The organism is Roseateles sp., assembly GCF_039929605.1.
Taxonomy (GTDB): Bacteria; Pseudomonadota; Gammaproteobacteria; order Burkholderiales; family Burkholderiaceae_C; genus Pelomonas.
Map to the genome: position 1 here is coordinate 1 of NZ_JBDSQX010000174.1, position 55,791 is coordinate 55,791.

Here is a 55,791-nt window from a genome sequence, read left to right on the forward strand (position 1 = left end):
CGATGCGCTGGAACAGGGCGCGCTGGTCGCCACCGGCGGGCGCATCGCCAGCGGCATGGACAAACTCAGGCGCATGGTGCGGGTGGATCAGAAGCCGATCGGCCGCACGCCGCGTTCCAACCTGGCCACCTACACCGGCCTGTTCGACCACGTGCGCAAGCTCTTCGCCGCTACGCCCGCCGCGCGCGCCAAGCACTTCGACGCCGGCCGCTTCTCCTTCAACGTCGCCAAGGGCCGCTGCGAGACCTGCGAGGGCGAAGGCTTCGTCAGCGTGGAGCTGCTCTTCATGCCCAGCGTCTACGCCCCCTGCCCCGCCTGCCACGGCGCGCGCTACAACGAGGCGACGCTGAAGGTGCGCCTGCGCGACAAGAGCATCGCCGACGTGCTGCAGCTGACGGTGGACGAGGCGCTCACCTTCTTCGCCGAGGATGCGGCGCTGGCAAGGCCGCTCACGCTGCTGCAGCAGATCGGCCTGGGCTATCTGCGCCTGGGCCAGCCGGCGACGGAGCTGTCGGGCGGCGAGGCGCAACGCATCAAGCTCGCCACCGAGCTGCAGCGTGCGCAGCGCGGCAACACGCTCTTCGTGCTGGATGAGCCGACCACCGGGCTGCACCCGTTCGACGTGGACAAGCTGCTGGCGCAGCTGAACGGGCTGGTGGATGCGGGCAATACGGTGGTGGTGGTCGAGCACGAGATGCGCGTCGTGGCGGCCTGCGACTGGGTGATCGACATCGGGCCGGGGGCGGGCGCTGAAGGCGGCCGGCTGGTGGCCTGCGGCACGCCGGAGCAGGTGGCACGAGCCAAGGCCAGCCGGACAGCGCGGCATCTGGCAAAGGCCTTGATGGATGGGCCCCGCCGAATGACATCGCCCGCGCCTCCCAGCGTTGCCACGAATGAGGTCGCCCCTCGACCTTGACAACCCGCTTGATTCGGTTGGAAATTTCACGCCCCCCAAGGAGATACCCCATGAAGCTCTATTTCGCCCCCGGCGCCTGCTCGCTGTGCCCGCACATCGTGCTGCTCGAAGCCGGCCTGACGGCCGATATCGTGCAAGTCAACCTGAAGACCCACCAGTTGCTCGATGGCAGCGACTACTACGCCATCAACCCTCGCGGCTATGTCCCGCTGCTGCAGTTGGACGACGGGGAGCGCATCACCGAGAACGCCGCCCTCGTGCAGTACCTGGCCGACCGGGCGCCCGACCGTGGCCTGCTGCCCCCACCCGGCACCTTGGCGCGCACGCGGGTCCAGGAGTGGCTGGCCTTCGTCGGCAGCGAGCTGCACAAGGGCTTCTCGCCGCTGTTCAACCCGGCGCTGCCCGAGGAGGCCAAGCCCATCTTCAAGAAAAAGCTGAGCGACCGCTTCCAGTGGGTCGATCAGCAACTCGCCGGCAAGTCCTATCTGATGGGCGAAACCTTCACGGTGGCGGACGCCTACCTCTTCGTCATCACCAGCTGGTCCAGCCGCGTCGGCGTGGACATCGCCAGCCTGGAGAACCTGGCCGCCCATCAAGCCCGAATGCGCCAACGCCCAGCGGTGCGCGCGGCTCTGGAGGCAGAGGGGCCGCACTAGACGACGTACGTGTGCAAACGCCAGGGTGCTCTTGCACGGCACGACAGAATATTTCGGAATTTAAGTTGGTGAGGACGTCTGACCGGAGACAAGGGATGAATTTCGGAATTTGATGAATTTCAGGGCCGTCAGCGCGGATGTGGCATTATTTCGGAATTCAAGAAATAAAAATGTCGGCAGGCCACACGAAGAGCTCATACAGGGAATTCCGAAATGACTTCCAGCCCTCCATCCCCACCACCCGAACTCCTGCGCGTCACGGACGCCGGCGCCTTAGGCCCGGCCATCCGAGCCCGCCGTCGCGCGCAATCGCTGCGCATTGACGATGCCGCCTCCTTGAGCGGCGTCTCCGTCGACCTGCTCTCGCGCCTCGAGAACGGCAAGGGCTCCGTGCGAGTGGACAAGCTGTTGGCGGTCCTGGACAGCTTGGGGCTCGCACTCGTGCTCGGACCCAAGGACCATCCGACGATGCAGTCCGTCTCGCCTGTCGGCATCGAGCGTCCGGTGCAGCCATGACCTCGGCAACCGGCTCGGCCAGTGGCGCCCCGGTTGCCCCGCATGCGCTCAACCTCTGGGCCGATGACCAGAAGGTCGCGACGCTGGGTTACGAGGCCTTGAACGACCGGTGGTCGCTGGACTACGACGCGGGCTGGGTCGCGAAGCCGGGGGCGTTTCCCCTGTCGCCCGCGCTGCCCTTCCAGCCCCCGGGCGCCGGCTATGCCGTCGGCGCCGTGAAGCGCTTCGTGGAGAACCTGCTGCCCGAAGGCCGCGCGCTCGACATCACGGCCACGACCTACCGCGTCTCCAAGTCGAACATCTACGCCCTCATCAGCGCACTCGGCACCGAGACCACCGGGGCGTTCCGCTTCTGGCGCTCAGATGAAGTGCCGCCGGTCGTCGCAGCCCAGCCGCCGCGTGAAGTGACCCGCGAGGAACTGGACCAACGAATTGCCGAGCGCGACCAGATTCCGCTGGCTGTCTGGGATGGCAAGGTCCGCATGTCCATCGCGGGCGTGCAGGACAAGTTGATGGTCTACCTGGACCGACCTCTCGGCGACAGAGGGCGCCTTTTCCTGATCGAGCCGCCCCTGGCATCGACGCACATCCTCAAGCCCGACCCCGCGCGTCAGGTGACGCCCCATCTGGTCGTCAACGAACACTTCTGCATGTCCTTGGCGCGGCGCATGAAGCTGCCCGTCGCCGAGGTCGGCATCTACCGGACACCGAAGCCGGTACTCGTCGTCCGCCGATTCGACCGGGTTGTCGTGCCGGGAGTCGGGGACGGCGCAAGTGAACCCACCGTGCAACGCCTGCACATCATCGACGCCTGTCAGGCCTCGGACCTGCCCGAGAGCTACAAGTACGAGCGGAACCTGGGCAGTGGCGAGCACGTCCGCAACATCCGGGAGGGCGTGAGCTTCGAAATGCTGTTCGAGCGTGTCGAGTAGACCGTCAACAAGGCCGTGGCACGCATGACGCTGCTCCGCTGGGCCTTGTTCCAGTTCCTGATTGGCAACTGCGACGCGCACGGCAAGAACTTCTCGTTCTTCGTGCGTCGCGAGGGGCTCGACCCGGCCCCTTGGTACGACCTGGTCAGCGTGGTGCAGTACCCAGGCATCGACCACGAGGTGGCCATGGCCTGGGGCGATGCGTTCTCGCTGGACGAGGTAGGGGCGTTTCAACTGGCCGACTTTGCGCAGCGATGCGGGGTCGACCGGCACCTGCTCAAGCGTGAGGCCGCGCGGCTGGCCAAGCTCGCGATGGAGCACGCGCCGGCACAGGCCTTGGCGGACGACTACATCGACGACGGTGAGCGCGCCTTCGCAGCCCAGCTTCGAGACTTCGTGGTGGGACAGGCGACCCGGCTGAGCAAGCTCGCGGGCGACGCGGCCAAGATAAAGGCGGCGTTTCTGTGACGCCGGGGTGCTCACCGCCGGCCCAGAACCGCACTGTCGAGGAGATTTCGTGCAGGACGCAGCGGCAGGCGAGAGACGAAACAACGGACCTCATGACACGCAGGAGGTCAAGGCCGGCCCAATGCAGGAGCCAAAAACGCAAAAGCCCATCGCGATGGATGGGCTTCTGAGAGATTCTTTTGGTGGCCTGGGGCTCAACCGAAAGAAGCTTGGCAGCGCGCCAGAACGCTCAGTTTCTTTCAGCGCGGCCGGGGAAGTTACTGCCGTACTTACTCCACCTGGTGAGCCCTTGCGGTGTGTTGACACGGCAGGGCCGCCGACGGCCAGCTATCTGAAGCATGTTGTTACGTTTTGCTCGCGTTCAGCGCTTCTTCGGCCCTTGCGAGGCGGGCCATCACAACCTCGAACACCGGCGGCTCGCCGTTCGAGCGCCTCTAGTTGACTTCTCCCAGCTCATCAAGCCCGATGAACTTGGCAGGATTCACCAGGTCGTGCAGGGGCACGCCGATGGCACGAGATAGCGCGTCAGCGTTGTCCATTGAGATGTTGATCGAGCCTCGCTCCACGCGACTCAAATAGCCTCTTGGCACGCCGGCGTCGAGGGCGAGACTCTCCTGGGTCAGGTCCTTCAGGCGTCGCGCCCTGCGCAGATTCCTTGCGAATACCTCACGCGCGGTCAGGGTGGGTTTTGCCTTGGACATGGCCAAGGAGCATCTGGTTATGCGGCTTGGCAATCCACACTTCCGAGAGTACATTTGGTCTACTTTGTGGCTCATTAAGAGCCTCGAAGAAGCAGTTTGGTAGGTCAAGACAAACCGTTTGTATGAGGTGACGCATGTCGACGGAACACGCAGCCCCGGGTGGACCGACGCCGAGCCCGCTTCGCGGCAACGATTTGCATGCCGACACCTACGAAGCGGCTCCAAGAGACTCCGGATCGGCAGCCGGCAACTATTGGTCGCAGCACAACGCCCGATGGCTTACCAGGCCCCTCTGTGTCAGGTACGTGCTCGCCGAGTTCAAGACCTTGCGCCTGCCCGTCCGCGACGGTGCCGAGGTCCGGGAGATGTCTTGGCGCTGGGCGCTCGGCCTCTTCAAGCCGGGTGAATACGAAGTTCTGGGCGCGTGGCCGGCTGAGGCGCCTTCAACAGCGGTCGCATACGACCTGCACCAGCGCGGGGTCGAGCATTTGACGGCGATCTCTGCGGACACTGGCATGGACTGCTCGTCGAAGTTCCCCGATGCAGTCTGCTGGTCGTCGGTCAGCAAGCCGAACAGCACGAGCATTCCGGCCGCAGGCAGTTTCGGACCTCGGCGCCGCGCTGCGCTCCGTTCCGCCGCCGCGACCGCGCAGCGCCTGCAGGTCAGCATCACCCGCACCATCAAGCGCCGAGGGCCCTTTGCTGACGAAGCTGCGGCGGCTGCTTTCCTCGCGCAGACGCTTGAGCGCGCCGACCGGCGTCTCTACGGGACATGACCGAGCGCCTCGTCAAGAACTGGCGAGATACCCTCGCTCGCGTGCGCAGCGCCTTGATGCGCCGAGGTCGCAGCGCACCCGATGCCGACGACCTGGTGCAGGAAGCCTGGGTGCGCCTGGCCTGCTACGAACAAGAGCAGGCCGTGCAGCAGCCCGAAGCGTTCCTGATGCGCACGGCGCTGAACCTGTCTGTCGACGCCCATCGAACGAAGGTCGCCCATGGTGAGGAGGTCCTCGTTGACGATGTCGTCCTGCTCGACCTCGCGCCCGGCACCGAAGCCATCGTGCTGGCCAAGGAGCGGACGGCACGCTTGAGCGTCTGCCTGGGCCGCCTGAACGCCAAGACGCGCAACATCTTCCTCGCCCATCGGGTCGACGGCATGACGTACCAGGAGATCGCGCGCCAGCACTGCCTGACGGTCAGCACGGTGGAGAAGCACATCGCCAGGGCCACGGTGCACATCACCAACGGGATGGAAGGCTGGTAACAGGCAAGGTGCGTGGTCAAGTCGTCCGGCAGCGCCCGGGCAGCTTGGAACTGGCCTCGCTTCCGCGCCGATGTGTGCGTCCTTCCTCAGCGACGCAGTTGATACGAAGCGTGACCGCAGGCGGGATCGCACGAGAACGGCCAGGACATCCTGAGCGTTTCTGAGTGCGAGCCCTCCGAGAAGCTTTGCGACACCTTGGTCTGCGACCTTCCCGCCGAGTGCCACACCATGCGCCATGGCTATGCCGCAGACCAAATCTCAGCAATGGCAGTTTGAACTGCTGGATGTCGGTGCTGCGCCCGAGACTTCCGGGAGCCAACTAGCTGTCAGCCCAGGAGACCGTCCGCAAACCCGAGACAGGGTCACGGTGGATCTTCGCGGCCTCGGATCCCGGTTGCGGGCGCGAGCGCTCAAGAGCCAGACCACGCCAGCGGCGCTCGTTCGAAGTGCAGTCGTTCACATGCTCGGCGAGGAGGCGTCTTCAGACGACATCGCGGCAGGCCAACAGCGCACGGATACGGCTGGGCAAGCCGTCAAAGTGACGCTGCGACTGCCGCCCGACCAGGCCGCTTTGCTTGCCGCCCGTGCGCGCACGGCGGATGTCGCGCAGGGCGCGTACGTCGCCGCGCTTCTCCATGGCATCCCGCCCGCTCCGCTGCCGTCGGACCACGCGGCTGCGATGCAAGCGTTGATCGCCTCGACGGACCGCCTCGCGGCGATCTCCGTGGACCTGAGCGCCTTCCTGCGCTTGCTCGGTCATGTGCCCTCGGCCGAGCTGGAGCGATACCGTGCCGGCCTGCGGGGCCTGGTCGACGACGTGCGCGAGCATCTCGCCTCGGCCGCCTCGCTCATCTCTGAACTGCGACCAGCAAGGAGGCCGCGCCCATGACGAGCGCCCAACACGTCGATGGCGTTCTGGTGCAGTGGGGCGAGCGGCTCTTCTATCCGTCCAATCGCATCGTCAAGGCGGCGTCGACGCCAAGGCTTGACGCGCTGAACCGGCGCAAGGCCGCCGTCATCCGCAAGCGCATCGAGGCCGTCGTGCGTCGGGCGCCGCAGGTAATGGTCAAGGTCACCGGTGGCGGCCGGGGCATGGCTGCCATCGCGGCGCACTTCCGCTACATCAGCAAGAACGGTCGACTCAACATCGAAGACGACCGGGAAGTGGTCCGCAACGGCAAGGAAGCCCTGCATGACCTGGCCGATCAATGGCGGTTCGGCGGGTCGCTGATTCCGGAGGAAGGGCATCGACGCGAGGCCTTCAACATCATGCTGTCGATGCCGGCGGACACGGATGCGCGCTTGCTTCAGAACGCCGCGCGCGAGTTCGCGAAGGTCGAACTGGCTGGACACCGCTACGTCATGGTCCTGCACGAGCACCAGGCCAATCCGCACGTCCACCTGAGCGTGAGGGCCGAAGGGTCATCCGGAAAGCGCCTGAACCCCCGCAAGAGCGATCTTCATCGCTGGCGCGAGACCTTCGCCGAGAAGCTGCGCGGCTGGGGAATCGAAGCGGAAGCCACGCGTCAGGCATCGCGCGGTGAGAGCCGCAACTTCGAGCCACTGTGGCGGGTAAAGGCCAAGGAAGACGGGCGCCTTCGGAGCGCGACCGCGCCAACGAAGGTCGGCCCTGCCTACCGGGACAGCCGAAGCCAGGCCATGGCGGGCTGGGCGCACATCATGAAAGCGCTTGCGGGGTCGGAGGCTGCCGATGACCGCAAGCTGGCTGCGCAGATTGCCGGCTTCGTGAAAGGTACGCCGTTCTTGCAGGAGCAGATAAAGGACCGGGCAAGAGAAGTCCAGCCCGCGAGGCCGGCACCGCGCCAGCAGTCGGCGCCCGATTTAAAGGTTGCCCGAGCCGGGCCGGACTTCAGCCGTTGAGCCGTTAGTGCACCGTTCCCGTCAGCGTTGTGCGGATCGAGGCGTTGGAATCCGTTGCCACTGGCTGCGGTGTCTGTGTCCGCTTGGCAGCACTGGCCCTCGCCCTGCTGGGTGGGCGGCAGCAATGTGCCCAAAGCCGAAATTGATCGGGTGGCATCAGGAGGCTGGCTGCCGACTTCCAGTTTTGATAGTTCGATGGCCGCTGCCGCCGGTACCCGTCATTCGACGCCCCGCGGGCTGAGTGACCGCTGCTCATCCAGGACTTGACCTACGTTGGAACGCGTTCCTAGGATGCCTGAAGTCCAATAGCCCTACGCGGGCCAACGGCAGCTCTGAACGACTTCGAGTTGGCGCAATCGACCTATACCCGAAATTCGCCATCGCGTTTTCGTCAACGGAAAGCTGTCATCAATCGAGCTAGCGTAGGCGCCGGCCTGATTCAAAAGGCAGGTCACGTACGGTTTTTGAGCACTATCCCGGACATGGCAACGTAGGGCTTGGCCGAACGAGTGCGTGACGGCACTCTGCAATAGGTTTCAGACACTGAGCTCCTCATCATCTTCCGTTGGACCGCCCATGCCCGTGTACTTCCTGTTCTTCCTCGCCATGCTGGCGGCCACCTTGCTTCTCTACGGGGGAGCGGTCGCGACGACGGCCATCACGCGACGATCCCCGCCCACCTTCATCGGACCGGTCGCCGCGAATCGACTGCAGTCAGTCGGCATTGCGTTGTTGTGGTGGAGTGCCGGTGTCACCTGGCTGTTGTACTTCAACGTGTATCGCATCCATGTCGACATGAGTGCGCTCGGGAATGCCGCGTTCCACGCGTTCGCTCGCGCCTACACGTCGCGCCTGCCCGTCGTCGTGCTGCCCTTCGGTGCCATGTGCCTGGTTTGGACCTTGGCGCTCTGGGGTGTGCCGACCCGCGTTTCTCGCCGGGCTCTATGGGGCGTCGCGACGCTGCTGATCATCTCGATCGCCAGCACGCCGTGGGCGGCAGGGGCACATGACCTCATGCACGACAGCGGATACACCGACGAGGCCTACAACCAGCTTCAGTTCGCGCATCTGGTGAGGTCGCTTGCCGTCACGGCGGCGACTGTCTGGGCGCATGTCGAAGCGTGGCGCCTGCCGTCCGCGCCCGTCGCTTAGCGCACCTGTGTCGAGGAGCTGCTCGTCGCATGTCCGCGAACTAACCCGTTCGCACGATCGGTCGGCAGCGGTAGCTTGGCATCGAGCCATCGGGCATGCGGATCACGGCGCGTCTGGGAAAACTGGGATCTGCATCGCCGGAGCCGATGCTCGGATATCGGCGACGTGCAAGACCATGGCCCCAGATTCAAGCACCCGATCGCCCTCCTCGTAGCTAGGAATGGGTCCGAACGGATTGAGCGCAAGATTCGCGGGCCCGCTTCAATACGGCCATGGAGAAAAGGTCAGGACGGGCGCCGCGTTCGCCAGACTGCTCCCGGTATAGCCGTCAAAGCCGGATTCACCCACCTGAGACCGAGATGCCGACGGAAGACTGATCCGCGCTGGCGAAGGCGCCTCCCAGCGAGATTCATTGCAGCTCGAAATACGCGGGTCGGTGGAGGATCGGCACTGTGGGCAATTTGGCGTGGGCGCCAACATCGCCGGCTTCACTCTGCCCTCGGCTTCCGCCCTCGTGCCTCTCAGTCCGGCGGATACAACCCATCGAAACTCTACAGTTCAGCCAGCCGCTGCGCTTGCGCCAGACGACGACTTTGCGGGTGTTGGCCGACCAGATCGGCAAGCGCCGCACGGCCCTGTGCGCCCGCCTCGGCAGTGCGTCCCAGGGCGGCAAGTACCTCGCTGCGGCGTAGCGCCGAATCGGCCGAGTCGACGCGCGATGAAAACGCGGCCTTCGCCCGACCGCTCTGTGCGAGCGCCTGCGCGGCTGCCGGCCGGTCGCCGAGACGCGCCGCTGCCACTGCGGCCATTTCAGAAGCGACACGATAGGGTCGCCCGGCGCGAGCATCGTTTTTTTCAAGCAGGGCGATCAGTTCGCGAGTAGTCGTCTGCGCCGCAGCCGGGTCGGCGGCCGCCAGTTCAGCGCCCGCCTGCTGCTCCAGTAGTTGCACCCTGCCGGAGGTCGGTTTCCCGAGCTCCGGCCGGTTCTGGCGCAGAGCCGCCAGCAGGGCCGTCGCATCGCGCTCGCGTCCGGTGAGCGTCCACAGCCGCGCCTGCGCAAACAGCAGCGCCTCATTGGCGCGGATCACCGCCGGCGCCGTGAATGCGCGGACCTCGTCGGCCGAAAGCGCGTAGGCGGACAACGCCTCGCCGGTGAGAAACGCGATGTCGAGGCGGCGACGGCGCAAATCGCGGATTTGAGCTGCCATCGTTCCGCCCGGTTCGGCAGCAACTTCGCGCTGCGCGCCGTCCAGCAGGCGCTCGGCGCGAGATGTATCGCCTTGCAGGGCGACCGCGTTGGCCAAGCGGCCGATGGCACGCACCGTATTTGCATTCGTGCGGCCGTAGATGCGTGCAAAGAGATCTGCCGAAGCACGCAGATCCGTCTCGGCCTGGGCGCTGCGTCCTTCAGCGGAGCGAATGTCGCCGAGGTCAATCAAAGCGTGCGCTTTCAGATCGTCGTTGGCGCTACCGCCCTTCAAAAGGCCGTCGTGTGATTGCTCCATGGCCTGGAGCGCTCGCGCGTCGTCGAAACCTGACCAGAACACGGCCAGTATTCGCAGGTTCTCGAAGCGCTTGACGTCATTCGGGAATTTGCGCGCCGCCAGGGCTTCGGCAGATGTCAGCACAGCGAGCGCTTCAGCGCGTTTGCCGCGCGCGCGCAGGATGTTGCCCAGGTCTGTCATGACCCCGAGCCGCGCTAGATCGGTGAACCCATCGTGCGCATCCGGCGCCCATGCAACAGCCTCACGCCGCATCGCCTCGCAGTCGTCATACCGTTTCAGCGCGAACAGCGCTCGGCTCACCCCGGTGTACGCCTCGATCACTTCAAGTGGCGTTCCGTCGTGCGCCTTCAAATGCGCCAGATAGTCGTTGCCGACAGCAATCGCCGCCTCGAACTCGCCTCCGAAGCTGAGCTGCGACATCACGATAAGCATCTGCGGTGCGAGCGTGTCCGGCCGATTGGCGAAGCGCGGCGCGCGGTCTCGCAGCTGTTGAAGAAGCACGGCGGTCACCGCATTGGGCTTGCTCAACTCGGCCGGCTCGTCCTTGGCGAGGAGCGCGAGGCGGGTCAGCGTCTCGCGGTACAACTCGGCCACGGCAACCTGTTTCTCAGACTCCAGCATCGCAAGCCGCTCCTGCTGTCGCGCCACGTGCGCCTGCCACAGCGCGAAGCCGGCGCCGGTGACGATCGCCACAGACAGCGCGGCACTCATCGCCACGGCGAAGATGTGTCGTCGAACGAACTTGTCAGCGCGGTAGCGCGCGCTGTCGGGCCGCGCCTGTACCGGTTCACCGCGCAGATAGCGCTCGAAGTCCTGCGCGAAGGAGTCGACGCTGGGGTAGCGCTCGGCGACTGATTTCTTGAGCCCCCGGTGCAGGATGGCATCGATGTCACCGCGCAAGTCCCGGCGCAGCGCCTTCGAAGGCGCTGCGTCGCTAGCGAGCAGGGGTTCAGCTGCCCCAATCGCTTCCTCCAGTTCGGCTGCGCTGCCGCGCTTCAGACGGTAGGGGCGGGCCTGGGCGAGCAACTCGTACGCCACCACGGCCAAGCTGTAGACATCGCTCGCCGTCCCAAGTGGCTCGCCGCGGATCTGCTCGGGGCTCGCGTAGTCGAGCGTGAGCGCCCGCCCGCCCAGCTCCGTCATTGCGGTCTCCCGGGTGCGTTCGCCTTCGAGCAATTTCGCGATGCCGAAATCCAGCAGCCGCACCTGGCCCTCCGTCGAAACGAGGATGTTGCTCGGCTTCAGATCGCGGTGCACGACCAGCCGCGCGTGCGCGTGTGCCACCGCGGCCATCACCTGCAACAACAGAACGATGCGTTCGCGAAGCGACAGATCGTGCGTACGGCAATAGGCATTGATTTCCTCGCCTTCGACGAACTCCATCGCCAGGTATGGCCTGCCGAGATCGTCGATGCCGACGTCGTAGAGCCTGGCAATGTGCTCGTGGGACAAGGTCGCAAGGATGCCTCGCTCGCGCGCGAGCCTGTCGGCGAACCTATCGCCCCATGCGGCGTGCGGCAGCTTCAGCGCGACACGGCGGCTGACGAGCCCGTCTGCGCGGTCGGCGAGCCAGACTGTGGCCATTCCGCCTCGGCCGATCTGCTCTATAAGGCGATACGGGCCGACCAGGACGCCGGCCTCCAGACGGCGCGCGGCCTGATATGTCACATCGTGCACCGACTCATGGGTCGAGATGCCGTGCAGCTTGGGCAGTTCAGCGAGGAAATCGTCAGTCTCGATCTGCGCCTGGTGCAGCAGCAGCGCGCGCAAGGTCTCGCGATGCAAGGCCTGCTCCCCCACCAGCTCCTCAAGCCACGTCGCACGTTCGCCCGACGGGAGATTCAACGCCTCGTCGAGCAGCGCGCTGATCGCCGGCCACTCTGCGGAAAGGTCGGAGAAGTGCTTCACGCTGCGTCTTCGCCTGTCGCGCGCGCGCTCAATTGCGAAGCGCGTGGGCGAGCAGCAGCCGAGCCTTGTCCCAATCGCGGCGCACGGTGCGCGCCGACAGGCCCAGCGCCTCGGCAATTTCGTCGTCTTCCAGACCGCCGAAGTAGCGCATTTCCACCACATGCCCGAGGCGCTCGTCGATGCGACTCAGATCTTCCAGAGCCGCGTGCACATCCAGGATCTCGTCGGACGCAGCCGGCAGCGAGCCCATCAGTTCGGAATCGAGCGTGACCTGCTCGGCATCGCCACCTCGACGGTCTGCTTTCGCGGCGCGTGCCGCGTCGACAATGATCGAGCGCATCACGGTCGCGGCGTAAGCCAGGAAGTGCGCACGGCCCTCCGGCGTCAAGGACGCCTTCTTGAGAAACTTGAGATAGCACTCGTTGACCAGTGCCGTCGTTTCCATCAGCCCATCGCGAGCACCGCGCGACAAGCGTCGGTGCGCGACCTGCCGGAGTTCGGGATAGAGCAGCTCGAAGATCCGATCGAAGGCCCCTCGGTCGCCCGCGCGTGCAGCTCCGATCAACTGCGTGACTTCCCCCATGCCGAAGCTCCAACCTGACAAGTCGTTCCAGCGGCGATGGTAGTTGCAGCGCCTTGCGATTCGAGCCGCGGCACCTCCCTATGTTTGGTAAGCATTTCCTCATCGGGTCAGCGCGACAGGCAGGGGGACGGACGGCGTTGCCGGACCGATGACGACGACAACAGGCAGGCGCAGGCGCAAGCGAGCGTCAGCGCCGCGAACGCACCCGCGCGCGGGGCGAGCAGAACGAACACGGCGCCGAAAGCCGCTTTGCCAAAGAGCCCACCGACATAGCCGCGCAGAAAGTGTGCAGCGGCCCGGTGCCCGCAGGTGGCGTGTTCGGCCATCGCCACGGACCCGGTGACGAGGGGCAGCGACACCAGCAACCCGGTGGCAAAGCCGCCTATCGACGGCCCGATGACTGCCGCGAACGCGGTGACGACCCCCGCGACTGCCGCGACGAAGAACATCGAGCGCGCTGAGGGCTGCCGGGATTCCACGTCGGCGGACAGCTTGGGCATGGCGACAAAGGCGATTGCACAGCTCACCAACGCAAGTGCCAGCGCCCAGGTCAGGTGCGCACTGGCCGCCCCTGCCGGCAGCGCCATGACAAGCGCGCCGCCCAGCCCGCAAAACAGGGCGATGGCACCGCCACCGTATGGAGCGGCGCGCGCGTAGCACAGGGCGAAAGCCGCCAGCATGCCGCACGCGGCCACGCTTCCCACCGCAGCGCTGATGGCGAAGGCCATCCCCTCGTCATCGGCAAGCCACGCCAACGTCGGCGCCGTGATGGTCGGCAATGCCGCGACCACGCCTGCCAGCCGGCGGCCACCGTGCCGCGCTGCCAGCATCACGAGGAACACGGCGCCTGCCGACAGCAGCGACTTGTACAGCCAGTCCATCTCGTCCCCTTCACGGCGGCGCGAGACATACGCCGACCTGTTGATCTGAACGAGATCGCTCGTCACGGACGGACATCCGGACGGGACGATCCGTCGGCAAAGAAAAGAAATTCCCGCTCATGTCCGTCACGCGCCTGGCACGTCGTTCAAGGAGGTAGCAGGTGCTGCGCTGCCGCAGCACTCCACGCCTCTTCACAACGGAGTTGCCATGTTCAGTTCAGCCCGGCTCGCGGCGATCCCGGAGCGCCAGCAGGTCAAGGCGGCGTTGCCTTGAAGCGCACGTTCCTGCAGCCGAGGCGCCCCCGGGTGGCTATTGCTTTCGTGTTGCTTTGCCTGGCGTCAACCAATGTGCTCGCCCAACAGGCCGAGCCCACCGAACTGCTGTGTGGCATGCGCACGGGCGAATCCACGGCGACGCTGCGCCAGGCGGCAGGTACGGACCCGCTTGCGCTGTCGAGCGTGAAGGTAGGTGACAGTTTCGAGCTGCGCGCCGTGGCCTTGGGCAGCGCGGCGAGCGCAGATCGGATCGCCCACGCCGTTATCTCGGTACTTGACCTCGAGGGCGCAGGGCACCCGGTCCTGCTCTCGCAAAGCCGTTGGCCGACGGCCGAGCACGATCCCCTCGGTCAGGACGCCGCCTGGCGGCCGACCTTGTCGGGTTGGCAGCGGGTCTATTCGCCGAAGCTCGGCCGCGAACTGGCCTGGGGTTGCGCCCTGGTGCGAAAGGGTTCGACGCCAGCCGGTTGGGACCGCGTGGACGCGACCGGCGACAGCGCGCAACTGACCCAGCGGCCCTCAGGTTTTGTCAAGGCAAATACAAACCCGGCCGTGGTGCGGCTGGCGTGGATGGGCGACGTCATGCTGGCGGACGGACCTGGCCGCGTCATCGCCCGTGGGCAAGACCCGTTCGCCGCCGTCATGAACGCGATGAAGGGCGCCGCCCTGCGCATCGCCAACCTCGAATGCGTCATCGCCACCGGCGGCACGCGTGCCGTCAAACCCTGGACCTTCCGCGCCCGGCCGCAAGCGCTGGACGTGCTGCGCCGCCACGTGGATGCCGTCTCGCTGGCCAACAACCATTCGGGCGATTTCGGCCCGCAAGCCTTTGCACAGATGCTCGGCCGGCTGCGGCAGGCAGGCCTGGCCTATTTCGGCGGCGGCACCGACCTGCGCGCGGCGCATCAGCCGGCCATCATCGAGCGCCAGGGGCTGCGCATCGCGCTGCTGGGCTACAACGAGATGTTCCCGCGGCGCTTCGAAGCCGGTCCCGACAGCCCGGGCATCGCCTGGGCCGACGAGGAACAGATCGTGGCCGACATCCGCGCGGCGCGGGCGCAGGCCGACGTGGTCATTCCCTACATGCACTGGGGGCAGGAGCACAGCGAGACCTCGCACGCTCGCCAGCACGCCCTCGCCCGTCTGATGATCCGCGCCGGCGCCGATGCCGTGGTCGGCACCCATCCGCATGTGCGTCAGGACGCCGAGGTCATCGACGGCAAGCCGGTGATCTACAGCCTGGGCAACTTCGTCTTCGACGGCTTCAGTGACGCCGACAACAACACCGGTTCCATTCTGTGGATGACGGTCACGGCGGACGGCGTGAAGGACTGGCGGCTGCAGCCGGTCCACATCGATCCGTCAGGCAGCCCCCATCTGGATCGCGTCACCGTTGATGCCGGTGCCAGCAGGCCGCTGGCGATGAGCGCGGCCCCTCCGCACGACGCTTCCACATCCGACAACTTCCCCACCAAAGGCTCGCCATGACTCTCCAACGCTCGACTTCACGCGGACCGATTGCACACCGCACTTGTTGGCCCGCCGCATCCTTCCCTGCGTTGCGAACGGCCATATCAAGCGCCTTCTCGGCTTCGGTGCTAGCCCTCCCGGCGCTTCTTGGCGCAGCGCCCGTCCGCGCTGCAGTGCAATACAGCGTTACCGAACTGGGCACGCTCGGCGGCACCCAGGCCCACGCCAACAGCATCAACGCCGCCGGGCAGGTCGCGGGGTATGCCTCCATCCGCGCGGACGCAGCCCGCCACAGCTTCCTCTGGCAGGCGGGCAGCATGCTGGATGTGGGAACTCTCGGCGGCACCTACAGCCACGCCAACGGCATCAACGCCGCCGCGCAGGTCGTGGGTTTTTCCGCTACTGCTGCCAACGCCACTGAACACGCATTTCTGTGGCAATCCGGCAGCGCGCGGGATCTGGGCACGCTGGGCGGCACCTACAGCTACGCCGCGGGCATCAACGCTGCCGGGCAGGTTGTGGGCGATTCAAGTACCAGCACCAGCACCGCCACGCACGCCTTTCTTTGGCAGTCCGGCAGCATGCGAGATCTGGGCACCTTGGGGGGCACCTACAGCAGTGCCTATGCCATCAACGCCGCCGGGCAGGTCGTGGGCTATTCCGAGACCGGCGGAGGTTCCACCCATGCCTTTGCGTGGCAGTCCGGCAGCATGCGGGACCTGGGCACCCTGGGCGGCGAATACAGCAGTGCTTATGCCATCAACGCCGCCGGGCAGGTCATCGGCACCACCTCGATCAGCGACGGAACTGCGCACGCCTTTGTGTGGCAGTCCGGCAGCATGCGCGATCTGGGCACGTTGAGGGGCGGAGCCAGCACCGCCACGGGCATCAATGCCGCCGGGCAGGTCGTGGGGTACGCCGACTACACCGGTGGCCTTCAACACGCGTTTGTCGGTACTGCGCAGGGCGGCCTCACCGATCTGAACGCACTGCTGGTCGCCGACAGCGGGGCCACGATCTTGCAGGCTGCCGGCATCAACGACTCCGGTCAGATCATCGGCCAAGCCACTACCCTTTCTGGTCAGAACCGTGCCGTGCTGTTGACGCCGACCGGCTCGGTCACGTGGCAGGCGGGCAGCACTGGCGCCAGTTTCAACGATGCGGCCAACTGGGAGCAGGGCTTCGGTCCCAGCAGATTCATCGGCGCGGTGATCGCACCGGTCGGCAGCCAGACCATCAATGCCGGCAGCGACGCGGCGGTCAAGAGCCTCTCCCTCGGCAGTTCCTCGGGCAGCAGCGGCCGGCCGCTGCTGGTGCTGCAAAACGGCGCCAACCTGACCGCAATTGGCGGCGTTACCGTGCACGCCACCGGCACCCTCGCCGGCGACGGCAAGATCTCCGGCAACCTCGTCAACCTCGGCACGGTGCGCGCGGGCAACCTGAGCGTCGCCGGCAGCTTCACCAATGCCGGTCTGGTCCAGGGCGATGGCTACATCAACACCAATCTGAACAATGCGGCGGGCGGCCTGGTGCGCAGCGGTGCGGGCCAGACGCTGCACATCGTTGGCGTGGCGCACAGCAACGCCGGCACCGTGGAGGTGACTGACGGCGGCGCACTGGCGTTTGACGGCACGTTCAGTAACGCCGGTAGCGGCCGGGTCTTCTTGAAGAGTGGCCAGCTGCACTTTGCTGGCGGTGCATCCAATGCAGGCCAGATCAACGTGACGTTCGGAACCTCCGACGTGCACGGCGGCCTCACCAACCTCAACGGTGGCAAGGTCATCCTGTCCGGCAACAGCCACACGACGTTTTACGACGGCGTGGACGTCCAGCCGGGGGCCGAGTTGCGCGTGTCGAACGGCAGCACGGCCGTGTTCTTCGGCCAGGTCTTGCAGCGCACGGGGTCAGTGTTCTCCGGCACCGGCACCAAGTTCTACGAAGGAGGCCTGTCCGTGGGTGCCTCGCCGGGCCTGGGCGTCGACAGCGGTGATGTTTCCTTCGGCAGCGGCAATGTCTACCTCGCCGAAATCGGCGGGCTTGCCGCAGGCACCGGGTTCGACAAGTACGAGGTCGCCGGCACGCTCGGCTTCGGCGGAACGCTGAAGGTGGTCTGGTGGGGCCGCTTCACGGGCCAGGCGGGCCAGAGCTTCGACCTGTTCGACTGGGGCAGCAGCCACGGCACGTTCGCGGGCGTCGACCTGTCGGGCGCGACCTTGGCGGCCGGACTGGCCTGGGACACCTCGAAGCTGTATGCCGACGGCGAGCTGAGCATCAGCGCCGTGCCCGAACCGCAAACCTGGGGTTTGCTGCTGGCGGGCCTCGGCGTCGTCGGCGGTGCGGCGCGACGTCGTGCGCAGGCCGGTTCCGGGGCGAGCGCGCGGTGACAGCGCCGGGCGCAAGGTGGCAGCGCGGCCCTATGTCCGGGCTCGGCGAAGAAAGTCGTTCAGTCAAGCAGAGACCGGCGCTCTTCATCGAATCGCTCCAGTCCTGAAATTCGTCATCAACCCACCAGGAGTGCGGATATGCCCAGCTGTCCTAGAGCCAGGAGAAATTTCCAACATGCTTTCCATCCACGGCCGGCGAGTTGGCTGGCGCTCATTCTGACAACCGCAGTCTCGATAACGTCAGCGCACGCCGCGGTGCAAAAGCCGCAATATGCAGCAGGCATCTCAGTCACTCCAGACTTTTACGACGATTCCCTACTCCGCGTTGGTTATCCCTTGTTCGGCGACTCACCGCTGGTTTCGCGCAATCCGGTAGACCTGAGCTTTTCGCACATCAGTCACCTGCAGTCCGAATCGACGGGCATTGCCTACGCCGGGCCAGAGCACGGCGGCACCGTGCGGGCGATCGCGACAACCGGCGACGAGACAATCGGCGCGCAAGCGGGGCTGAACTACATCTTCCAGTTGCAGCCAAAGCCTGGCGCTTTGCTGCCTGATGTTGTGACGCTGCACGTCTCTGTAAGCGGGAACACCGGCAGCGAAAACTACGCCACCGCCGCCATCGTCTTCACGCTTGACTGGGCTGACAGCCCCACCACCGCGCAGTCCATCATCAAACGCACCGGCGTGGGGAGCGACCCGGGAGGTATTGAAACCTGGGGTGGAGACGGGTCCATCCATGTTGACCAAGATATTTCCGTTGCGTTGAACCGTGACATATTGGTCCAGATGTTCGCGGCGGCTTCTGCCGGAATTTCGGTGATTGATCAGAACCTGAAGCAAGACGAATATGGCACTGGGTCTGCCTATGTAGATCCGGTCTTCACGCTACCCGCAGAGCTCCGGAATCTCGTGAATATCGTCGGCGTGCCCGCCGCGCCAATTCCGGAGCCGGCGACCTGGCTCATGACGCTCGCCGGCTTGGGCGTCATTGGCGCTTTGATGCGCCACCCCCACGTTGAGTGGCCCCATTCCCAGCGAGCGTGCCAGGCCTGATTGCTTGAGGTATGCATCGTTGCGGCCCCCGGTTGGCGGCTTTGCGGCTATCGGTCGGCGTTGCGGGCCGCTACGCCTTTGTCATGCGTGCCGCGCGGCCTGAGGCGCGGCCCCGCGTCAACGTCTGAAGAGAGATTTCCATGCGATGTACTCCGCCGGCCCTGGCGTGGAGCTTGGCTGCCGCGATCGCCTCATTGGCAGGCGCCATCTGGCCTGCACCGGCTGCAGCTCAGGCGGCCTCGGCAGCTGCAGACAGCAACGTTCCGGCTGCCCGCACCTGGCCGCTGCGCGCCCGCGTGGTGGCAAGCGGCTTGAAGCTGGCTTACGGCATCCGCCAGGTCGGCCGCTTCCACAGCGGCGGGCCCTTCGTCTCTAACCCTGAGTTCTTGCTGCAGACGCAGGCGGGGCGAGCGCTTGACCCGCAGCGGGTGCTGGTCGCTGTGGGGCAGAATTTTGGTGCGGTGCCTGGCAACCCGGCGCACGCGCTAGGCGCCATCGTGTCGATCGATGCCCATGCAGCGACAGACCGGCACGCGCTCGTCGTGCCGGCGGTGCTCGACGCCGGACGGCCTGCCGAGGGCGGCGCCGTCCAGCTCTACAGCGTGCAATCGCGGGGTCAACTGAACCGGCTGCACAGCGCCGGCGCCCGCACTGCGGATTTCGCCGGCGTGTCGGGGCCACGCTATCTGTCCATCAACAACGGCTTCGGGCGCCCGTGGGTCGCCAACGCACCCTTCGGGCTGCGCGGCGCAGGCAGCGAGAGCGTGCTCGACCCCGACGGTGCACCGCTCGCCAACGCGCCGAGCGACGCTGCTGGCGGCGTCTTCGCTGGCGGGTTGAGCGCGCGCACCAGCAGCCCCAAGGCTGTCCGTTCGGGTTGGTTCGCTTCGCTGCTGAACCGCCAGGACAGCGACCAGCTCACGCCGGGCTCGCTGGAGAAAGGCGCTCTCGGAACCGCCTTCCTGGGGTCGTCGCCAGACGGCAGCGGCTTTGCGGTGTTCGCGGTGGTGACGGGCAACGGCGCGGTGGCGCAAGTGCATGTGCAGGACGGTGTCGACGGCCTCGCACCGCCGGGCACGATCGACGTCGGCGGCGACGACCCGGGTGTCATCGGCATCGCCTTCCAATGGCTCCCGGATCGTGCCCTGTACATCGCGGACGCCAGGCGCGACCGCATCGCCGTGCTTCAGCTGGCCGACGACACGCGGCACTTCAAGGTGCAACGGACCCGCTACCTCCAATCTCCTTGGCTGAAGCGGCCGGTCGATGTGGCCCCCAGCGTTCCCGAGATCGCCAATCCCCGTTTCTCCAGCCACACCACGCTGGCCGGGGGCTCCGATCTCTATGTTGTCAACCGCGGCGACGGTTCCGTGCTGCGCCTCAAACAGGACGGCACGGTGGTCGCCCGCGCGGCCATCACCTGGCCCGATGGCCAGGCGGTGGGAGGTGACCGTCTGCGCTCAATCGCTGTTTCGGCAGACGCGCAGCGCCTCTGGCTGATAGCGGAGCGCCGCACCGCCGGCACCGGCGCGGACAGCGTGCTGATTGAGGTCAGCGGGTTCGATGCCAACGGCGCGTTCGCTGCGCCTGCCGAAGCCGCAGCCGTGCAAACCAAGCCTTCAGAGACAGCGACGGAAGGTGCACGCCTCTTCAGCACGGCGTTTGCGCCCAGCACGGGCCTGGGTGCCCGTTTCAACGCCGTGTCCTGCGTTGCCTGCCACCCGGGCCCCGGCGGCGCGAGCTCACGCGAGGAGCACTTCGCGCGGCGGATTGGCCGCATGGACCTGGTCACCGGGCGGGTGCAGGCCTCCGACGACAGATCGGCCTCGATGGCGCCGCGGCATTCGATGGTCGCGTCAACGGTACTGTCGGAGCCGTTGCCCAGAAGCACCAACGTCGTCTCGCTGCGCATGCCGCCGGCGCTGGCGGCCATCGGTCGTCTCGACGAAATTCCCGACGCCGTCATCGAGGCGCAGGCCGTCAGCAAGGGCGATGGCATCAAGGGTCGCGCGCACTACGTGACCAGCGCCGACGGCACGCAGCGCGTCGGGCGCTACGGCTGGAAGGCCGATTCGGCGCGGCTGGAGGAGATCGTGGCCGAGGCGCTCGGCAAGGAGATGGGCATCACCAGCGCACTGGCCGCGCATCCCGCAGCCACCGTGACCGACGATGGAACACTCGTGCGCGCACTGTCGGCGTACCTGCGCGAGTTGTCGACAAGCAGCGCGCGCGCGCTGCCGAAGCCAGTCGCCCGGCGGCGCACCGAGGAGGCGCTGCAATGATGGCCATGCTGCGCCGTTCGGCCATCGGCCTCGACTTGCGCGGGCGATGGCCCGGTGTCGTCGTCGCCGCGGCACTCGCTCTTGCGGCGGCGTGGATCGCAGGCGGACTCGGTGACCCGCTCGCCCGCAACCCGGTGCTCGTGTCGATGCTGCTGGGTCTTTCGCTCGGCGCCGTGTTCGGCTGCCCGCTGTCGTTGCGCCCGGGGCTCGATTTCACCAAGCGCTACCTGCTCAGGCTCGGCATCGTTCTGCTGGGGTTCCGCATCACGTTGACGCTGCTGAGCGACTTGGGCATGGCGCCCATCCTGATTGCCGCTATCGAGTTGGTGCTCGTGCTGGTGCTGGTGAGATGGGTCGCGGTGCATCTGTTTCGCCTGGATCCGCAGTTGGCGCTGCTGGTCGCGGTGGGCTCGGCGGTATGCGGCGCGGCGGCGATCTTGTCGGTGGCGTCGATGGACAAGGGCAGAGAACGGCATGCCGGCGTGGCGATCGCGTTGATCACGATCGCCGGCACGGTGGCGTTGCTGCTGTATCCCATCGCCTTTCTTGCGGGCTGGATGCCGGGCCTCGACGAGCGCGGCTTCGGCATCGCCGTCGGGGCCAGCATCTTTGAGCAGGCGCAGGTCTACGGCGCCTCGTTCGCGGTGTCCGAGGGTGCACTGAATCTTGCGACGTTGGTGAAGCTCAGCAAGGTCGTTATGCTCATCCCGCTGCTGCTCGTGCTTGGCTACCTTCAGCGCAGGCAGAGCCCGGCCGGCGTGCGCGGGCACGTCCCGGTCCCCTGGTTCGTGCTGGCATTTCTGGCGGTGCTGGTCTTCAACTCGATGGTGACAGTGCATCCGCAGGTGCGCAGCAGCATCCTCCAGGGTGACCAGTTCCTGTTCCTGATGGTGATGATCTCGCTGGGCCTGACCACACCGCTGAAGTCGTTGCGGGGTGCTGGTGGCTTGCGGCTGGTCGGCGCCGGCGCGTTCGCGCTGGTGTTGTCGTCAGGCATCGCCTACGCGCTCGTCCGCAGTGAACAAAGCAGGAACACCGCGCCAGAGATGGCGCGCTCGAACACCGGGCAATTGAACGACGGCGCCCGGCTGTTCAACGCGGTCGGCTGCGCCAAATGCCATGTGCCGAGCCTGCGCGGCATTCACGGCGACGTGCCCCTGTATTCGGACCTGCTGCTGCACGACATGGGATCAGCACTGGACGACAAGATTGCCCAAGGCCAAGCGACCGGCGCCGAGTGGCGCACAACGCCGCTGATCGGCACGCGTCTGCGTGACCGCTACCTGCACGACGGCCGGGCCACCAGCCTGAGAGACGCGGTGCTGGAACATGGCGGCGAAGCCGCGATCGTGCGAAAGCGCTTCTTCGAACTCGACGAGAACGAGCAAAAGGCCGTCTATGCGTTCATTGCACGCCTGTGATCGCTGTATTGGCATATCTATACCTTCGCAGACGCCGAGGCAGCCGTGCGCGCCCGGCCGCCCCATGGCGCCGTCTTGCAGGCGTTCTACCAGGTGTGGCTGTTCGAGGTTGGAGGTCTAGCTCGCACGCTTTCTGACGGTCGCCACGTGGCTGACGTCGGCCCGCTGCCGCTGGACATCACCAGGCGCAACTTCAGCGTCGAATACCTGAAGTCCACCTTCTCGACTGGCATAACGGTGCCTTTGCACATGCACTATGTCCCCGAAGCCTTCTCTTTAGGCAGTCCAACTACTATGCCGTCGGCAAGGGTTGATACCGTCAGGCCGGGCACCGAAGAAGCTGCCGGTGTTAGGGCGCGAGCTAGCTCGCCCCGCCCTTGCGACCGCTGCACGTCGTACAGCCGCCATTGCCCTCAGCGCGGGTCGTCGAGTCCTATGACCGCTTGCTGTCAGTCAGCGCCAGTTCGCTCGCCGGCGGTCACCGTCAGAAATCGCTGCGGTGCTGTCCATCGCCGAGGATTCGGAACTTCAGCTTTGGGCACATAGCTGTCAGCGCTTACGCCTGACGCGAACGGCAGCAATCAGCGGCAAGCCGCCATCGGGTCACCCGCGGCAGCTGTGCCCGGGCGAACCTGCGGGCATGGATTTCTCGCCAGTGCACATTCGCGCCGGTCCACGTGTCGTCTCATACCCGCAGCGCAACGTAGCAAGGCTGAGCCGGGGCGCCCGCTCGAGACGCTTATTCCGCGCTGCGACGGCCCAGCGCTCCCCTGCCAGCGCCGCCGAAATCATTCGCATCCATTCGCTTGAGAATATCTATCACTTGGCGTCGACGCGGGCGAGCGGGCTTGGCGCTTCGCGGAGTGCGGTCCGCGCCGCCGGCCAGGCTAGGTCTGCAGCATTGAGTGCGGTGCGCAGCTAAGCCCATGTGAGCTGCGCCACCGCGTCTACACGCGCCGGGTGGTTTCTGCCGCGTCGTAGCCGGAGATCCCGCCGAGGATGTGCTCGCCCTCGAACACGGCCGCTTGTGATTGCCGGTTCCAGGGTGCAGCTGACGGTTGCGCTGGGCGCCAGTCAAAGTCAGGTTCGGCGCCCGCTGCCGTTCGGTCGCCAAACACCACCGTCTGCATCAGTCTTAACGTGCCACGTAAGTGATGGACTGGTGGCACAACGGTGGCTCGCTTTCCCCTCAACGTGCCCATGAAACGCCTAGCGCCATGGGGTCGTCCATGCACTGAGGCTTGCGGATCTGCCACACTGCGGTAAGGGCGTTAGTCCGCCAGACTGCGCTGATAGATTGCCGCGCAGATTCGACCGCTGCCAGGGAGAGAAGTTTTGCTGATCGGGACCAAGGGACGAAGGTTCAAGACCTTGCTCGCAGTGACCGGCATGGTCTTGCTGGCCGCGTGTGGCGGTGGAGGCGGAGGTGACGCAGGCACGACGCCACCGACTCCCGTCCAGCCGCCAGTAGCCGATAACGGTCTTCTCGCGTTCCGCGCCGACAACGTCGGCCGCGTGGCCGGTTACCCACTGTGGGCGACCGAACTGATGTTTCGCTTGGGTCAGCTGGTCGCCGACGACATCACGACCGCACCGGGGCAACTCAACAGGGGTGGCTGTCCGAGTGGAGGGCAACTGCAGCGGGATTGGTCCGACAAGGACGGCAGCCAGACCCTGAGCGCGGGCGATGAACTCGCGCTGCAATACACAGGCTGCTCGCGCGACCCGCTGACGCGGGGCATGGAGGGACGCGTCGGGGTCACCTTGATCAGCACGCAGCCAAACGGAGATTTCGATGCGCGGCTGATCCTTGCTGCGCCGGGTGTCGCCATTGGCTACACCACCGGGTTGCCGGGCCGCAGCGATTTCCGGATCACGGGGCAATTGCGCCTGACCATCTCGCGCACCGCGCTCCGCCAGAGCCTCACGATCGGTGACAGCAGCGACTCGACGATCAGCATCGGCTTCCCGGGCTCGAACGTCGGGCCCGATCGCATAACGGCGCTACGCATCGGCAAGACTCACCGTTGGGATGAGGCGCGCACTTACATCGAACTGAAGATGCGCTACGACAGCTCGGATCTCGGGGGCGCATACGACGTGGCGACCGTGAGCCCGCTCAAGTCATGGCTGGACACCGTTCCGGAGCTAGATCCCCAGCAGGGTGAGATCCGCATGCTTGGGCGCGGGGGCGACGAGGCTCGGGTACAGGTGGCGACCAGCGTTGCGCCGGGAAATGCAGAACTCGCTGGCTGGCTTGACCAGGGTGGTGACGGCAGTCGGGAAGCGGTATTGACCGGCACCTGGCTGGGCGCCGGCATCGCCTCCGGCGTCTTGTTCGCTGACTACACGCGCGGCGGAAAAGGCGCGGCATACGGCTACGACCCCAATGAGTTCACCATCCGGCCGCCCTTCGCTGGCAACAGCACGCTGCCCACCGCATCGACGTTCACGATCCAGTTCACGCGTCCGGTGGCTGGCGCCACCAGCTGGCGCTGGTCGCTGCTGGACAAAGGACGTCTGGACCAGCCGCCCGCGACCGGCACCGAGGTGCCAGTCGCCGTCGATGTAACTGGCGCGCAGATCACGGTTCGGCCTGCGACAGCGCTCCTCTACTCGCATCGCTACCAACTCCGGGTGGACACCGGTGAGTCGAGCGTGAACGGCCAGCTGATGCGCGCCACGACGGGCGGCACCTTGTCGGTGTATGCAGGCAGCATCGGCGAGTTCACCACGCCAGATGTCCTCAACCCTCAATCCACGCTGGCAGCCCGGCTGACGCTGAAAGCCGGCACGCCCCTCGAGGTGGCAGGAGTTCCGCCGCCAGCGGGCACCACCGCGAACGTTCGCTATCGGTGGACCCAGGTGAGCGGAACACCGCTCACGATCTCGCAGCCCGGAGAGCGTGTCGCCGTGATTGCCCTGGGCGCCGGAGCACGCGGCATTGGGTCGTCGACGGTGCGCCTGTCCGTTCAGCTGGAAGGCGCGGATCAGACCGAAAGCGCCGATTTCGTGCTGCGTACGCTTGCCGATACATCCGACCCCTGGTTCAGCCGACTGCGCATTCCGTTGAACCTGGAGGATGCTTTCACCCCACCGAAGGAGCGCTGGAGCGGTCAGGCTGTTGGAACCCTGAGTGCCAGCCAGCAGGCAGACCGGCTGAACCTGACATACATGGAAGTGGCTGACCCGGCGGACTCCAATGGCAATTGGAGCATTGAGCTGCGAAGTCCCGACGGCCAGGCGCTGCGACCCGGCATCTATGCCAATGCCTACAGCAGCACGTGGTATCAAAGACCACCCGGCGTGCCGACCTTGGACTTGGTTAGCGGACAGGTGCGTCCATCGTCCGTGCAAGGCAATTTCATCATCCACGAGCTGGTCGTGGATGGCGCGGGCCGCATCACCAAGCTGGCGCTGGATCTCACCGCGCCGCAGGGCACCGGTCAGGTGATGGCGAGTGGCTCAGTACGTATCGATAGTTTGGTTCCTCTACCGCCCTAGGGAAAAGCACGCGCAGAGAGATGTCTTGTACGCGAGCCGCGTCCGCGAACCGTTGATGAGCGCCAGCTTTGTAGGGCGGAATTTCAAGGAGCCACGGCAATAGACTGATGTGAGCACTTTGCTGACTTTTGGGCGCCGACTGCCTGCGACATCAGCCAGCCAGATGCAGCATCTACCTGCCACACGAGCTTACTGGCTGATCAGTTGAAGAACGAAGCGGCCCTCCCGTGCCCGGGATCAGCAGGCGATTTCCTTCACGCTGCGCGCGAAAGGCCTGCTTGGCGAACTGACCGGCTTTGATCGGCTGCGCTGCGCGCTGATCCGGCCAGATCGCCACCCCGGTCACCCGCCACGCCCGAAGCCGGGCCGCTGAAGTCAGGCTGCAAGCCAGCGATCAGCGGCTCGACCGTCGCGCCAGTCGCTGCGCTTGGTGTCACGCCGGCCGCAGAGCCGCCGCTGTTCGGGTATGTGCGGCGTCTTCGCTGCAACCGCTGCGCCAGGCGAGCTGTCACATCGGCTGCGGCGCTGGGTCGCCGTGGGGAGAGGGCAGCCTGTGCGCCGGTCGTCCCACCGCGCTCCCCCCAGCTGCGCCCCCGTCCCTTTGTGAGGGGGACTTGTGGGGGGATCTTCAAGCGGTGGGCCGGGAAACCGGCGCACTGCTTCGGCTCCTGGGTTCTGAACATCCATCCCCAACCCCTTCCCGCTGGAAGGGGCCATGCCCACCCCCCGCCCGCCCGTGGGCGGGAGCGAGGAAGTCCGAGCGAGAGGATCAGTTGTCTTGGCATCCCGGTCGGGGCCCGGCTGGGCTCTCGATTGGAGATCATCATGACCACTTCGACCCTGGACGCGCTCGCGCGTTGTGCTGTCCGCGCTCAGACCGCCACCACCAAGGGCGAGCGGGCCTTTGCTCGACTGCTCAAACTGGCGGAAGGCGGCGACTCGGGACAGACTCGCCGCGTCGCCGCCTTCATCGCTTCGACGTTCAACGGCCGGACTTTCCCGCTGGACGTGTTCGAACTGCGCGCGGTGGATGTCGGCATCAGCGACGACATGCTGTGCTGCCTCGACGCGCTGCGTTGGGCCCGGGCAGATCTCTACATACTGGTGCCGAACGGCGAGGCTCGGGTGCGGGCAATCATCCAGCGTGTGCGCCAGCGCGTCACGGAACGCGAGACGGTTCAAGCATCTGGCGCGCAGTAGTCCGAGATCGAGCGATCCACGCGACGCGCGAACTCGGCCGCCAGGCGCACGGCGCAGCGCGTGCCTTCATCGGCTCGGCCGGCTGCGATATTGGCATCGGCCTGTCGCAGGACCGTCAGCAACGCGCTGGCGGCGTTGGCGATCTCCGTAGCTTCGCGTTCCAGAGAGATCGTCAGCCGGAGTATGTCGAGGTGCCGCGCCGCGTCTGTGAGCTTGGCGGCCAGCTGGCGCTGCCAGGGCTTGCTCAGGCCCATGCTGGACTGCATCGCTTGCAACAGCGCGTCGAGATCCCCGATGGCTTTGGCGGCGGCCGCCAGCGCGGAGGAGCGTTCGGGGTCGTCGGAGTTGGTCTGCATCGTCGATGGGAAGGCGGCGGGTCGATTCTGCCGAAGCCGCCAGAGGGCACCGCCGACCTTGTCACCGCCACACGCCGGACGTCACCACCCACGTGCACACGGACGCGGCAATCGCCGTCGCCGCATGCGTCAGCCAGTCATCCCAGGGGCGCGCCTGCTGCCGCACGATTTCCTGCACCTGCAGGAGCGGTGCCACGAGCGCTCGCAGTGCGGGGCTCAGTTCCGCGACGAAGAGCTTCCGAGCCGCCTCCTCCATGGCCCGGATGTGGAAGTCGATGGACTGACGCGTCGCCTGGCCGGTGTGCTGGGCAATGAACTTGACCGCATTGGTCTTCACGGTCTCGCCCGTCGCGACCATCTGGGCCTCAAGCTTGGACACCTGGACCGCGAGCTTGCGGTGGGCCGCCGCCGCATCAATCTGGCCTGCCTCAAGCGCAGGGAGGAGCATGTCCACCCGGTCCAGCACGTCGACTAATTCGGCGATGGCCTCGATGAGCAGGGCTTCGCGGCCCGTGACGGGCGGGTTCATTGCGCTTCTCCCGTGACCATCGACATGCCGGCCGAGTCGGCGGCGCTTGGCAACCCCAGCGCCGTGAAGCACCGGTCGAGTTCCACCAGGACGCTGCCGGCGAGTCGCCGCGTGGCCAACTTCTGGCCGAGCGCCATTTTGTCGGCCTGGTTCTGCGCACGGGCGATCAGGCGCTTGTAGTCGGTTGGGTCCTGCGACAGCGTGAGAAAGTCGGTGCTGAGTCCGCGCACGCGGGCGTAGATCTCGTTCCGGCGCAGCGCGCATTCGGGGTTCGCGATGGCCAGCGGGTGTTCATGCAGGAAACCCAGCACCAGGTAGAACGCCTGCTCCACGGTCACGCCCAGCTCCATCGTGTTGAACACGAGCCGCATGCGTTCAGGAGGCACACCCAAGCGGGCCAGGTCGACCAGCGTTGCGATGGTGTCCTGCTGCTGCTTGGGATCCGGCACCGTGGGCACGATGAAGCAGTCGAAGTCCTCATGGCTGCCGCCGTACTGCGCCATCAGGTCCATCAGGTCGTCCACCGTGCTGGCGCCGATGTCGACGACGGCACTGTCGATCGAGAGCAGGTATTCCTGCAGCATGGCGAACTGGTCCCCGCGCAGCGACGCCTGGCCTTCGGCGCCGGCGTTGATGGTCTCCACCGCGATGTATTCCGCACCGGGGATACGCGGCAACAGCAGGTGGCGCGCGAGCGTCGTCTTGCCCACGTTGCCGGAGAAGTTGATGACGGCGAGTTTCATGGGTTCTCCTTGGCGCGCATGAGGGGGTTGCTGCTCTTCGCCTGGGCGTAGGTCGCGGCGGCGTCCTTGCCCGAGGCTGGAAGACCGGGTAAGGCAGGTGGCGTGGCACTTGGGTCGGGGGAGGCTGCCCGAGGGGTGGCGATCGCCTGGGGCGTGGCGACTGGCATCGCTGAGGCCGGCAAGGGGCGCATGGCCTCGCGGCGCACCGTGCTGATGCTGACCGTCACACCGACGGCCGCCAGCGCCTGCTGGATCGCTTCCAGCGTGTAGCCTTGGGCGCGAAGGCCAAGTACCTGCGGGAGGTAGTGCCGGGCCTTGCGGGTGAGACGTCCCGGGACTTCGGTCGGCTGGAGCGTCGCGACGCTCATCGGTGCCATGCCCGCTCGCTGCACTGCCGGTCTCTGTTCACCCGATGCCGGTGAATGTTCGCTGTCTGTTCGCATTTGCCGCTCCGCGTTCGGACAGGCTTCGCAACGTGCGGTCTGCGTTCACAAACTGCCGCTGTTTGCCGGTCGCTGTTCGGTTGCGTTCATGTTGATGGACGCGGGGCGGTGCGACACGCTGATTTCCGGCGAGATTTCAGCGGCGTCTCGACTTGCCATCGAGACAAGAGGAGGGAAAAGGGTTAGTGCAGGATAGGCTTGGTGCCAGCGTTTGGATGCCATGCATCGGCATGCAATCCTGGCCTCCATTAGCATCGACGCACAAGGGGACCTCGAAATGCCCCAATGAGTCAGGCTCGGACCGGGCAAGCGCTCGACAAGCATTAACCGTCGTCCGCTTGGATGCCGATCCAGGGGGGAAATATGACAAACGAGGATGAGGGCGAACTGCCCAACTTGGTAGCGTTGGCAACGCTCATGGCGACGTCAATGTCGGCAGTACGTCTCCGACAGGTTGCAGATGGCTGCAAGCCGTTCACTCGCGACTTGCGTATGTTCCAACCGATCAAGCTGGCCGCAGCGTTTGGCGGTTTGCTCCTTCAGCCATCATTGCAAAGCAACTGTCTTCGACTAGAGGCGCTGGTGCAGCTGAGCATGGCAGTCGCAAACGGCGAGCAGTCTGCGACATCAAGCATTCTTCTAAAAGGGTTCTCCTCCGTGGGGCGCACTCACGGCGGCAACGAAGACCCTCCCGAGGATGTTTTTGTCGGGAACATCGTGTCCCGTCGCGGCAACTTCCTCGTCCTTGAAGGCACCTGGGAAAGCGGCACGTTCTATCTGCAGCGCTTCGTCAACATGCTTGACGACCTGCCGGATGAGCCGAATTTTCGGGCCGTCACAGACTGCATTTACGCGCTGCTGACCGTTTCAGACTTGGCCTGCAGGCGCGCGGGCCTGATGCGCAATCAGAAGGGCTCGGGGGCACAGGTAAAGGTTCTGCCGAAGGAGCTGGCAGGGCAGTACGGAGCGCTGCAGGGTCTGGTCGAGTTCAGTTTGGATGACCTGAGGCGAGCCGGGATTGTTCCTAACCACTTGGCACCTTTCACCTTTGAGGTTGAAGGACGCCGGGGCTTGCTCGAGCAGTCCATTGGCAACACCTCACTTGAACGAGCCCCTGTGGCGATAGCCGGTCAGAGCTTATTCCTGGTTCTGCCGACGGCTGTCGGAGGCGCAATCCGGAGGCTCTTCGTTGAAGCACTTGGCTCCGGTGGAAACCGAGGGGTCTTCGTGCAAATGCTTGCTCGCGAATACACGCACGAATTCAAGCGGTCCCGGCTTCTTCGTGGACCGGGTCCAAGCCCAAGTTTTGGCCGGGCTGATGGCGGATACATCAGCTGTGCGGCCTGGCAGGTGGATCACGGCCGGCCGGTCGTCCTGATGTGCCTTCTCGACACGCTCGATGGCTACGAGGAGGGCGGAGTAAGGGGGCTCTATGCGCCCACGGAGGCGCTAAAAGTCCGCATGGAGAAGTCCATCGCGGAAGCTCAAGAGGCCTGCGCAAAAAACATGGCGCTTGAGCAAGGGCTCGTGCTGATGGTGACGTGCGGCATCGGAAGAGGTGCCCACTATGCGCTCGACATCTATGAACGGGCTCAGTGGGAGGTGGTTCACCTCGCTGCCGCTGACTTTTTCACCTTGGAGTCGATGCCGGACATGTCGCTTCTGGAGCTGTGGCGCATTCTTGATGGGGAACGGCGACTCAGAGCGCAAGGTGTTCGCCTCCAAAACATCAACGGCTTCCTCAACCTTGCGGCTTGGGGCACGTCGCTGGACGGACACTTGATTCCCCACGGAGCCATTCCGCCGGGTGCGGGTGGCCAGAAGATCGTATTCAGCATCAGTCAAAACGCGCTCCTCGGCGCTCGACATTCGGTCGCCTCGTCTCGCGACTTACATGCGGAACCATTCGTAGACGGAACGTGGAGGAGAGTCCATACCGAAGGTCGAAGCTACTTCGACGACCAGAACGAGAACCCCGTATACGGCGAGGTAGAACCCGAAGATAGCCGCAAACCAATGGGGGTTTGCATAGCCGGTTCTCGCGCTTGGTGGTTTGAGCAGGCCTCATCTGACGGCTCGGCAAAGGGAACCTACGAGCGCTGGCAGATGCTGGGCACGTGGTGCCGCCGCGCCGCCCCACTGCTAGAAGAAACCTTCGGTCAGAGCCTTGGCGCCGGCCCGGTTCTATGGAGGTGCGTTTTCAAAGAAGCGCAGCAGCTCTTTGACCCGGCGGAGCCATGGGGCACTGCGGAGGACGCTGAGGGCTCCATTGCGCTGGAAGTCGACCAGGCCAACAGAACGGTTCAGCTGACGATTGACCCCCAGTTTGACCGTGCCCTCTTCAACCCTGCGAACATTGCTGAGGCAGCACTAGTCAGGGCTCTCATCCGTGGCGTGGCGCTGCTCGCGGGCGAGCCGCAGGTTGACCAGGAAGACTTGTTCAGTCAGATCGTTCCAAACGAGAACGCGCGCCAGTCTCATGTGATGGCGGCTCGCAATTTTCGAGACTTCCTGCCCGTGCTTGCCCAGCAGAAGGTGGTCAACGTCAGCAAGTACGACGATGGAAACACGAGGGTCGGCCTCGGCTGGAAGGTGCGTCACCAGAGCGACGGCAATGTCATCCTCGGCAAGGAGGTAAGCCGTGACTACCTCAACAAGCTTGTCCGAAAACTAGAGGACGAACTATGCGAGCAACTGCGGTCGCTGGATCGTCTGGATGTCATCTGCAATCTGCTACTGAACTACGAGGTCGCGGCTGTCTCGCGAGACCTCTGGCACAGGACATCGGCGGCGAACCTGGCATTTAGGTCTGACGAGGCGCTGGCACTCGGGCCGATGCGGGATCATGACTTCAAGCTGAACACTGTCTTTCACACGTCACGGCTCCTTATCGAGATGGCGATTTGCGAGTGCCCGCTGCAGGGCGGGCGTCGGTTCGGCGAAATCGACCATACGTCACTGATGACGCTCGCATCTCAGGTATATCAGCTTGGTGGCTGGTCAGGCTTGATCCATTGGGGCTTGATGGCGCCGAAGGTCATCATTCGGGCGATTGGTGATGTGCACGTCGACCACAGCATCATCGACGGCGTGATGACCAAGTTTGGAAGCAAGACCAGCGAGGTCCGCTACAGGGGCTCAGCCCGCAGTTACACGAAGAACCTAGAGCATCCGGGAATCACGGAGGAGGCGAGGGGCGTGCTCGAGCCCCAATTCCTCGACGCATGGGCAAACGAGTTCGGCGCAGAGCTCGATGCGTTCAGGCAATTCGTTGACGCAGTCGAGGACCGCGGCATCGACCTGCAAGAGCCGGTGTCTCGGCTTCGCCGCAGCGAGTTAGTTTCTGTAGCAAACGATGCGACAGCCGGCGACGCGATTGTCTCGGCACTCACTCTTCGGACGCGCCCGTCTTGGCGACAAGTCCCGCTAGGCTACGCGGAACGGGACATTGACTCGTGGCGCCTCCGCCGGCGGCTCAGTTTGCTTAGGCGGCCAATACTGCAGGTATCGGATGAGGCCGACCCATTCGTGTTGGTCACGCCAGGTCTGCTGCGCGAGGCGCTCTCCTTCACCATGGGCAACTACTACTACGCCAACTACCCTGACAACCATCTCGGCCAGGCCATGCAGAGGTACGCTGGCTTCGCGCGTGATCGTGATGGCCACGACTTCAATGTGAAGGTCAAGACGAAGATGGTCGCGCTCGGATGGGAGGTTCTCCCAGAGGTTGCGCTTACCAGGATACTCGCCGCTAAGCTTGACCGGAACTACGGCGATGTTGACGTTCTTGCTTGGGACCTTCACAGTCGCAGGGTGCTCGTCATGGAATGCAAGGACCTGCAGTTCAAGAAATCTCACAGCGAGATTGCCGAGCAGTTGATGGACTATGCAGGCGAGGTGCTTCCGAATGGGAAAGGTGATTCGCTGCGAAAGCATCTGGATCGCATTGAGCTTCTTGTGGCCCGCAAGTCAGCTGTTGCAAAGTTTCTCAAGCTCGGGCACGACTGCAGCATCGAGAGTCATCTGGTCTTCAGCAATCCGGTCCCTATGCTCTACGCGGATGGTGCGATTTCGACCAGCTGTGAGCGCCATATCTACGCTGAGCTGGAGCGGCTAAGGATCAAGTCGGCAAGCCTCAACCTTATATGACCTGCTGCGCTGGGCCACCGCGCAGTCCGCGAGGCGGCGGGCCAGAGCAAGGCGTCTCGGGCACGGCCATTCACGCTGCCCTGAAGCGCCAGTCTCGGCCTACAAAGCGGGAAGGGTTAGGCCAGCGCCTCACTCGGAAGCTCGTTCACAAGTGACCGACCACCTGCCGAGATGTTAGACAGCACCATCGACGCGCGTTCAAGCGTAATGTAGGGGGCACCGGTGCCCCGATAGGCTGAGGCGAAGACTGGCCACGCGGCTAGCACCATTCGCCTCAAGGTGTCGACGTCCGCCTCCGACTCGCAAGCCACGCCAAGCACGCAGTCCGACAGCGTCACCCGTCGACCCGCTCCGAGCACACAAAGCTTCCCGGGCGTGACGAGCCCGACCCGAGGGAACAGCAACGCAGGCCCTGAAAGAACGGCACCCTGCACATGCTCACCCGAGTTCGTCACCGTGCCGTTCAGCAGGTTGTTCGTATGCACCAGCGGCCTGCCCTGCCTGGGCGTGACCACCTTGCGGGAATGCATCTGAACGCGACCCCGTGAAATCGTCGGTGCGAACGGTGCGGCGACCTGCTCGGCGACCGACACGCGGGCGTTCAATTTCGTCATCCGAACTAGGCAGGTCCGCGCCCTGACGCCCTGGAAAGCAGACCTCGAATTGTCCCGAATCACCTCAACGTTGAACTGCTTGCGCAAGGATCGCCATACCGGCTCGTCGTGCTTGCTGACCAAGCATCCGTCCGGGAGCACCGCCAAGATGGCGCCATCCGGGCGCAGGAACGGGATGCTGTTGACGACAAACGCCATCGCGATGCTCGCGTGAAGCACCTCATCTCCCACCGCAACTTCGAACGTCTGTCGGTTTCTGCGCGAGAACGGAGGGTTCAGCAAGACTAAGTCGACACCGCCGAAATGGTGTCGGAGCGACGAAGCACGTACGGAGCGCGGGTTCAGGAAGTCCGAACCTGCGACCTGCCACTTCGGGCGGCTCTTTCGAAGGCTGGCAATAGAAGCGGCCGAGACATCGTTCGCAATCATCGAAGCCGCCGGCCAGCGACGCTCGGCTGCAAGCAGCAAGCTTCCCTCGCCACATGCAAAGTCGGCAATCGCGAGCGCGCGGCGACGCGGCGTCGTGAGGCCCACCAGCGCGTCGGCAAGTTCTGGCGATGTGTAGAAGCGGTCCATCAGCGCCGCCCTGCGCCGGTCGTCAACAAGCTGCCGCCAGCACCCGCGGTGATGGCGCCAACGTGATAGACCAGGAGCCTATCCAGGCCGTCGGTGCGACCTTCCTTGCGAATCGGGTTGTCATAGATGAGCTCGATGCGGCTCGGGGACGTCAACGCGAACATCACCGCGCCTAACGCGTGCGGCTTCGTGCCAATCATGGCGACCTTCAATGTGGAGTTGGGATGGCGCCGAGCCAGTTCCTGCAGAAGGTAGAAGCAGCTGAAGGGGCAGTTCGCCGGCACGAACTCGATGTGGTGCCAGGCGCTCGTCTCTTCCAGCGCGGCCCTGTTCCCCATGTAGGTCTCGAAAACGTACCAGGGCTTGAAGCCCGGGATACCCACCACCGGCACTATCCGCTCGTGACTCGGCTGCACCTGTTCGATGACATGACGAAACCTCGCCCCCTCGAAGCCCAGCAGCGGCACGAAGACGGACTCTTCCGTCGTGGCAATCGTTGCGAAGCCCGGCATTGGCGCGATGCCAGCGATGCGTGCGCTGAGGTCGTAGACCTGGCCTTCAAGCGGTGCCGCGCTGCGCTTGTACCTATACGGCTCCACGTAGACAGCCCGCACCTCCATCCTCGCGGCGATGGCCGCCCGGATGAGCGCAGCCCAGGTCGGATGGCTCAGGCCGGTGATGTCGACGTACAGCACTCGAGCCGTCCCCAGCGGAGCAAGCAGCCTCGAAAGCGATGCGGCGCTTCGCAGGAAGAACTCCTCCTCGATGCCAGACACCTGGAAACCGGAGACGGATTCAGTGGTGACCTCGATGAACTGAACATCCGTGCAGCTCTGTCGCCACTGACCGGTGTGGCCGCTCCGGTCTTCATTGCTGACGCGATAGATGTACGAGCTTCCAGGCACAGGCGTGAAGAGACTGACCGACTCAAAGGTGTCAGTCAATATCGGCTCGCGCTTCAACTCACGCATAGAAATCGCCGAACAGCTGCATCTGGTCTGGAAGGTCCGCTTCGAACTCCCTGTGGTTGAGCTTCAAGACGGCGTCGATGCCCTCTCTCGGCTTGTCCACCAAGCTCAGCAGGTTCGCCGTCGACAGCAGAATCTTTCGCTTCTTCCGGTGGCTGAAGACAAAGAAGGGCGCAAAGATGGGGTGAATCATGTAGTCGTAGGCCTTGGTATCCCGCTCGTCCAGCGGCTTGCTGCCGGCATACCTGACCAACGCCAAATGCATCACCGAGTGCTTGAGCAGGTCCATGGCCTTCCCATCACTGTCGGACGCCTGCTCCTCGCGGAGGTGGAATTGGTTAGCCTCCGGCGTGTGTCCAGCCGGCGACTCAGCCAGAACGCCGAAGACTCGACCGAGGCTGAGCAGCAGCTTCGTCAACCGTGCACCGTCAACGCTGAGGCCTTCCAACTCGGATAGGTTCTTCCGCCCCACAGCTTGGGCGGCCTGTGTCTGAACTTCCGCGCTGATGGGCGAGAGCGCTGCGCCGCCTTCCTCGGTGTGAAGAAGAAACGCCGAGTGCACAAGCTCCAGCAGGTAGCGGATGTTGCCTTCGCACAGCGCCAGGTAGACGTCCCATCCGCTGTAGTACTTTCGGATGCCCCGCTTGCCTTGGCGAATAGCAAACAACGACGCATGGAAGTGGTTGTTGAAGCGGTCCTTGCTGGACGCACTGTCCTTGAGCCAAGAATCAATCTCGGCGGAAAGCGTTGTCGTCTCTTTGTGCGAGCTTGCCCAATAGTCCAAGAAGTACTGCACGCCAATCGGAAGCGCCTTCGCGGCCTCAAGCTGCGCCGACGAACTTGCCTGTTCAATTGCCTTGCGAACCCGGTTTTCCTGACCCTTGTCAATTAAGCGTGCGGCCTCGTCGAGGTCCTCGAGCTTAGGGAATAGTGCAGGGAAATCGGCGACAACGGACGCCCCTTCAACCGTGCCCTGATATCGAGCCGATAGAACACCCTCGGCGAAGGACTTGAAGCGGGAGTCGGTCAGCGTCTCCGCGATGGAGATGCGTACGTAATCTGCCGGCGACGTCAGCTGCTCGTTGCCGTTCAGCGTCGAGCGCTCACGCCATCCAAGCTCCCTGACGCCAACTTTGAACGTATAGGCGCTCTGGGCATGCTTGATGATGGTGTTGAGGATGCGCTGCTGGTAGTCCTCAAAGTTCTCAAACTCATCGATGAGGAAGAAGAACTGCTTGCCGGCCATCTCCTTCGTGCCGAGCAGCGCGGAGGCAAGCGTGTCTACTGGCGCACCCTGCATCGACAGAAAGCCCGGCGGTGCGTCGACGATGCTGTTGATGGACGCTTCGAACCCCAACATCTGAAGTCTGACTTCCTGGGCCAAGTCAGCCAGGCGGCCGGTGGACTGGAGGTTAAGGGTCGCTCGGAACGCTGCCAAGTCGTTTGGGGCCAGCGACAGGTCTCGACCCGTTTGAAGCTCGTACCAGCAAGCGAACTCCAGGAGCTGCGTGCAGAACACCAGGTTCAGGTAGTGACCAAAGCAGGCACGCCACCTTTCCTCGGTCAGCTCCGGTCCCCGGAAAGCCGTCACGCGGTTGGTGTTGACGCGGTGGTAGAGGCCAAAGAACGTCCAGGTGTTGATGACGTTCTTGTCCGACTTGGCGAAGGCGAACTGACCTTGATACGACAGGCCCTGAAGGACAGTCGTCTTCCCCGTGCCCCGCCCCCCAATCAGTACACACGGCCGGTTCGTCTTCAGCTCGTCGAAGTACCCCGGCACCGTGAACCAGTCGAACAGCTGCTCGCGAAGCCATTCCGCCTTGTAGAGGCCAAGCACCGTGCTCAGCTTGTCGATAGACCCGTTCTGGCTCGTCATGGTTATCTCTTCAGGAGCGGCTTCCAGCCGTTCTCTTGGTGCGTGAAGATGGGCAGCACAGCGTCTGGCCACCCATGTCCGAAGGCAAGCGCCAAGCCAAGTTTTCGGTAGCCCATCCAGCACCCCTCCTGTCCATCGCGAAAGGGAATGCCGGCTTTCACACTTGCACGTTCGACGAAGAGAGGACCTTCAACCTTCATGTCGTCCCGCCAAATCACGGAGCTGCCGGACAGGGCGCTATAGGTCTCTGGTAGCACGTGAGCCGGCACAACCTTCACCAAAGGGCACTTCGCGGCGATGTAGTCGCGGCCCACCTCGGTGCAAATCAAAGGGCAGTAGTAGAAGCCCACCGCGCCCGCACCAATGGTGCCTACCAACGACTTGAACGACGCCGCTCCAAGGTCAGACAGCTGGTGAATCTTCGTCCACGTGTTCTCGAACTGTTCGCCGGACCCGACAAAGTCGTCGACAAAGATGACGTTGCCGCGCGGGGTTGCCTTCAGCTGCTCGAGCGCCTTGGCTGGCGCGAGAAGCTGCTCCTCTTGGACGCCAAGACGGTCACGTGCCAGCCTCGTGAAGATGAAGGCGCTGTCAGCGTCGCTGCTGTGGTGACCCTCAACCCGGACGACGATGGCCGACTCAAGGAACTGCGTCCACTGTGAGCTGGCCGAGAAGTAGTTGTCCTTGTTTTGGACCACCAGCTGCGAGAGGTTCTGGAAGGCACCTTGGAACAGCGCGCCAATCAACTCGTCCCCGAAATAGGTGAACCCTTCCAACAAGCGGATTGCGTACTTTTGGTCTGCGGCATCGAAGTTCTCGAGCCACCCCTTAGGGTCAAAACGGGCGGCCCTTGGCCACAGCTGCGCGTTGACGAAGAACTTCCAGTTCTCGGCAACCGTTGGCGGCAGCTCAACAGCCACGCGCGACCTCTTCGTACTTTTTCGATAGGTGGCCGTAGAGCTCGGACGCGAAGGTGGCCGGGTTCTTGTCCAGGCCCGCCGCGAGATCCACCAGCCACACGTTGTCCTCGCGGCCGTCCCAGGTCTTGATGTACGTGCCCGCCCTGTAGCCATGGTCCTGCCGGAAACCGTTGAGCACGTTCTTCCCCACGTACATCTGGTAGATCGTCTGCTCTTCTAGGCCGACCGCACTGGCGAGCTCGCAGAACCCAGCTAAGTCGAAGCGCCTCGTCGTCAGGACGGACGTCGCGAACGCCTCCACCAGGGCGATGCGCGCCGCGGAGTCTTCAACACCGGCGCCGCTGCGCTTTCCGTAGGCGACGTAGGCACTTAGGAGCTGGGTTGAAGCGGCGTCCGCCGTCCCGTGCTGCTGCAGGAGCTCGCTCAACCCGAAGTGGAAGATGTCGACCAGCTCTAGGTGGACCTGGGGGATGTCTGGCGATTGATGCTTCCACCACTTCCAGCCGATGTGGTCCACGAGCTCAGCGCACTCCGTCCAAATCGCCCGGAACCAAGCGTTGTTAGCGCCGCGCCAATCGGAGCGAATCTTGCTGTTGATGCCGTCCTGAAGCTCGAGCATGGACTGCAGCCGGCTCCTCAGCGCCACATCGTCTACAGCACTCATATGGTTTACCCTAGATTTTGCTCTGAGCATCTTAAGTGGGGACCGGGTCATACAGCCCTGGGGCGATGCCGGATTTCGCCGGGTTTCGCCCCCTCCGCCCCCTCCGCCGCCTACCGCTGACGACGCAGAGCTGGTGAGGCTTTGGGGGGTGCACAACACGCGTAGACCATGCCGTGCCGGCAGTCGACCCGTGCGAGGCGGCGCCGTTCAGCAGACGTGTGGCCATCAGGAGAGCACGAACGCTGCGCGGGCAGAGTTCATAGCAGTTCAATGCTCTCGTCAGTGTTGAGGATGAGGCGGTGCCGGACGCTCGCTACCGTGTTGGTGCTCCAGGGAGGACATCTTGAACATAAAAATAATCGCCGCAGTGCTCACTGCCGTGGCGCCGGGCGCCTTCGCGGCCGGGACTTCACCCGGCTCAGTGATTGAGGGCTTCGTGCGCGCTGGGTTCGCGGACCGGAAGCTCGCTGCCAGCGTCTCCGAAATCCAGAAGCGGCCTGTCATCGTGCTCGTCCCCGGCATTCTGGGTTCGAAGCTCTCGTCGCCCTCGCTGGGCGGCGTCTTCTGGGGGAAGGGCATACCGGATTTGGAGAAGCTCAAGCTCCCGGCTAATCTCATCGACGAGAAGGCCAAGTCGGACGTACAGGCCACCCTCCTGGAAAGCTACTTCGGGGACCAGTATGGCGATGCTTTCGTGGCCATAAAGGCGGCAGCTGCCAAGGTTGGGATTGATGCGGTGGCTTGCGGCTACGACTGGCGTCGTGACCTGAGGTCAGGCGCTGCTGACCTCGAAGGCTGCATCACTCGAGAGTTTGGAACCACGAAGCGGACGCTCATCTTCGTGTCTCACAGCATGGGCGGCATCGTCACATCGGCTTGGAACGCCAAGCACGACGCCAAACAGTACTCGCCACAGCACCTGGTTGGCGGCATCGTGCTGCTGGGGTCTCCGCTTCAGGGCAGTTGCGAAGTGCTGCGAATGATTCGTGAGGGCTATAGACAGCCCGACAAGAACGGCCGCAACGCGGGCAAACGCTTTGAGTATCTGTATGTGGAGTGGGACAACCTGCGGCAGGGCATAGCCAACGACTTGACCGCTTGGGCAACGGACGGAGTCCGAGACGCCCTTCTGACCTGGCCCGGTGCGTTTGGCCTTACCCCCAAGCCGACGAACGTCGATACCAATCGGACTTGCGTCAAGGTCTATCCGTCGGAACAGCCCGGTGGTCCAAATGTCATCAGCTACTACGAGCCGCAGTTCTGGGCCACGGTGACGGGCAAAGAGGTTCTTAACGGAGCTAAACCCCCTGCACATTTCAACGCCGTCCTCGCAAAAGCGAAGGAGTTTAGGAATGGGTTTAGCCTCGTGCAGCCCCATGCTCCGCTGTATGCGTTTTACTCAATGTACTGGTCCACGCCAGAAGTTGCGCGCCTTGGCGCGGACGGCCATCTCAACGCGACGGACACATGGAACCCTGAGGATGGCGACGGTCGCGTGTCTATGCCGGCAGGCGGTTCAAGGCCCGAGGCATCCTGGCTATCCCACTATTGGCCAATCAGCAGCGTCCATGGTGGACTTCCGAAAGACCCAGAGTTTCAGCAAATCTTCCTTGCTGGCCGCCTACCGAGGCTGGTAGAAGGCCTCACTGCATATGAGCTCATCACGGAGCTAGGCAAAGAACCTGGTCTCGTTGCGGCTTACGCTAAGGTCGGCGGCGCTGTGCCCGTGGTCGACGAATTCAAAGGCGCGCTGGACGTCGCAGCCAACAGCGCCGAACCTCCGAAGTCTCCGCTGGGTCGAGAAATTGAGGCTGCGGTCGATGCATTCCGCAGCTCGGTTTGCCGCTCTACGCAGGCATGTTCAGTCACGTACAGAACGGCGAGAAAGCAGAACCTCGGCTTTACCGAGAGGGCGTCTACGTATGCCGGCGTCATGAGTAACGAAAGCGGGCTGCCGTGGGATAAGGCGACAGCCACCGCCCAGGTTGGCTTGGCCAAAGCGAAAGTAGGTGAGTTCAGGTCAGCGGGACCTGTTCTCGCCACCGCCTCTCTCGAGCTCGGGCGAAACATTGAGGAGGCGGACATTTCCGAGGGGGGCCGCAATGCCCTGTCGGACCTCAAACAGGTGGTCGACCGCAACCTAGCGATTGCCCTTCGGGAGAGTGGGCAGTGTGTTGCAGCCAAGAAGCTACTGGAGTCGCTGCCAGCCAGCAAGACCAAGTACAGCGCGGACTTGGAGGTGAAGTGCTTGGACCGCGACACGGCCGTCTACCAGGCGCTCGGAGAGTTCTAGCCTTGGCGCAAGCGAAACAACCGCGAGGTGCTGAAGGTATCAGCTCGGCGTCTTCACCGTCGAGCGTCATGTCCGTGGCAAGTGGGTCTGCAAGTGCTGCGAGCGGATGTGCAGGTGCCGGTACCGGCCCACGTGATCGACAAGGGCACCAGAGGAAGCGGACCGTTAGATGCGACGCCGGCCGCTTCGGTAAACCACGCCGTGCATCGCGCCCCGCCAGTCAACCAATTATGCGTAGCACCCATCGGCGGCGGCGGTCGCTGGCGCCCGGCGGCTAGCCTTTGGCCCACTTTTGGCCCACTTCACAACTTGGGACTGCCGTCCGATCACTCGCCAGAATAGAAAAAGCCATGCATGTCAGGGACTTGCATGGCTTGTGTCTGGTGCGCCCGGTTGGGATCGAACCAACAACCCCTGCCTTCGGAGGGCACACCCGCTAGCGTGTCAGCGGTAGGCGAAGACCTTGGAAAAGTCGGAAGTAGAGCAGGTCGATGTATAAAAAATATACGAATATGCCCATTAGAGGTGCGCCTCCGGCTTTTTCCTATTCCGATCGCCGGGTGCGGGTCCTTACGGGCATCGTGCGCACTGCCTAGCATTTGAATAGAAAAATGTCTAAAATTCCCTTCCAATGGGAACTTCGCCTTCTGCTCTATTCCGTCAGATCCTTACCCAGGTGCCCCGAGGCACCCCGATGCCCACGGCTTGGCTGCAGAAGCGGGGCTTCAACGCCAAGCAGGTGGCGCGGCTCGCCAAGGAGGGGTGGCTTGAGCGGCTGGGGCATGGCGTCTACATCCTCCCTGGAGACCAACTTGACCGGGATGCCAGCGTTGCGCGCCTGGCCGAGTTGATGCCTGGCCTACATGTGGCCGGAAAGACTGCGCTGGCCTGGCGTGGGATTCGGCACAACCTTGCCGCCAGGGAGCGGTTGATCCTCTGGGGCGACAAGGCGGCCACCCTGCCGACTTGGTTCACCTCGTTCTTCGCTGCGGACTACCAGGCAACCCACCTCTTCGATCCGGGTTTGGATGCAGATGTCGGGCTGACTCCTTTGCCGGGTGGCCGGCCTGACTTGCCCGTATCCACACCGGAGCGGGCGCTGCTCGAACTTTTGAGCGACGTGGGCAAGGGCCAGGAGCTTGAGGAAGCCCGACACCTGGTGGAGAGCGCGCGAACGCTGCGTCTGCCCGTTCTAGACCAACTGCTGTCCCATCTCAAGCGCATCAAGGTGGCCCGGCTGGCTCACATGCTGGCCGAGGAACTGGAGCTGCCATGGGTTGACGTGGCCCGCAAGCACAGCGAGCGCTTGGGCGGTGGAAGCCGCTGGGTATCGACCACCAGGTCGGGTGAACGGCTCAACCTGAAGCGCCCGACATGAACGACGTCTACGTCCGCACGGTTGGGCTGCTCCTGGACATCGCGCCGGCTGTCTTCGACACGCCCGCGTTCGCGATGAAAGGTGGCACGGCGATCAACCTCTTCGTGCAAGACATGCCGCGACTGTCCGTCGATATCGACATCGTCTTCATCCGACACGACCTCGTACGGGAAGATGCCCTGCAAGCCATAAGTGCCGAGCTTGCAGAGGCGAAAGAGCGCGTCGCAGCGCTAGGTCATGACGTCGAGCTTCGCAAAAACAAGGACGGCACCGAAGCCAAGCTGTTCGTGCGCAGCGCCGACGCGGAGGTCAAGGTTGAAGTCAACTTCGTCTTCCGCGGCACGGTCATGGCACCGACGCGCCGCTCGTTGACGCCCGCCGCCCAGCAGATGTTCGCGGCCGACATCCAGGTTCCCGTGCTGGCCGATGCCGAGCTGTACGGCAGCAAGCTGGTGGCGGCACTGGACCGGCAACATCCGCGGGACCTGTTCGACGTCCAGTTGATGCTCGAAAGTCATGGCTGGGAAGAGCAGTTGCTGGACTGCTTCGTGGTCTACCTGGCGGGCCATAACCGGCCGACGCACGAGGTGCTGTTCCCCAACGAGAAGCCGCTGGCGGGCGTGTTCGAAGCCGAGTTCGAGGGCATGACCACTGCGCCGGTCCAACTGGATGCGTTGCTGGCGACGCGCCGACGCATGCTGGACGAACTTCCGCGCGCGCTGCTGCCCCGGCATTGCGACTTCTTGCTTTCAATGGTGCGGGCTGAGCCGGACTGGTCGCTGCTGCCCTATGCCCATCTTGAGCAGTTGCGGGCCCTCCAGTGGAAGCTACAGAACCTATTCCGACTCAAGAGGAACACAGAAAAGTTCAAGCTCCAGCACGACGACTTGGTTGCCCGACTGGCCAAAGCAAGAGGCTGAGCATGGCCGGCGGGACGGCCTCTCGCTGCGACGACGCGCCTACTGGGAACGAACCGACAGCAGATGCCTTTGGGAGAGGCCATGGGAGGTTTGAGGTGCAGGTTGTAGACCCAATCCCGGCGCTTCCCCTTGGTGAGATGTTCTGGGACACTCGCTGCGCGAGACGAAAGTGGCAGGGATGCGATTCCTGATTCCACGCTCGCCGGTCTGGTGTACCCGAAGGTGTACCAACGACAAAAGACGAATTGGAAAAAGCGAGTTTCGCTGCGGGCTTCAACGGATCTTGAGATTCCGCCCCAGTTAGCGGCTCGCCACCAAGCGAGCCCTGCCCGACTTCAACTCACGGATCAAGGCTTCTGCCCTCGAAGCGAGACGACGGGCGCGCCTTTGCGCAACTGGTCCAGATAGTCTGCCCACGCCTGCAGCATCTTGCGCCGCTGTTGCACGAACTCGGTGCGGTTGTAAGCGCGGCCGAGGTTGTCGCGGACCGAGTGCGCCAGCTGCGCCTCGATCACGTCCGGATCGAAACCGAGCCGCTCCTGAAGCATCGTCCGCGCCGTTGCACGGAACCCGTGGCCAGTCACCTCATCGGCCGAGAAGCCCATGGCACGGAGTGCTGCGTTGATGGTGTTCTCGCTCATCGCGCGGTCGTGATGGCGCTCGCCACGGAAGACCATCGCGGCATGTCCGGTCAAAGCGTGGAGTTCGCGCAGCACGGCCACCGCTTGCTTCGGTAGCGGGACGAGGTGAGGCGCGCCATGCAGCTTGTGGCGCAGTTCCCGCTTCATGCGCATAGCCGGCACGGTCCACAGGGCGCCGTCGAGGTCAATCTCCGTCCACTCGCCGAAACGCAACTCGCCGGGGCGCAGCAACAGCATCGGCGCAAGCTTCAGCGCCGCGCGCACGACAGGTGTCGCGGCGTAGTGGTCGATGGCGCGCAAGAGCTCCCCGAACCGCTTGGGCTCCGTGATGGCCGGAAAGTGTTTGACGTATGGCTGCCGCAGCGCGCCCTTGAGGTCACGCGCCGCATTGCTTGTTGCCTTGCCCGTTGCGACGGCGTAGCGAAGGACCTGGCCAGAGTCCTGCAGCGCCCGGTGTGCCGTCTCGATCACCCCGCGCGCCTCGATGCGCCTCATGACCTCGAGAAGTAGAGGTGCCGTCACCTCAGCCACAGGGACCTTGCCGATCCACGGGAAAACGTCGGCCTCCAGGCGCGCGATGATCTTGTCGCTGTAGCTTTTTGCCCAGCTGTCTTTCTTCACGCCGAACCACTCGCGCGCGACGGCCTCAAACGAGTCAAGCGGCGGCAGACCCTGCGCCTCCCTCTCTTGGGCGGCGCGCGCCTCCACGAACGAGGCCTTCGCAGCCCGGCGCTTCTGGCTTGGATCGATGCCTTCGGCCAGCATCTGCCTCGTCGCGTCCGCCTTGCGCCGAGCGATGGCCAGGGTGGTATCTGGGTAGGTGCCCAGCGAGAGCATGTTGCGCTTGCCAGCAAAGCGGTAGTCAAAGCGCCAGCCATGCGACCCGCCCTTGACGAACAGGAGCAGGACGAGCCCGTCACCGTCGCTGAGCCGCGTTCGAGCGTCTCCGGGCTTGATCGCCTTGATGGTCGCGTCGGAAGGGATCAGGTTGCGCGGCATGGAGTAACTTTCTGGCTTCGCCCACGCTTCGGGGCTGGTTACTGCCAAAGTTACTCCTGCGATTGGAAGAACTCAAGGGATCGGATGCAACCGCTTGAGACGCAAAAAAGCCCTAGAGCGTTGATTCTCTAGGGCTTTTTGGACTTCCTGGGACCTCTTGGGATTCCCTGGAACAGCGTTTTGGTGGCCTGGGGCGGAATCGAACCACCGACACGCGGATTTTCAATCCGCTGCTCTACCAACTGAGCTACCAGGCCTTTGTCTTGTTCGCTGTTTTAGCGAAGTCCGCGACTTTAGCACAAGTTGGAGGTCAGACGCCAGCCCCGCGCTTGTTGCGGCTCAGGTCGACGCCCAACTGCTTGAGCTTGCGGTAGAGGTGGGTGCGCTCCAGGCCGGTCTTCTCGGCGACGCGGGTCATGGAGCCGTTTTCCTTGGCGAGGTGGAACTCAAAGTAGCTCTTCTCGAAGGCGTCGCGCGCCTCACGCAGCGGGCGATCCAGTTCGAACGTCTGCTCAGAGGCCAACGCGTGGCTATTGTTGACGCCGCTCGGCAGGTGGCCCGACAGCCCGACGCCCTGGCTAGGCGTGGGAGTCATGCCGAGGTTGAGGCCGGACGAGGGCTCGGGGCGCGAGTAGCTGGGTAGGCCGATAGCGGCCGGCGCCGGGCGCGGCGGGGCCGTCTTGACGAGCGCCTGCTCGACGGCGCGCAGCAGTTTCTGCAGCGTGATGGGCTTTTCGAGGAAGGCGATGGCGCCGAACTTGGTGGCCTCCACCGCCGTATCGATGGTGCCGTGGCCGCTCATCATGATGACGGGCATCGTGAGCAGGCCGGCGCCGCCCCATTCCTTCAGCAGCGTGACGCCGTCGACGTCGGGCATCCAGATGTCGAGAAGCACAAGGTCGGGGCGCGAGCGCTCGCGCGCCGCCCTCGCCTGGGCGGCGTTCTCGGCAAGCTCGATGGTGTGCCCCTCGTCGCTGAGGATCTCTGACAGCAGGGCGCGAATGCCCAGCTCATCGTCGACAACAAGAATCGTGGCCATGAATCCTTAAGTCCTGGCGCTCGCGCCACCGGGCTCGGTGGCGGGCGCAAGAGTTGAAAATGATATCGAAACTTGCGCACCGGTCACGGGCAGCTCCAATCCGTCATCGGCAGGAGCCCCTGCATCCGCTGCGGCATGCCGGTTGCGCAAGGAGATGCGCGCGCCGTGTTCGTCGGCAATTTTCTTGACGACGGCCAAGCCCAGGCCGGTGCCTTTGGTCTTGGTCGTCACATAGGGTTCGAAGGCGCGCTTGAGCACCTTCTCGGCAAAGCCGGGGCCGTTGTCGACGATCTGCAGGCGCACGGAGCGGGGCGCGCCGGCCTCGGTTAATGACAACGACGAGCGCACCTCGACCCGGCCGTCCGGGCGGTCATGCACGGCGTCGAGCGCGTTCTGCACGAGGTTGTGGATGACCTGGCGGAGCTGGCTGGCGTCACCCTTGATGTGGAGCAGGCAGGGCGCGAGATCGGTGAGCAGGTGCCCCTTTTCCTGCGCCTCGGCGTAGAGGGTGAGCACCTCGTGGATGAGGCCGTTGAGCTCCAGGGGTTTGAGCTGCGCGGACGGCAGGCGAGCGTAGTCGCGGAACTCGTTGACGAGCTGCTTGAGAGCCTGAACCTGGTTGACGATGGTGGCGACCGAGCGCACGAGCATGGCCTGGTCGGCGCCTTCCAGCTTGGCTTCGAGCTTGTGCTGCATGCGCTCGGCGGAGAGCTGGATGGGCGTCAGCGGGTTCTTGATCTCGTGGGCGAGGCGGCGTGCGACCTCGCTCCACGCCGCTGAGCGCTGGGCGGAGACGACCTCGGAGATGTCGTCGAAGACGACGAGGCGGGCGCCGTAGGGCAACGGCGCGCCGCGCACGAGCAAGGTGAGCGCGTGCTTCTTGGGGTCGAGCTGCAGCTCGAAGGATTCCTGCCAGAGCTCGCGGTCCATGTCGCCCGCGCCGTCGTTGCTGAGGCTCTGTTCGAAGCGCCGGGCCAGCGCGGCGGAGAAGTCGGCAAGACCTGGCACGTCAGCCAGCGGGCGGCCGGCGTAGGTGGCCAGCGGAAGGTGCAGGATGCCTGCGGCGCCGGGGTTGACGGTCTCGATGTGGCCGTGGGTGTCGAAGACGAGGACGCCGGTGGTGAGGTTGTCGAGGATGGTCTGCAAGTGGGTGCGGGCGGCGTCAAGCTCGGTGACGGTGCGCGAGACCTGGGCGCGCGCGTCGGCGAGCTGGCCGGTCATGTCGGCAAAGGAGCGCGTCAGGCCGCCGAGTTCGTCGCGCGACGCGAGCACGGGGCGCACGGAGAGGTCGCCCTGGGCCACCATGCGCACGCCGTCGGCCAGCATCAGCAGTGGCCGCGCGAGCTGGTTGCCCAGCGTGACGGCCAGCAGCAGGGCCGCGAAGACGGCGAGGATGAGCACCAGCGTCAGCGTGCCCAGGTACATGCGGCGCAGGCCGACGCGCTCCAGCGCGCGCTGCTGATATTCGCCGTTGGCCGTCTGCACGGCGAGCGCGTTGCTGAGTGTGCTGGCCGGCACACGCTGGATGACCATCAGGTAGCGCTCGCCCAGGCCAAGGCGCAGCTCGGTGTTGGGCAGCAGGGCCAGCGCGCGGATCTGGGCGCCGCCCTGCAGGGCCGCGGCCTCGTCTTCCAGGCCTTCGAGCTGGCTGGCCACGCCACCGCCGCGCGCTTGGCGCAGCATGGTGCTGCTGGGTCGGTCGGGGGTCAACTGGCGGGCGTCGCCACCGCCCTCCAGCAGGATCTGGCCGTTGCCGCCGACGAGGGCGACGGTGCGGGCGCCGAGCTTCTCGCGCAGGCGCTCCAGCGCGAGCAGCTGGGGCGTGGTGGTCTCGGCGAGTTGCTCGGCGGCGTCGCGGGTTTTGGCGCCGAGGTCGGACACCATCGCGTCCAGCGTGCCGCGGCCGAGGTTGAGGCCGGCCTCCAGCGCGCTGGCCAGCCGCACGTCGAACCAGGTCTCAATGCTGCGGTTCACGAACTGGTAGGAGACGGCGTAGATCATCAACCCGGGCACGACGCCGACGAGCGCAAAGATGCCGGCGAGCTTGAGCAGCAGCCGGCTGCCGAAACGGCCGCTGCGCACGCGCATGAACAGACGCACGGCGGCGGTCAGGATGACCAGGGTCAGCACCGCGGCAACGCCGACGTTGACCCAGTAAAGCCAGTGGTAGTGGCGCTCGAAGAAGCCGCGGTCGGAGGTGGTGCCGACGATGAGCACGAAGGCCAGCACGCCGGCCACGCCCGTGAGGGTCACCAGCGTGATGACCCAGCCCCAACGCGACGCCTTGGTCATCTCAGCGTGAAATCGGGTGCGAAGTTGCGCTTCTGCTCGATGCTCAGCGCAAAGCCCGACTGCAGGCCGATCTGCATGGGGCGGGGCAGCTGGGTGACGTCGAGCTTGTAGCTGAACTCCAGGTAGTAGCTGCCGCCGTCCTCGATGTCCTTGGGCTCGGCGATGTGCCAGTTGCTGATGCCGCGGATGACGCTCAGCGCCTCGTCCAGCGTGGCGAAGCTCTGGTGAAGGCCGCCGTTGGAGATGCGGTACTGGCGCGTCAGCGATTGCCAGGCCAGGCGCCACGTGCGATCAACCGTGGCAATGCGGGCGTCGCGCCAGTACCAGCGGTTGCGCAGCACCTGTGCCTCGGCGACGAAGTACAGCGGCACGCCCTTGTGCAGCGCGTCCTCGGCGAGGCGGCCGAGTTCGAAGCGGGTCGTGAAGCTCAGCTCCAGCCCGTCGTCCACGCGCCGTGTGGTCAGCTGGGCCAGCTCGACGCCATCGGCCCGCGCTGCGCCCGGCAACAAGCCGAGCAGCAAGGCGAAGAAGGCAGCAATGGCGATGCGGGCGAACAAGTCAGGGTTTCGTGATCAGGGCGTAAAAAAAGCCGTCCAGGGTCGGCTGGGGTCGTTCCGCATTCTCGGCCACGGGCAGCAGGTGACCCGTGAACCCAGGCACGGCATGGGACTTGGCGGCAGGCTGGCGTTGCAAAAATGCGTCGAGCTGGGCCTGACCCTCGGCGCGGAAGACCGAACAGGTGGCATAGACGAGGCGGCCGCCCGGGGCCAGCAGCGGCCAGAGCGCGTCCAGCAGCTCGGCCTGGATGCGGCCCAGCGCGTTGATGTCGTCCGGCCGGCGCAGCCAGCGCACGTCCGGGTGGCGGCGCACGATGCCGGAGGCGCTGCAGGGGGCGTCCAACAGGATGGCGTCGAACGGGATGCCATCCCACCAGGTGGGGGGCTGGCGGGCGTCGGCGGCTTTCAGCGTGGCGCTCTGGCCCAAGCGGTTGAGGGTGTCCTGCACCCGGGTCAGGCGCTGGGCGTCGGCGTCCAGCGCGGTGAGCTGGAGGTCGGGCTGCAGTTCCAGCAAATGCGCCGTCTTGCCGCCGGGCGCCGCGCAGGCGTCCAGCACGCGAGCATCAGGCTTCAGGCCGGTGCCGACGAGCAAGGGCGCGGCGAGCTGGGCGGCGGCGTCCTGCACGCTGACCAGACCCTCCGCAAACCCCGGCAGCGCCGTGACGGGCGCCGGCTTGTCGAGCACGAGGGCCTGCGGTGTGGGCGCACCCAGTGTCTGCGCGCTCATACCGAGGCCGGCAAGTCGCTCGGCGTAAGCGGCGGCCGTGCTGCGCTGGGCATGCACGCGCAGCGTCATCGGCGGCGGGCGGTTGTTGGCAGCCAGGATGGCCTGCCACTGCGCCGGCCAGTCTGCCTTCAGCTTCTCGACCCACCAGGCCGGGTGGTTGAAGGCGCCCAGCGGGCTGCGCTCGGCGGCGGCCACGATGGCATCCCGCTCGCGCAGGAAGCGGCGCAGCACGGCGTTGACGAAGGCCGCGCTGGCCGGGGCGCGCTGCTTGGCGGCCTTGACGGCCTGGTCGACCAGCGTGTGGTCGGTGTACGCCGGCTCGGGGTCGGGCCAGAGCAGGGCCAGCGCGGTCAGCAGCAGCGCATCCACGCGCGGCGGCGGGGCCTTGGGGGCGAGCTGCTGGCGGGCGGCCTCGGCGCCACCCAGCCGGCGCAGTGCCGTGAAGGCCAGCGCCTGCGTGCCGGGGCGCAGGTCGGCGGGCACGCGGCCCAGCAGCTCGGTGAGGGACTTGCCCTCGCGCACGCCCTGCACGGCGTCGGCGGCCTGGGACAGCAGCCGGTGCAAGGGGGCGGACAGGTTGCCGGCGGGAGTGCCAGACTGAGGGCTTTGGGACATGTCTTCAGTGTAGAAGTGCGCATTGCCCGGAGAATCCGCCCCCATGAACGCCCCCGCCCCAGACGCTCCGCACCTCCCCGTCTCCGAGCGCATCCGCTACCGCCTCGTGTCGGCCGGCTGCCGCCACCACGCCAACGACAACATCGCCGGCTACATCGAGCCCGGCGAACTGGATGCGCTGCAGGCCGAGGTGCAGGCCAAGATGCAGGAGGTGCTGAAGAGCCTGGTCATCGACACCGACAGCGACCACAACACCCAGGACACCGCCAAGCGCGTGGCCAAGATGTTCGTGCGCGAGGTGTTCGCCGGCCGCTACGTCCAGCCGCCCACGGTCACCGAGTTCCCCAACGTCAGCCGCCTCAACGAGCTGATGATCGTCGGGCCGATCACCGTGCGCAGCGCCTGCTCGCACCACCTCTGCCCGGTCATCGACAAGGTCTGGATCGGCATCATGCCCAACGAGCATTCCAACCTGATCGGCCTGTCCAAGTATGTGCGCCTGACCGACTGGATCATGAACCGCCCACAGATCCAGGAAGAGGCCGTGATCATGCTGGCCAACGAACTGGAGACGCGTGTGAAGCCCGACGGGCTGGCCGTCGTCATGGAGGCCGACCACTTCTGCATGCACTGGCGCGGCGTGAAGGACACCGGAGCAGCCATGACCAACAGCGTCATGCGCGGCGCCTTCCTGACGGACCCGAATCTGCGGCGGGAGTTCTTGTCGCTGATGCCGAGGAAGAACGCCTGATCGCAGCGGCAACCAAGAGTCCGATTCCCTGCCGAATGTGGCTGTGTATTTGGCCCGAGCGCCGGGCCGCTCCCAAGCCGGCCCGCTAGGCGATGTGCGAGCGGGGCATCCCCCGCGAGCATCGCCGTCCCCTCGGGGGCTGAGGCCGGACACATTGCGCCCAGTGGGCGCGATGTGCCTGCCGAAGGGCTGCGGCACTGCCGCAGCGCGGTCTGCAAGACCGACCAGCCCGCCCGCGTTCAGCGGGAGCGGGCTGGGCGAGGGGCTCACAACGACCTCGCCTCGCTGAACCCATACAGGTTGGCCAGCACCCGTGTCGGGAACTGGTGCAGTGCCTCGTTGTACTGGCCCACGGCCTGGTTGAAGACCTGGCGGGTGAAGGCGCGCTGGCGTTCGATGAGTTTCAGCTCGCTGACCAGCGCGTCGATCTCGGTCTCGCTGCGCAGCTCGGCCTGGTGGTCCAGCAGCGACAGCAGCCTTGTCAGTGCCGCCGCGTGCAGCGCGCCGGCCACGGCCAGGCTGCCGGCGGGGTCCGGCGCCCAGGGCTTGGTGCGCACGGCCTGGGTAGCCGCCTGGGATTCGGCCTGGGCGCTCGCCAGTGCGTCGAAGGTGGCCTGCTCGCTGGGCAGGCGCGGGGCGACGGCGGCGAGCAGTTTGTCGCAGACCTCGCCGCGCTCCTTCAGATGGGCGTCGAGCTGGGCGAAGGCCTCGCCGATGGCGTTGCGCAGCGACATCAGCCGGTTGTAGGCACCGATGCCCCAGAAGAACAGCAACGCCGCCGCCGCGACGCCGGCCGTCGGCCAATTGAGCCAGGCGGTCATGCGCCAGCCTTGTGTTGCGCCTTGTATTGCTCGAAACCACGCGCCCGCAGCGCGCAGGCCGGACAGTGGCCGCAGCCGTGGCCCCACGCATGCAGCTGGCCGCGCTCGCCGAGGTAGCAGGTGTGGGTGTCCTCGACGATGAGCTTCACCAGCGCCTCGCCGCCTAACTGCTCGGCCAAGCGCCAGGTGGCGGCCTTGTCGATGAACATCAGCGGCGTGTCCAGCGTCATGGGCGTGTCCAGGCCCAGGCTGAGCGCGACCTGCATCGCCTTCATGGTGTTGTCGCGGCAGTCCGGGTAGCCGGAGAAATCGGTCTCGCACATGCCGCCCACCAGCACGCTGGCGCCACGCCGGTAGGCCAGCGTCGCGGCGAAGGTGAGGAACAGCAGGTTGCGGCCGGGCACGAAGGTGTTGGGCAGGCCGTTGGCCTGCAGCTCGATGGCGCGCTCACTCGTCAACGCGGTGTCGCTGATCTGGCCGAGCAGGGTCAGGTCCAGCAGATGGTCGGCGCCCAGCCTGCCGGCCCAGTGCGGGAACTGGCGCGCGATCTCGGCGCGCACGGTGTTGCGGCAGTCCAGCTCGATGCGGTGGCGCTGGCCGTAGTCGAAGGCCAGCGTCTCGACCTCGGCGAAGCGGTCCAGCGCCCAGGCCAGGCAGGTGGTGGAGTCCTGCCCGCCGGAAAAAAGCACCAAGGCTTTGCGGTTGTCGGTCATAGGCGGGATGCTACCTTTGCGACCCCTCTCACTCCCCGGCAAACCCGCATGCGCTCCACCTCCGCCCTGCTTGCCTGCCTGCTGCCTGTCGTGGGGCACGCCCAGTCCCGCATCGACGAAGTCCTCGTCTACCCCGGCGGCGCCCAGGTCACGCGGCTGGCCGCCGTAGCGGCCGGGGCGCGTGAGCTGGTGCTGAACTGCCTGACCGCCCGCTTCGACCCCGACTCGCTGCAGATCGACGCGCCCGCTGGCGTCAACCTCGGGCCGGTGCAGTTGGAGACGCTGCCGCGCGAGCGCGCGCCGGAGTGCGCGACCAGTGCGATAGACGAAAGCCTGCGCAAGCTAGAAGGCCAGCGCGACCTGCTCGCCGCCGAGTCCGCCGCGCTGGACACCAGCCTCGGCTACCTGAAGGCACTGGGTTCGGGCGAGGCGCGCTCGACGCCAGCCACCGGCATCGCCGCCACCGCCGACAGCATCCGCAAGACAGCCCACGAAGCGCTGCTGCGCCAGGCCCAACTGGCCCGCCAGATCGCCGATCTAGACACGCAGATTGCGCCGCTCAAAGGCGAGCGCGACCGCGTGGCCGCCGCCAATCCGCAGTGGCGCAGCTTGCGGCTGCGGCTGTCCACGGCCCGCGAGGCCGAGTTGAAGCTGAACTACCGCGTCACCCAGGCCGGCTGGGCACCCAGCTACCGGGCGCTGCTCGACACGGCCAGCGGCGCGCTCAACCTAGAGCGCCTGGCCCAGGTGTCGCAGCAAAGCGGCGAGGACTGGAAGAACGTGAAGCTGCGGCTTTCCACGGCGCAGGTGGCGCAGAAGGTGGGGCAGAACCCGCCCTGGCCGTGGAAGCTCGACCTGGCTTCCACACGGCCCTCGGCGCCTGCGTTGGCAGCACCCGAGACGGTTGTCGTTACCGGCCAACGGGCCAGCCTCTCCTCCGCCCAGCTCATCAAACAGAATGCGGACGAGGTGGTGGAGAGTATCAACCTGTCTGTGTTCGAAGGCAGCCACGCTACCGAGTTCGCGCTGCCGCTGCGCGTCAACATCGACAGCGGAACGCAGCGCGCCAGCCTGGCGCTGGGCAGCGAGAAGCTGCAAGCCAGGGTGCTGGCCCGCGTGCAGCCGCAGAGCGAGGCTGCGGCCTACCTCGTCGCCGACGCCGCCAAGCCTGCGGGCGCCTGGCCGCGCGGCGCGCTGCAACTGGTGCGCGACGGCGCGCTGGTGGGCAGCAGCACGCTCAATGTCGCGGGCAGCGACGACCGCCTGGAACTGCCCTTCGGCCGCGACGACGCGGTTCGCGTGCAGATCGAACCCGAGCAGCGCAACGCCGCCAACACCGGCTTCATCGGCGCGCGCGCCGAGCACCGCTACGCGCGCGCCTGGGTTGTGGAGAACAAGCACACGGCGCCGGTAACGCTGCAACTCATCGAAGCGGCTCCGGTGTCGCAGCACGAGGACATCAAGGTGCAGGCCCAGTTCAGCCCGGCGCCGACCACGCAGGCCTGGCGCAAGCAGCCGGGGCTGGTGTTGTGGGAGCTGCCGCTGGCGGCGGGCGCCAGCCAGCGCTTCACGGCGGACTACGTCATCAGCGCGCCGAAGGAGGCGCAGGTGACGGGGTTGAGGTAGGGCGGGTGCGACCCGCCGTCTGTCACGCCGCTCCAGGCGTCGGCCTCGATTGCCGGGGGGGCAGACGACCCGCCCTACCCAGCTGCGTCCAAGAGAGTGCGGGCCCGATGGAAGCGGATTGTTTGCTACGGATGACCCTCGGACCACACCCGGAAAGCCGATTTTCGGCTGCGTCGTCAACGCCGAACAGGCTTCAGCCGCCCGCAAGGCCGACGCACACGCGTCGGGTGCCGCTTTCTGCCATGTTCGGGCGCACGGGAACGAAAAAACGCGTTTGAAAAACCTATCCCCCGTGTCGGGCCGGCGACGCGCCGGTTGAACGACGCATTGCGCGCCGGCCGCCAGACATCACGCGCAGGTGATCATCACGCTGTGATCGTGCGAGGAGTCGGTCGTCGATGTGATCGTCACGCTCTGCCCCGCCTTCAACGACGCCAATTGCGTCGGGCTGAGCGTGATCATGTGAGCGTGGCTTGCACTGCCCTGAATGCTGTAGCTGAGCGCGCTCGTCGAATTGAGGTCTGCCGCCTGGATCGACAGCGAGTGCCCGTGGTTTCCGGAGATCGCCGCACCGGTGGAACTGCAACTGCTGAGGCCGTTCGTCGGCGCTGGGCTGGCGGCGGAGTCGCTCCCGCCGCCACCGCAGGCCTGCAGCAGCAGCAATACCGTCCCGCCCGAGGCGGCGCCGAGAAAGCCCTTGCGGGTCATCTTCGTGTTCATCAAACCATTTCTCCTTGGCCCTCGCAGGCCCTGCATGCCGGGCCGATGGGCCCGCGTTCATGCTCAGTGGGTACCGAAGCGCGTGCACAAGGTTCAGATGCTTCGAATTTCAGTCGGCCGCCGCGCAGTGGCAGATAGGGGTCGTCGTAGGCCGGCCCGGCGGATAGCAGCGTGTCGATCACGCGGTCTTCCTGCCCTGCCGGAGCGCCAGCTTGCAAGCCCGTCAGCGACGCAGCGCCCTACCCGACTCAGCAATTCGGCAGGCCGCGCCCGAAGTTGGTGAGGCGGCGCAACTCGAAGTGGTCCTTCGAATCGGCATTGAGCACCGGGCCGTCCAGCTGCAGCGCCTCGCCACGCCGCGCGAGATGCGCGACCACGCCGGCCCCGCTGTAGGGTTTGGGCATCGTGAAGCTGAGCGTATCGCCCTTGATCTGCACCGGCCAGATACGCTGGGGCGGCTCGTTCTCCAGCTCGAAGATCAGATCGTCCACATCACCAATGCGCCGCAGCGTCAGGCGCAAGCCGTAGACGTCCCCGCTTTGAGGGCTGACGCACAGGTTGGAGAACATGACGACACCATGTCGTGGCAGCGGCTCGGGCGCTGCGTGGGCCTGCGTCGCAGCCAACAGTGCCAGCCCCAATCCCAGCGCCCTCATGCACGCACCTCAAAGTCATCGGTAGATGGCATCAGCACTTTGAGGGATTCATCCATGGGCGGGGCTGCTATGCGACCCGCCCTACTTGGCTGTTCGGCTGTTTCAACGGACCCCTTTGGAGGAGCCGAGAAGCGCAGAACGGCGAGGCGTGCGCACAGCGCACTTCGTCAACTGACTCCGCGCAGCTGTTTGACCGCAGCGTAGCGAAGGGAGTTCTGCGCGGGCCTCGGGCTCCGAGCATCGCAGGGC

General features: G+C 65.2%; 42 protein-coding genes, 1 tRNA gene and 2 pseudogenes. 22 read left to right on the forward strand and 23 right to left on the reverse strand.

The features are described 5' to 3' along the window. From ABIS05_RS23520 to ABIS05_RS23535, 4 genes and pseudogenes are all read left to right on the forward strand, one after another. Nucleotides 1–916: pseudogene (locus ABIS05_RS23520) on the forward strand (excinuclease ABC subunit A); the annotation flags it as partial. Nucleotides 917–966: 50 nt separating this feature from the next. Next, entirely contained in the window at nt 967–1,572 is a 606-nt protein-coding gene (gene gstA / locus ABIS05_RS23525) for a glutathione transferase GstA (RefSeq protein ID WP_348013693.1), read from the forward strand. Between the two features lie 213 nt (nt 1,573–1,785). Next, entirely contained in the window at nt 1,786–2,088 is a 303-nt protein-coding gene (locus ABIS05_RS23530; protein WP_348013694.1) for a helix-turn-helix domain-containing protein, read from the forward strand. Continuing rightward, nucleotides 2,085–3,488, forward strand: a pseudogene (locus tag ABIS05_RS23535) (HipA domain-containing protein). Before ABIS05_RS23530 ends, ABIS05_RS23535 begins: the two are co-directional and overlap by 4 nt. A gap of 434 nt (nt 3,489–3,922) precedes the next feature. Here the strand turns inward: ABIS05_RS23535 and ABIS05_RS23540 are convergent. Next, a complete protein-coding gene (locus ABIS05_RS23540) occupies nt 3,923–4,189 on the reverse strand; it encodes a helix-turn-helix transcriptional regulator (RefSeq protein WP_348013734.1) in 267 nt (88 codons plus the stop codon). Nucleotides 4,190–4,494: 305 nt separating this feature from the next. On the opposite strand from ABIS05_RS23540, the gene ABIS05_RS23545 reads away from it, so the two are divergent. The 5 genes from ABIS05_RS23545 to ABIS05_RS23565 all read left to right on the forward strand — a co-directional run bounded on the left by ABIS05_RS23545 (nt 4,495) and on the right by ABIS05_RS23565 (nt 8,486). Then, a complete protein-coding gene (locus ABIS05_RS23545; RefSeq protein ID WP_348063347.1) occupies nt 4,495–4,965 on the forward strand; it encodes a hypothetical protein in 471 nt (156 codons plus the stop codon). Continuing rightward, a complete protein-coding gene (locus tag ABIS05_RS23550) occupies nt 4,962–5,453 on the forward strand; it encodes a sigma-70 family RNA polymerase sigma factor (RefSeq protein ID WP_348013696.1) in 492 nt (163 codons plus the stop codon). The genes ABIS05_RS23545 and ABIS05_RS23550 overlap by 4 nt, the downstream gene beginning before the upstream one ends. Nucleotides 5,454–5,694: 241 nt before the next feature. Next, nucleotides 5,695–6,342 carry a hypothetical protein gene (locus ABIS05_RS23555; RefSeq protein WP_348013697.1) on the forward strand — a complete coding sequence of 216 codons (648 nt, stop codon included), beginning with the start codon at nt 5,695–5,697 and terminating at the stop codon, nt 6,340–6,342. Further along, a complete protein-coding gene (locus ABIS05_RS23560; protein ID WP_348013698.1) occupies nt 6,339–7,334 on the forward strand; it encodes a relaxase/mobilization nuclease domain-containing protein in 996 nt (331 codons plus the stop codon). Before ABIS05_RS23555 ends, ABIS05_RS23560 begins: the two co-directional genes overlap by 4 nt. Nucleotides 7,335–7,910: 576 nt before the next feature. Then, the gene (locus tag ABIS05_RS23565) at nt 7,911–8,486 is read left to right on the forward strand and encodes a hypothetical protein (RefSeq protein WP_348063349.1); all 576 of its coding nucleotides are present in this window, start codon (nt 7,911–7,913) and stop codon (nt 8,484–8,486) included. A 551-nt stretch (nt 8,487–9,037) separates the two neighbouring features. Here ABIS05_RS23565 and ABIS05_RS23570 read toward each other — a convergent pair. The 3 genes from ABIS05_RS23570 to ABIS05_RS23580 form a co-directional block, all read right to left on the reverse strand. Continuing rightward, entirely contained in the window at nt 9,038–11,899 is a 2,862-nt protein-coding gene (locus tag ABIS05_RS23570) for a serine/threonine-protein kinase (RefSeq protein WP_348013700.1), read from the reverse strand. Nucleotides 11,900–11,927: 28 nt separating this feature from the next. Beyond that, nucleotides 11,928–12,482 (reverse strand): ECF-type sigma factor, encoded by a 555-nt coding sequence (locus ABIS05_RS23575; protein WP_348013701.1) that lies wholly within the window; start codon nt 12,480–12,482, stop codon nt 11,928–11,930. A 107-nt stretch (nt 12,483–12,589) separates the two neighbouring features. Further along, entirely contained in the window at nt 12,590–13,429 is an 840-nt protein-coding gene (locus tag ABIS05_RS23580; protein WP_348013702.1) for a hypothetical protein, read from the reverse strand. A gap of 240 nt (nt 13,430–13,669) precedes the next feature. Between ABIS05_RS23580 and ABIS05_RS23585 the strand changes: the two genes are divergently transcribed. The 7 genes from ABIS05_RS23585 to ABIS05_RS23615 all read left to right on the forward strand — a co-directional run bounded on the left by ABIS05_RS23585 (nt 13,670) and on the right by ABIS05_RS23615 (nt 26,956). Continuing rightward, on the forward strand, nt 13,670–15,127 hold the full coding sequence (locus ABIS05_RS23585; protein ID WP_348063351.1) for a CapA family protein: 1,458 nt from the start codon (nt 13,670–13,672) through the stop codon (nt 15,125–15,127). Between the two features lie 155 nt (nt 15,128–15,282). Beyond that, nucleotides 15,283–17,493: a PEPxxWA-CTERM sorting domain-containing protein gene (locus ABIS05_RS23590; protein WP_348013704.1), complete on the forward strand. Its 2,211-nt coding sequence runs from the start codon at nt 15,283–15,285 to the stop codon at nt 17,491–17,493. 255 nt (nt 17,494–17,748) lie between these two features. Beyond that, a complete protein-coding gene (locus ABIS05_RS23595; RefSeq protein ID WP_348013705.1) occupies nt 17,749–18,549 on the forward strand; it encodes a PEP-CTERM sorting domain-containing protein in 801 nt (266 codons plus the stop codon). Nucleotides 18,550–18,689: 140 nt separating this feature from the next. After that, complete coding sequence (locus tag ABIS05_RS23600) at nt 18,690–20,831, forward strand: di-heme oxidoredictase family protein (RefSeq protein ID WP_348013706.1); 2,142 nt, start codon at nt 18,690–18,692, stop codon at nt 20,829–20,831. Then, complete coding sequence (locus ABIS05_RS23605) at nt 20,828–22,252, forward strand: putative sulfate exporter family transporter (protein ID WP_348013707.1); 1,425 nt, start codon at nt 20,828–20,830, stop codon at nt 22,250–22,252. Before ABIS05_RS23600 ends, ABIS05_RS23605 begins: the two co-directional genes overlap by 4 nt. Nucleotides 22,253–23,587: 1,335 nt before the next feature. Beyond that, a complete protein-coding gene (locus tag ABIS05_RS23610) occupies nt 23,588–25,756 on the forward strand; it encodes an Ig-like domain-containing protein (protein WP_348013708.1) in 2,169 nt (722 codons plus the stop codon). Nucleotides 25,757–26,581: 825 nt separating this feature from the next. Then, nucleotides 26,582–26,956 (forward strand): hypothetical protein, encoded by a 375-nt coding sequence (locus ABIS05_RS23615; RefSeq protein WP_348013709.1) that lies wholly within the window; start codon nt 26,582–26,584, stop codon nt 26,954–26,956. On the opposite strand, the gene ABIS05_RS23620 is transcribed toward ABIS05_RS23615, so the two are convergent. From ABIS05_RS23620 to ABIS05_RS23635, 4 genes are all read right to left on the reverse strand, one after another. Then, nucleotides 26,935–27,312, reverse strand: a complete 378-nt coding sequence (locus ABIS05_RS23620; RefSeq protein WP_348013710.1) for a hypothetical protein — start codon at nt 27,310–27,312, stop codon at nt 26,935–26,937. The two genes, ABIS05_RS23615 and ABIS05_RS23620, sit on opposite strands and share 22 nt — an antisense overlap. A 61-nt stretch (nt 27,313–27,373) precedes the next feature. Then, complete coding sequence (locus ABIS05_RS23625; protein ID WP_348013711.1) at nt 27,374–27,841, reverse strand: hypothetical protein; 468 nt, start codon at nt 27,839–27,841, stop codon at nt 27,374–27,376. Next, the gene (gene stbB, locus ABIS05_RS23630) at nt 27,838–28,584 is read right to left on the reverse strand and encodes a StbB family protein (protein WP_348013712.1); all 747 of its coding nucleotides are present in this window, start codon (nt 28,582–28,584) and stop codon (nt 27,838–27,840) included. Before stbB ends, ABIS05_RS23625 begins: the two co-directional genes overlap by 4 nt. After that, nucleotides 28,581–28,952: a hypothetical protein gene (locus tag ABIS05_RS23635; RefSeq protein WP_348063353.1), complete on the reverse strand. Its 372-nt coding sequence runs from the start codon at nt 28,950–28,952 to the stop codon at nt 28,581–28,583. Before ABIS05_RS23635 ends, stbB begins: the two co-directional genes overlap by 4 nt. 567 nt (nt 28,953–29,519) lie before the next feature. On the opposite strand from ABIS05_RS23635, the gene ABIS05_RS23640 reads away from it, so the two are divergent. After that, nucleotides 29,520–33,176 carry a hypothetical protein gene (locus tag ABIS05_RS23640; RefSeq protein WP_348013714.1) on the forward strand — a complete coding sequence of 1,219 codons (3,657 nt, stop codon included), beginning with the start codon at nt 29,520–29,522 and terminating at the stop codon, nt 33,174–33,176. A 116-nt stretch (nt 33,177–33,292) separates the two neighbouring features. Here the strand turns inward: ABIS05_RS23640 and ABIS05_RS23645 are convergent, their stop codons facing one another. Genes ABIS05_RS23645 through ABIS05_RS23665 form a run of 5 tightly spaced genes read right to left on the reverse strand, consistent with a single transcriptional unit; the run spans nt 33,293 to nt 38,794 of the window. Continuing rightward, nucleotides 33,293–34,366: a methyltransferase gene (locus tag ABIS05_RS23645; RefSeq protein ID WP_348013715.1), complete on the reverse strand. Its 1,074-nt coding sequence runs from the start codon at nt 34,364–34,366 to the stop codon at nt 33,293–33,295. Next, the gene (locus ABIS05_RS23650) at nt 34,366–35,337 is read right to left on the reverse strand and encodes a hypothetical protein (protein ID WP_348013716.1); all 972 of its coding nucleotides are present in this window, start codon (nt 35,335–35,337) and stop codon (nt 34,366–34,368) included. The genes ABIS05_RS23645 and ABIS05_RS23650 overlap by 1 nt, the downstream gene beginning before the upstream one ends. Then, nucleotides 35,330–37,210, reverse strand: a complete 1,881-nt coding sequence (locus ABIS05_RS23655; RefSeq protein WP_348013717.1) for a hypothetical protein — start codon at nt 37,208–37,210, stop codon at nt 35,330–35,332. Before ABIS05_RS23655 ends, ABIS05_RS23650 begins: the two co-directional genes overlap by 8 nt. Before the next feature lie 2 nt (nt 37,211–37,212). After that, nucleotides 37,213–38,130: a hypothetical protein gene (locus ABIS05_RS23660; RefSeq protein WP_348013718.1), complete on the reverse strand. Its 918-nt coding sequence runs from the start codon at nt 38,128–38,130 to the stop codon at nt 37,213–37,215. Then, nucleotides 38,120–38,794 (reverse strand): dUTP diphosphatase, encoded by a 675-nt coding sequence (locus tag ABIS05_RS23665; RefSeq protein ID WP_348013719.1) that lies wholly within the window; start codon nt 38,792–38,794, stop codon nt 38,120–38,122. Before ABIS05_RS23665 ends, ABIS05_RS23660 begins: the two co-directional genes overlap by 11 nt. 343 nt (nt 38,795–39,137) lie before the next feature. Between ABIS05_RS23665 and ABIS05_RS23670 the strand changes: the two genes are divergently transcribed. From ABIS05_RS23670 to ABIS05_RS23680, 3 genes are all read left to right on the forward strand, one after another. Next, the gene (locus ABIS05_RS23670; RefSeq protein WP_348013720.1) at nt 39,138–41,087 is read left to right on the forward strand and encodes a lipase/acyltransferase domain-containing protein; all 1,950 of its coding nucleotides are present in this window, start codon (nt 39,138–39,140) and stop codon (nt 41,085–41,087) included. A gap of 631 nt (nt 41,088–41,718) precedes the next feature. Next, nucleotides 41,719–42,465 carry a type IV toxin-antitoxin system AbiEi family antitoxin domain-containing protein gene (locus tag ABIS05_RS23675; protein ID WP_348013721.1) on the forward strand — a complete coding sequence of 249 codons (747 nt, stop codon included), beginning with the start codon at nt 41,719–41,721 and terminating at the stop codon, nt 42,463–42,465. Next, nucleotides 42,462–43,385 carry a nucleotidyl transferase AbiEii/AbiGii toxin family protein gene (locus tag ABIS05_RS23680; protein WP_348013722.1) on the forward strand — a complete coding sequence of 308 codons (924 nt, stop codon included), beginning with the start codon at nt 42,462–42,464 and terminating at the stop codon, nt 43,383–43,385. Before ABIS05_RS23675 ends, ABIS05_RS23680 begins: the two co-directional genes overlap by 4 nt. A 347-nt stretch (nt 43,386–43,732) precedes the next feature. On the opposite strand, the gene ABIS05_RS23685 is transcribed toward ABIS05_RS23680, so the two are convergent. The 6 genes from ABIS05_RS23685 to rsmB form a co-directional block, all read right to left on the reverse strand. Further along, nucleotides 43,733–45,025 carry a phage integrase central domain-containing protein gene (locus tag ABIS05_RS23685; RefSeq protein WP_348013723.1) on the reverse strand — a complete coding sequence of 431 codons (1,293 nt, stop codon included), beginning with the start codon at nt 45,023–45,025 and terminating at the stop codon, nt 43,733–43,735. A 181-nt stretch (nt 45,026–45,206) separates the two neighbouring features. Continuing rightward, a tRNA-Phe gene (locus ABIS05_RS23690) sits at nt 45,207–45,282 on the reverse strand. A 53-nt stretch (nt 45,283–45,335) separates the two neighbouring features. Continuing rightward, a complete protein-coding gene (locus ABIS05_RS23695) occupies nt 45,336–46,064 on the reverse strand; it encodes a response regulator (protein ID WP_348013724.1) in 729 nt (242 codons plus the stop codon). 6 nt (nt 46,065–46,070) lie between these two features. Further along, nucleotides 46,071–48,356: an ATP-binding protein gene (locus ABIS05_RS23700; RefSeq protein WP_348013725.1), complete on the reverse strand. Its 2,286-nt coding sequence runs from the start codon at nt 48,354–48,356 to the stop codon at nt 46,071–46,073. After that, complete coding sequence (locus tag ABIS05_RS23705; RefSeq protein ID WP_348013726.1) at nt 48,353–48,913, reverse strand: DUF4390 domain-containing protein; 561 nt, start codon at nt 48,911–48,913, stop codon at nt 48,353–48,355. The genes ABIS05_RS23700 and ABIS05_RS23705 overlap by 4 nt, the downstream gene beginning before the upstream one ends. 1 nt (nt 48,914) lies before the next feature. After that, complete coding sequence (gene rsmB / locus ABIS05_RS23710; RefSeq protein ID WP_348013727.1) at nt 48,915–50,255, reverse strand: 16S rRNA (cytosine(967)-C(5))-methyltransferase RsmB; 1,341 nt, start codon at nt 50,253–50,255, stop codon at nt 48,915–48,917. Nucleotides 50,256–50,298: 43 nt separating this feature from the next. Here rsmB and folE point away from each other — a divergent pair, with 43 nt between their 5' ends. Then, nucleotides 50,299–51,006: a GTP cyclohydrolase I gene (gene folE, locus ABIS05_RS23715; RefSeq protein WP_348013728.1), complete on the forward strand. Its 708-nt coding sequence runs from the start codon at nt 50,299–50,301 to the stop codon at nt 51,004–51,006. A gap of 266 nt (nt 51,007–51,272) precedes the next feature. Here folE and ABIS05_RS23720 read toward each other — a convergent pair whose 3' ends face one another. Further along, a complete protein-coding gene (locus ABIS05_RS23720) occupies nt 51,273–51,827 on the reverse strand; it encodes a LemA family protein (RefSeq protein ID WP_348013729.1) in 555 nt (184 codons plus the stop codon). Further along, entirely contained in the window at nt 51,824–52,540 is a 717-nt protein-coding gene (gene queC / locus ABIS05_RS23725; RefSeq protein WP_348013730.1) for a 7-cyano-7-deazaguanine synthase QueC, read from the reverse strand. Before queC ends, ABIS05_RS23720 begins: the two co-directional genes overlap by 4 nt. Nucleotides 52,541–52,588: 48 nt before the next feature. Between queC and ABIS05_RS23730 the strand changes: the two genes are divergently transcribed. Further along, nucleotides 52,589–54,166 (forward strand): DUF4139 domain-containing protein, encoded by a 1,578-nt coding sequence (locus tag ABIS05_RS23730; RefSeq protein ID WP_348013731.1) that lies wholly within the window; start codon nt 52,589–52,591, stop codon nt 54,164–54,166. 348 nt (nt 54,167–54,514) lie between these two features. On the opposite strand, the gene ABIS05_RS23735 is transcribed toward ABIS05_RS23730, so the two are convergent. Both ABIS05_RS23735 and ABIS05_RS23740 read right to left on the reverse strand, forming a co-directional pair. After that, complete coding sequence (locus ABIS05_RS23735; protein WP_348013732.1) at nt 54,515–54,886, reverse strand: hypothetical protein; 372 nt, start codon at nt 54,884–54,886, stop codon at nt 54,515–54,517. Nucleotides 54,887–55,134: 248 nt separating this feature from the next. Further along, nucleotides 55,135–55,542 carry a hypothetical protein gene (locus ABIS05_RS23740; RefSeq protein ID WP_348013733.1) on the reverse strand — a complete coding sequence of 136 codons (408 nt, stop codon included), beginning with the start codon at nt 55,540–55,542 and terminating at the stop codon, nt 55,135–55,137. Nucleotides 55,543–55,791: the final 249 nt, after the last annotated feature.

What these genes read in the sequence shown, in the direction of transcription:
- gstA (WP_348013693.1), top strand. Translation starts at nt 967, where the DNA reads ATGAAGCTCTATTTCGCCCCCGGCGCCTGCTCGCTGTGCCCGCACATC.
- ABIS05_RS23530 (WP_348013694.1), top strand. Translation starts at nt 1,786, where the DNA reads ATGACTTCCAGCCCTCCATCCCCACCACCCGAACTCCTGCGCGTCACG.
- ABIS05_RS23540 (WP_348013734.1), bottom strand. Translation starts at nt 4,189, where the DNA reads ATGTCCAAGGCAAAACCCACCCTGACCGCGCGTGAGGTATTCGCAAGG.
- ABIS05_RS23550 (WP_348013696.1), top strand. Translation starts at nt 4,962, where the DNA reads ATGACCGAGCGCCTCGTCAAGAACTGGCGAGATACCCTCGCTCGCGTG.
- ABIS05_RS23555 (WP_348013697.1), top strand. Translation starts at nt 5,695, where the DNA reads ATGCCGCAGACCAAATCTCAGCAATGGCAGTTTGAACTGCTGGATGTC.
- ABIS05_RS23560 (WP_348013698.1), top strand. Translation starts at nt 6,339, where the DNA reads ATGACGAGCGCCCAACACGTCGATGGCGTTCTGGTGCAGTGGGGCGAG.
- ABIS05_RS23565 (WP_348063349.1), top strand. Translation starts at nt 7,911, where the DNA reads ATGCCCGTGTACTTCCTGTTCTTCCTCGCCATGCTGGCGGCCACCTTG.
- ABIS05_RS23575 (WP_348013701.1), bottom strand. Translation starts at nt 12,482, where the DNA reads ATGGGGGAAGTCACGCAGTTGATCGGAGCTGCACGCGCGGGCGACCGA.
- ABIS05_RS23600 (WP_348013706.1), top strand. Translation starts at nt 18,690, where the DNA reads ATGCGATGTACTCCGCCGGCCCTGGCGTGGAGCTTGGCTGCCGCGATC.
- ABIS05_RS23605 (WP_348013707.1), top strand. Translation starts at nt 20,828, where the DNA reads ATGATGGCCATGCTGCGCCGTTCGGCCATCGGCCTCGACTTGCGCGGG.
- ABIS05_RS23615 (WP_348013709.1), top strand. Translation starts at nt 26,582, where the DNA reads ATGACCACTTCGACCCTGGACGCGCTCGCGCGTTGTGCTGTCCGCGCT.
- ABIS05_RS23620 (WP_348013710.1), bottom strand. Translation starts at nt 27,312, where the DNA reads ATGCAGACCAACTCCGACGACCCCGAACGCTCCTCCGCGCTGGCGGCC.
- ABIS05_RS23625 (WP_348013711.1), bottom strand. Translation starts at nt 27,841, where the DNA reads ATGAACCCGCCCGTCACGGGCCGCGAAGCCCTGCTCATCGAGGCCATC.
- stbB (WP_348013712.1), bottom strand. Translation starts at nt 28,584, where the DNA reads ATGAAACTCGCCGTCATCAACTTCTCCGGCAACGTGGGCAAGACGACG.
- ABIS05_RS23635 (WP_348063353.1), bottom strand. Translation starts at nt 28,952, where the DNA reads ATGAGCGTCGCGACGCTCCAGCCGACCGAAGTCCCGGGACGTCTCACC.
- ABIS05_RS23640 (WP_348013714.1), top strand. Translation starts at nt 29,520, where the DNA reads ATGTTCCAACCGATCAAGCTGGCCGCAGCGTTTGGCGGTTTGCTCCTT.
- ABIS05_RS23645 (WP_348013715.1), bottom strand. Translation starts at nt 34,366, where the DNA reads ATGGACCGCTTCTACACATCGCCAGAACTTGCCGACGCGCTGGTGGGC.
- ABIS05_RS23650 (WP_348013716.1), bottom strand. Translation starts at nt 35,337, where the DNA reads ATGCGTGAGTTGAAGCGCGAGCCGATATTGACTGACACCTTTGAGTCG.
- ABIS05_RS23655 (WP_348013717.1), bottom strand. Translation starts at nt 37,210, where the DNA reads ATGACGAGCCAGAACGGGTCTATCGACAAGCTGAGCACGGTGCTTGGC.
- ABIS05_RS23665 (WP_348013719.1), bottom strand. Translation starts at nt 38,794, where the DNA reads ATGAGTGCTGTAGACGATGTGGCGCTGAGGAGCCGGCTGCAGTCCATG.
- ABIS05_RS23675 (WP_348013721.1), top strand. Translation starts at nt 41,719, where the DNA reads ATGGGAACTTCGCCTTCTGCTCTATTCCGTCAGATCCTTACCCAGGTG.
- ABIS05_RS23680 (WP_348013722.1), top strand. Translation starts at nt 42,462, where the DNA reads ATGAACGACGTCTACGTCCGCACGGTTGGGCTGCTCCTGGACATCGCG.
- ABIS05_RS23685 (WP_348013723.1), bottom strand. Translation starts at nt 45,025, where the DNA reads ATGCCGCGCAACCTGATCCCTTCCGACGCGACCATCAAGGCGATCAAG.
- ABIS05_RS23695 (WP_348013724.1), bottom strand. Translation starts at nt 46,064, where the DNA reads ATGGCCACGATTCTTGTTGTCGACGATGAGCTGGGCATTCGCGCCCTG.
- ABIS05_RS23700 (WP_348013725.1), bottom strand. Translation starts at nt 48,356, where the DNA reads ATGACCAAGGCGTCGCGTTGGGGCTGGGTCATCACGCTGGTGACCCTC.
- rsmB (WP_348013727.1), bottom strand. Translation starts at nt 50,255, where the DNA reads ATGTCCCAAAGCCCTCAGTCTGGCACTCCCGCCGGCAACCTGTCCGCC.
- folE (WP_348013728.1), top strand. Translation starts at nt 50,299, where the DNA reads ATGAACGCCCCCGCCCCAGACGCTCCGCACCTCCCCGTCTCCGAGCGC.
- ABIS05_RS23720 (WP_348013729.1), bottom strand. Translation starts at nt 51,827, where the DNA reads ATGACCGCCTGGCTCAATTGGCCGACGGCCGGCGTCGCGGCGGCGGCG.
- queC (WP_348013730.1), bottom strand. Translation starts at nt 52,540, where the DNA reads ATGACCGACAACCGCAAAGCCTTGGTGCTTTTTTCCGGCGGGCAGGAC.
- ABIS05_RS23730 (WP_348013731.1), top strand. Translation starts at nt 52,589, where the DNA reads ATGCGCTCCACCTCCGCCCTGCTTGCCTGCCTGCTGCCTGTCGTGGGG.
- ABIS05_RS23735 (WP_348013732.1), bottom strand. Translation starts at nt 54,886, where the DNA reads ATGAACACGAAGATGACCCGCAAGGGCTTTCTCGGCGCCGCCTCGGGC.
- ABIS05_RS23740 (WP_348013733.1), bottom strand. Translation starts at nt 55,542, where the DNA reads ATGAGGGCGCTGGGATTGGGGCTGGCACTGTTGGCTGCGACGCAGGCC.